34 protein-coding genes and 3 pseudogenes are annotated in these 48,037 nt (G+C 40.8%); 22 read left to right on the top strand and 15 right to left on the bottom strand.

The genetic code is table 11. The features are described 5' to 3' along the window. From L641_RS0118400 to L641_RS0118360, 9 genes are all read right to left on the bottom strand, one after another. On the bottom strand, positions 1-1,412 hold a 1,412-nt coding region (locus L641_RS0118400), incomplete at its 3' end, for an IS66 family transposase (RefSeq protein ID WP_024600959.1). 70 nt (positions 1,413-1,482) lie between these two features. Further along, positions 1,483-1,836 carry an IS66 family insertion sequence element accessory protein TnpB gene (gene tnpB / locus L641_RS0118395; RefSeq protein WP_024596033.1) on the bottom strand — a complete coding sequence of 118 codons (354 nt, stop codon included), beginning with the start codon at positions 1,834-1,836 and terminating at the stop codon, positions 1,483-1,485. Beyond that, a complete protein-coding gene (locus tag L641_RS22470) occupies positions 1,833-2,129 on the bottom strand; it encodes a hypothetical protein (protein WP_024596032.1) in 297 nt (98 codons plus the stop codon). Before L641_RS22470 ends, tnpB begins: the two co-directional genes overlap by 4 nt. Before the next feature lie 226 nt (positions 2,130-2,355). Then, positions 2,356-2,811, bottom strand: coding sequence for a M23 family metallopeptidase (locus L641_RS0118385; RefSeq protein ID WP_249365188.1), 456 nt, complete (start codon positions 2,809-2,811; stop codon positions 2,356-2,358). A 344-nt stretch (positions 2,812-3,155) separates the two neighbouring features. Beyond that, the gene (locus tag L641_RS0118380) at positions 3,156-3,602 is read right to left on the bottom strand and encodes an energy transducer TonB (protein ID WP_024602733.1); all 447 of its coding nucleotides are present in this window, start codon (positions 3,600-3,602) and stop codon (positions 3,156-3,158) included. A gap of 108 nt (positions 3,603-3,710) precedes the next feature. After that, positions 3,711-4,088, bottom strand: a complete 378-nt coding sequence (locus L641_RS0118375) for a hypothetical protein (RefSeq protein WP_024602732.1) — start codon at positions 4,086-4,088, stop codon at positions 3,711-3,713. A gap of 205 nt (positions 4,089-4,293) precedes the next feature. Then, the gene (locus L641_RS0118370; RefSeq protein WP_024602731.1) at positions 4,294-4,581 is read right to left on the bottom strand and encodes a hypothetical protein; all 288 of its coding nucleotides are present in this window, start codon (positions 4,579-4,581) and stop codon (positions 4,294-4,296) included. A gap of 308 nt (positions 4,582-4,889) precedes the next feature. Beyond that, complete coding sequence (locus L641_RS0118365; protein ID WP_008109146.1) at positions 4,890-5,744, bottom strand: PA4780 family RIO1-like protein kinase; 855 nt, start codon at positions 5,742-5,744, stop codon at positions 4,890-4,892. Positions 5,745-6,012: 268 nt separating this feature from the next. After that, positions 6,013-7,998: a ligand-gated channel protein gene (locus L641_RS0118360; RefSeq protein ID WP_029750461.1), complete on the bottom strand. Its 1,986-nt coding sequence runs from the start codon at positions 7,996-7,998 to the stop codon at positions 6,013-6,015. Between the two features lie 121 nt (positions 7,999-8,119). On the opposite strand from L641_RS0118360, the gene L641_RS0118355 reads away from it, so the two are divergent. Then, positions 8,120-9,004 carry a LysR family transcriptional regulator gene (locus L641_RS0118355; RefSeq protein ID WP_024602729.1) on the top strand — a complete coding sequence of 295 codons (885 nt, stop codon included), beginning with the start codon at positions 8,120-8,122 and terminating at the stop codon, positions 9,002-9,004. A 33-nt stretch (positions 9,005-9,037) separates the two neighbouring features. Here L641_RS0118355 and L641_RS23665 read toward each other — a convergent pair. Beyond that, a pseudogene (locus tag L641_RS23665) lies at positions 9,038-9,124 on the bottom strand (LysE family translocator); the annotation flags it as partial. Between the two features lie 139 nt (positions 9,125-9,263). Here L641_RS23665 and uvrA point away from each other — a divergent pair. After that, a complete protein-coding gene (uvrA, locus tag L641_RS0118350; protein WP_024602728.1) occupies positions 9,264-11,822 on the top strand; it encodes an excinuclease ABC subunit UvrA in 2,559 nt (852 codons plus the stop codon). A 118-nt stretch (positions 11,823-11,940) separates the two neighbouring features. On the opposite strand, the gene L641_RS22465 is transcribed toward uvrA, so the two are convergent. Then, positions 11,941-12,708, bottom strand: a complete 768-nt coding sequence (locus L641_RS22465) for a haloalkane dehalogenase (protein ID WP_253944077.1) — start codon at positions 12,706-12,708, stop codon at positions 11,941-11,943. A 249-nt stretch (positions 12,709-12,957) separates the two neighbouring features. Here L641_RS22465 and L641_RS23660 point away from each other — a divergent pair, with 249 nt between their 5' ends. The 6 genes from L641_RS23660 to L641_RS0118315 all read left to right on the top strand — a co-directional run bounded on the left by L641_RS23660 (position 12,958) and on the right by L641_RS0118315 (position 18,356). Continuing rightward, the gene (locus tag L641_RS23660; protein WP_253944076.1) at positions 12,958-13,251 is read left to right on the top strand and encodes a MarR family transcriptional regulator; all 294 of its coding nucleotides are present in this window, start codon (positions 12,958-12,960) and stop codon (positions 13,249-13,251) included. 435 nt (positions 13,252-13,686) lie between these two features. Beyond that, complete coding sequence (locus L641_RS0118335; protein WP_024602727.1) at positions 13,687-14,754, top strand: hypothetical protein; 1,068 nt, start codon at positions 13,687-13,689, stop codon at positions 14,752-14,754. A gap of 54 nt (positions 14,755-14,808) precedes the next feature. Beyond that, on the top strand, positions 14,809-15,645 hold the full coding sequence (locus L641_RS0118330; protein ID WP_138765091.1) for a TonB-dependent receptor: 837 nt from the start codon (positions 14,809-14,811) through the stop codon (positions 15,643-15,645). A gap of 67 nt (positions 15,646-15,712) precedes the next feature. After that, positions 15,713-16,498 carry an ETEC_3214 domain-containing protein gene (locus L641_RS0118325; protein WP_013463048.1) on the top strand — a complete coding sequence of 262 codons (786 nt, stop codon included), beginning with the start codon at positions 15,713-15,715 and terminating at the stop codon, positions 16,496-16,498. 9 nt (positions 16,499-16,507) lie between these two features. Then, a complete protein-coding gene (locus L641_RS0118320) occupies positions 16,508-17,806 on the top strand; it encodes a transglycosylase SLT domain-containing protein (protein WP_024602726.1) in 1,299 nt (432 codons plus the stop codon). After that, the gene (locus L641_RS0118315) at positions 17,796-18,356 is read left to right on the top strand and encodes an LPP20 family lipoprotein (protein WP_013463046.1); all 561 of its coding nucleotides are present in this window, start codon (positions 17,796-17,798) and stop codon (positions 18,354-18,356) included. Before L641_RS0118320 ends, L641_RS0118315 begins: the two co-directional genes overlap by 11 nt. Positions 18,357-18,418: 62 nt before the next feature. Here L641_RS0118315 and L641_RS22455 read toward each other — a convergent pair. Together L641_RS22455 and L641_RS0118305 are read right to left on the bottom strand one after the other, a co-directional pair. Next, positions 18,419-19,035 (bottom strand): annotated as a pseudogene (locus tag L641_RS22455) (LysE family translocator). A 193-nt stretch (positions 19,036-19,228) separates the two neighbouring features. Beyond that, positions 19,229-21,691 (bottom strand): prolyl oligopeptidase family serine peptidase, encoded by a 2,463-nt coding sequence (locus tag L641_RS0118305; protein ID WP_024602725.1) that lies wholly within the window; start codon positions 21,689-21,691, stop codon positions 19,229-19,231. 508 nt (positions 21,692-22,199) lie between these two features. On the opposite strand from L641_RS0118305, the gene L641_RS0118300 reads away from it, so the two are divergent. The 4 genes from L641_RS0118300 to L641_RS0118285 all read left to right on the top strand — a co-directional run bounded on the left by L641_RS0118300 (position 22,200) and on the right by L641_RS0118285 (position 28,785). Next, a complete protein-coding gene (locus L641_RS0118300; protein WP_024602724.1) occupies positions 22,200-23,423 on the top strand; it encodes a glycosyltransferase in 1,224 nt (407 codons plus the stop codon). 123 nt (positions 23,424-23,546) lie between these two features. Beyond that, complete coding sequence (locus tag L641_RS0118295) at positions 23,547-24,779, top strand: threonine/serine exporter family protein (RefSeq protein ID WP_024602723.1); 1,233 nt, start codon at positions 23,547-23,549, stop codon at positions 24,777-24,779. A 138-nt stretch (positions 24,780-24,917) separates the two neighbouring features. Further along, positions 24,918-26,966: a S9 family peptidase gene (locus tag L641_RS0118290; RefSeq protein ID WP_024602722.1), complete on the top strand. Its 2,049-nt coding sequence runs from the start codon at positions 24,918-24,920 to the stop codon at positions 26,964-26,966. 151 nt (positions 26,967-27,117) lie between these two features. Continuing rightward, positions 27,118-28,785 carry a pseudouridine synthase gene (locus L641_RS0118285; protein WP_024602721.1) on the top strand — a complete coding sequence of 556 codons (1,668 nt, stop codon included), beginning with the start codon at positions 27,118-27,120 and terminating at the stop codon, positions 28,783-28,785. Between the two features lie 360 nt (positions 28,786-29,145). Here L641_RS0118285 and L641_RS0118275 read toward each other — a convergent pair. Continuing rightward, positions 29,146-29,469 (bottom strand): annotated as a pseudogene (locus L641_RS0118275) (hypothetical protein); the annotation flags it as partial. 586 nt (positions 29,470-30,055) lie between these two features. Here L641_RS0118275 and L641_RS0118265 point away from each other — a divergent pair. From L641_RS0118265 to L641_RS0118220, 10 genes are all read left to right on the top strand, one after another. Next, complete coding sequence (locus L641_RS0118265) at positions 30,056-32,410, top strand: TonB-dependent receptor (protein ID WP_024602720.1); 2,355 nt, start codon at positions 30,056-30,058, stop codon at positions 32,408-32,410. 14 nt (positions 32,411-32,424) lie between these two features. After that, entirely contained in the window at positions 32,425-34,578 is a 2,154-nt protein-coding gene (locus L641_RS0118260; protein ID WP_024602719.1) for a bifunctional TVP38/TMEM64 family protein/FAD-dependent oxidoreductase, read from the top strand. Next, positions 34,559-35,383 (top strand): DUF547 domain-containing protein, encoded by an 825-nt coding sequence (locus L641_RS0118255; RefSeq protein ID WP_024602718.1) that lies wholly within the window; start codon positions 34,559-34,561, stop codon positions 35,381-35,383. Before L641_RS0118260 ends, L641_RS0118255 begins: the two co-directional genes overlap by 20 nt. After that, positions 35,370-36,647 carry an ABC transporter substrate-binding protein gene (locus L641_RS0118250; protein WP_024602717.1) on the top strand — a complete coding sequence of 426 codons (1,278 nt, stop codon included), beginning with the start codon at positions 35,370-35,372 and terminating at the stop codon, positions 36,645-36,647. Before L641_RS0118255 ends, L641_RS0118250 begins: the two co-directional genes overlap by 14 nt. After that, on the top strand, positions 36,644-38,359 hold the full coding sequence (locus tag L641_RS0118245; RefSeq protein WP_024602716.1) for an ABC transporter permease subunit: 1,716 nt from the start codon (positions 36,644-36,646) through the stop codon (positions 38,357-38,359). Before L641_RS0118250 ends, L641_RS0118245 begins: the two co-directional genes overlap by 4 nt. 24 nt (positions 38,360-38,383) lie before the next feature. Beyond that, entirely contained in the window at positions 38,384-39,022 is a 639-nt protein-coding gene (locus tag L641_RS0118240; RefSeq protein ID WP_024602715.1) for an ATP-binding cassette domain-containing protein, read from the top strand. A 28-nt stretch (positions 39,023-39,050) separates the two neighbouring features. Then, positions 39,051-39,701: a CDP-alcohol phosphatidyltransferase family protein gene (locus L641_RS0118235; RefSeq protein WP_024602714.1), complete on the top strand. Its 651-nt coding sequence runs from the start codon at positions 39,051-39,053 to the stop codon at positions 39,699-39,701. Beyond that, the gene (locus L641_RS0118230; RefSeq protein ID WP_024602713.1) at positions 39,694-40,482 is read left to right on the top strand and encodes a sterol desaturase family protein; all 789 of its coding nucleotides are present in this window, start codon (positions 39,694-39,696) and stop codon (positions 40,480-40,482) included. Before L641_RS0118235 ends, L641_RS0118230 begins: the two co-directional genes overlap by 8 nt. 271 nt (positions 40,483-40,753) lie before the next feature. Beyond that, a complete protein-coding gene (locus tag L641_RS0118225; RefSeq protein ID WP_016900600.1) occupies positions 40,754-43,411 on the top strand; it encodes a glycoside hydrolase family 16 protein in 2,658 nt (885 codons plus the stop codon). Positions 43,412-43,485: 74 nt separating this feature from the next. Beyond that, positions 43,486-46,479, top strand: a complete 2,994-nt coding sequence (locus L641_RS0118220) for a TonB-dependent receptor (RefSeq protein ID WP_024602712.1) — start codon at positions 43,486-43,488, stop codon at positions 46,477-46,479. A 73-nt stretch (positions 46,480-46,552) separates the two neighbouring features. Here the strand turns inward: L641_RS0118220 and L641_RS0118215 are convergent, their stop codons facing one another. Next, positions 46,553-48,025 (bottom strand): S41 family peptidase, encoded by a 1,473-nt coding sequence (locus L641_RS0118215; protein ID WP_024602711.1) that lies wholly within the window; start codon positions 48,023-48,025, stop codon positions 46,553-46,555. Positions 48,026-48,037 lie beyond the last annotated feature (12 nt).

Below are 48,037 nucleotides of genomic sequence, written 5' to 3'. Positions count from 1 at the left end.
GTTTCGATGATGCTGTATAGGTGAGCGCTTGCTATTGCGCCGCGTGAGGTTTGGCTAAACATCCAGTTCTTACGGCCAATAACAAATGGTTTGATAGCGCGCTCGGCGCGGTTATTGTCGATATTAAGCTGACCATTTTCAAGATAAACTATAAGTTTATGCCATTGATTAGCGAGATAGGTTGCTGCCTCTGCTAACTTGGTTTTCCCGACTAAACGTGGCTGGTTTTGCTCTAGCCATTTATGCAGTTTATCGATAATAGGTTTCGCTTGCTCTTGCCTTATTTCATGCTTTTGTTCTGGTGTTTTATCGTTGAGTTTTGATTCAATGCCGTACAGTTTTTGAATAAGACTCAAGACTACGTCGGCTTTGCCTGTCTTGTTTTTACCCTGCACGTGTTTTGCTTCTATAAATTTACGACGTGCATGGGCCCAGCAACCAACTAGTGTTGATTGCGTTTGTGCATACGCTTGATAACCATCAACCTGTAAATAGCCCGAATAGCCATCCAGATAATTAACCACACAGGAAGCTGCCCGACTATTTTGATAGTCGTAAAGCACAATGTTTGGCATTGAGTTGTGTTTATTTATAGCCGATGGCGAATCCGTGCCGGTACAATATAGCCACATGTAACTTTTTACTTTGTCGGCGTTGACCACATTGACCGTCGTTTCATCGGCATGTATCGCAGGCTGTTTAAGTAACGCGTGTTTCAGTCGTTGTATCAGCGGTTCAAACAAGGTAGCGGATGCGAGTACCCAGTCACTCATGGTTTTACGGCTAAGCTCAATGCCGTATTGCTTGAACATCGACTCTTGTCTGTGCAGTGGCAGTGCATATTGATATTTGCTGGTGATGATTTGACTTAACAAACTGGACGTGGCCATGCCTTTGTTGATGGCCATGTTTGGCATCTTGGCTTGTTTAATACTGTTATTCGACCCTGACTTATCACATTCACGACACGCGTACTTTGGGCGAATATGCTCAATGACTTTTATCTTTGCGGGAACGAAGTCGAGCTTTTCGCTGACGTCTTCACCCATTTTATGCAACTCATTACCACAGCAGTTACACAACTTGTCTTCTTCGGCAATGTCATGAATCACTTGCTCACGGGGTAAGTCTTTGGGTAATGGTTTGCGCTTTGGTGTTTTGCGAGTGTAGATAATCTCTTGCGTAGCAAGCTCATCAAGTTGCTCAATGATGTCTTCGGCTTCATTAAACAATTCACCTTGTGCGTCAAAGACTTCGGCACTTTTACCAAATTGTTTTTGTTGCGCTAGGCGGAATTGTTCCTCTAGATACCGGTTTCTTGCAGTCGCTTGCGCTAATTTTTCAGCGTGCTCTGCCAGCAGCTTTTTAAGCAAAGCCGGATCGTCTGGAAGGCAGTTAACATCAATGTTCATCCTTTTATTTTATAATGTTTTTTACCGTAAACTAGCTTAATGCGATGGTTAATATTGATCCCGCGACGATCTAAATAATGCTAGCGTTTTCGATGTTGATTTGTTGATGCCCTATGACATCATACCCAGATAATAACCAGTGTAATTGTTGCTCGGTTAAGTTTAGGGTGTCGGCGCTGAGGTTTTTCGGCCATTTAAATTTGTGCTTATCGAGGCGTTTATACCACAGGGCAAAGCCTGTGTTATCCCAATACAATATCTTCAGCTTATCTCGGCTTTTATTACAAAAAACAAACACGGCACCGGATAGCACTGACAGTTCGAGTTCACTTTCAACAATGGCCGCTAAGCCATTAATGGATTTTCTGAAGTCGACAAACTGATTGCAAAGGTACACGTCGGGCACATCAATAAACATGTTCATGCTTGCAGCGCCTTTATTAAATTAGCCACCCATGTAGGCTCAGATGAGGTTGGTATAGTTAAATGAGTTTCACCATGAGATAACGTGATTGAGGCATTCACTTTATGGGGAATGGCTTTGTTTTGCACTTTCACCAATTTAGGTGCTTTTGCAGCGTCTTGTAACTTAGACCGATATTTATAAAAGTTTGAAGTGGGTAACATGTTTTCTTTACAAAATGCGACAATAGATAAGCCGCTGGTTTGTTGCTGCTCAATCAATTTTTGCCAGTCATTAAGGGTTCTTTTTTGCATAATACCTCCAGTAGAAACTGACGGTATTTTCAATTAATTAAATCCACTCTGCTAGGTGTCGTTGCTCGGACGCTTACGACCCAAAAACACTTTCAGAACAGTCCATTATAAAATGAGGCATATACTCTCCTTGATATTAATCGCTAATATGAATAGTTTGACCGCATCTTACTTGTAAATAAGGTTCCTATTGGTATTTATCTTAAATACATTTTTTCAATACAGCTTATATAAACATTTCGTGAGGATTTAAAAAAAACATTCTTTTCCAACCCTGAGTCTGTGTTGTAGCTAACCAAGGAATTGGAATTATTGATAAGATTGAATAATGAATATGCGGTTGTTTTCCCTGGGCATTACCTGAATCTCCCAAAACACCAATAACTGAGCCAGCCTTAACAACAGTACCCGTTGTAACAGAGTAACTGTCCATATGCGCGTAATAGTGAATACGCCATTTAGGCACTAATACTGCCACTACATTCCCGCCTTTACGTATTGTGCCCGTATAAATGACTAAGCCTTTGCTAGAAGAAAGTGTGGTAGTCCCTTTTTTACCAAATATATCAATCCCTTTATGGACCACAGAGCTTCCCCATGGCTCATACCAAAAAGTATTATGGTTCCAATCATTGGGTGTTGCACCCTCAACAGGAATAACAATGTCATCTGGTATGATCATACCTATAAGGAAAACTGCGGTAAGTAGAACGAGTATAAATCTTAATTTTTTCAATGAGCTATCCTTGGCACATATTAACCGAAGTACTACCAGCTTGGGTGTCAGCGTGGGAACTATTCATACAATGGGCTTTACTTTATAAAGGGAAGATTTTAATGCCCTAACCAGGCCCAAGTTAATGAAATCCGCTGCCCTAAGCCATCCCTGCATTACTCAGCATATTAGTTAAGCTGATATTAAACCGAATTAAGCGCGTTAAATCAACACACTAATTTCGACTTACATTATCGATTGTCTGCAAAGTGCCATGAGCGGACTGTCGTAACCTTAGACTCTTGTAAGAGTTAAATTTCCCGTTTTGGGCAGTTTTGTAGATATTCCGGATCACTAGGATTCCTGCTAGTTGAAAAATCCATACGGATAGAAGTTAAAACAGGCGAATTGTCTATATTTTTCTCTGTAGCTTGCCACTTCCATTTAACCATAGCCGCTACTGCGTTTTTATCGAATACGCCTTTAGGGTACGATGAACGAACCTTATACTCTTGAGCTTTTCCATTTTGATCAATACCAACTATTAGATCAACGCAACCAGATATATTATTTTTAGCAGCTGAAATTGGATATCTAGGCTCGATTCTTTTTGCAACAGTCCAATACTCATCAACTAATTTAATTTGATTTTTACCTGATATATCGAGGTAATTTATTTTTGGTTCCTCAACTTTAGTTGTTGTAGCACAAGAAACCACAAAAAGTGTAAGTGGTAATAATAGGTATGATTTATTCAAAGCTTTCTCCTTTTAGCTCTAACGCCCAAATAACAGGCAATAAATAGTTGGTTAAAATAAGCGACGAAGGAGCAAAACCAACTGTTTTTGTCCTTGTTTAATTGTTTGTTAGGTAACATTTACCACGTTAGCCTTACTTTTTGACTGCCATAACCAAATAGAAGAACCAATACAGAAACCTAGAAACAATGTTTGAAGTTGTAAAGCAGAACTATCCGAAAGAACGTTTAATGAATAAAAAGCAACAGAATTAATTGCTACGTCGCTAAGCATTATAACCAGTGTTAACACCAAACCAGCGTTACGCCATTTAACTAACAAGTAAACAGCCACAATATCTATAACAGCCAACGCTGTCCAATAAATATTAACCCATTCAGGAGCAAATTTATAAGGCAAAAATCCATAATATAAATTATCGAATATGTGAGTTGCACCACCTATAAATAGGCAGAAACACAAAACGAAAATTACTACTCTATCCATGAGTCTATACACCTGATTTGTTACCTAACGCCGTAAATAAACGGCAAAAAATAGTTGGCTAAAATTTGTGAGATACGAGCAAAGCCAACTGTTTTTGTCCGACTTGAAAACCCTTGTTAGGTGTTTTGTGGGTACATATGGAATGACCAATATTGCATAGCTTCAAACTCTTGCTCTTTCCATTTTTGTCCGCAACAATCACATATTAATATACTAACGCTTTTTTGATGCTCATCTCTATAAGATTCACTCTCGCTAAAATGACAGCCATTTTTTCCATTTGGTCTTTGGTAGTTCCCTTAGGCCTGTTAGATAACTCTATGAAAAGACAGTTACAATGTAAATCATTTATTGCTACTTGTAATAAATTAGCTTTCCAAAACTCTTCCCAAGTTAGTTTATCTTTTTTAAATTCATCTAAAAGAATAATGTCTCGATTTGAAATCTTACACAAATCTTTTAACCATCTTTTTTGAGGACCATTAAAATCCATTCTGCAACCTCAAAAAAACACTTAACAGCTTGTTGAACATCATTTTGGTGGTTTAGAACACACCAAAACGACATATATTCATACCCTGATAATTTCATCAATAATTACATTTGTAAACAGCTAAAATTTTAAGCTTGTTATCTTGCACTAAAACGGCAGTTAATAATGTTATAGGACAAAATTAGAGTCTTACTCATCAAACCAGAACTAAGTATAACTTTATAAGCGTCTGGTTCTCGCTCTTACTTACCTTCTAGGTTTTGATCTAATAGTTAAAACTATATAAAACTCAGCACGTAAATTAATGGTTATTGCTCATCAGCGTCGCGAATGCGTTCTTTACGTTCTTGCTCTTCATCAAAGGCGGCTTGAATTTCGTCAAGTACTGAATCTACATCTGCAGCTTCGCTGTCATCTTCAAATTCGCCACTGAGTTTTGAGTGCGGGGTTAAGTTAGCATCTGCAAACAATGCCCACATTTCTTTGGCGTATTGCGTGTGTAATAACGCAGGTGCAAATTGGCCATAATAGCGGCGCATGTTATTTACATCACGGGCAAACATCGCCTCGGCACTATTATTAGCAGAGGCGTTAACCGCTTGGGGTAAATCAATAATTACTGGGCCGTTGCTATCAACAAGTACATTAAACTCCGATAAATCACCATGAATAATCCCAGCGCACAGCATTAATTTGATGTAGTGCATCATTAATGTATGTTGCTCAATGGCTTGTTGCTCGGTTAAATCAACCGCGCCAAGTTGTGGTGCAACATCGCCTTCATCATCACTTACAAGTTCCATTAACAAAACACCGTCAATGCAGCCGTAAGTTTGCGGTACGCGAACACCTGCTGAAGATAAACGCGACAGCGCGTCAACTTCAGCGTTTTGCCAAATTTCCTCTTCTAATTGACGGCCATAGCTGGAACGTTTACCCATAGCACGGGCTTGGCGGCCACCACGTACTTTTCGTCCTTCTTGGTACTGTGCAGCTTTTTTAAAACTGCGCTTACTGGCCTCTTTGTATACTTTAGCGCAGCGAATGTCATCGCCACAGGCGACTACAAATACATCGGCCTCTTTACCGCTCATCAAACGGCTGATCACTTCATCAATAAAACCATCATCAACTAATGGCTGTAAGCGTTTAGGTATTTTCAAACGACACCTACTAAAAATACAGGGCTGGCTTTTTGTTTTGCTATGTGGTTCAAACGAGGCATACCTTTGGGGATTGAAGAAAGTTATAAATTATTAGTAAACTTTAAAGTTACATTTAATGACTAAATACGCTGCTAGAATAAGCGACTACACAGAAAAAGCCAACCGCCTTTTTTGCTTTTTAAACATTATTGAACAAGAGCCGAGATAAAACCAAAAAACGAGCACGGTTTAGCGTACTCGTTTACTTTACATTATTAAAAAGTGTTTAGAACTGCCACACCAAAGACGCCCAATAGCGACGGCCATCTTCAACATAACCGTACTCTTGCTCTGTGATCTCTTTATCAAGCAAGTTGTAAATTCCAGCACCAAGTTTAACGCTGTCACTTAGCTGATAATTAGCGCCTAAATTGGCAATGGTATAATCAGGGGCAATTAAACTACTTTGTGAAGGCCCTGTGGTAGGCTGGCTTTCTTCTCCACGATATTGCACACGTAACCATCCGCCTAACTTATCTGTTGGACGCCAATTTAAAGACGTTTGTAAACTATGTTTTGGTAGCTGATTAAGTGGGCTCCCTTTATATTCACCGGTTTTTTGCTCTGAGTCGGTGTAGGTATAACTGGCACTCACATCAATTTCAGTTGAAATATCGTAATCTACTGATAGCTCAATACCTTGGGTTATGGCTTCATCCACATTAATGTACGTAGTTGGCATGGAGCCAAACTGATTTGGGCCATCGGTACACTGCGTTAATGGGCAAGCTATACGGGTTATTTTGTCATCAAATTCATTATAAAAAACGGTTGTCGATATACTTAAATCGCGTCCAGAGTCATAGTAAACACCCATTTCATAGTTCACTGATTGCTCAGGCTTTAAGTCAGGGTTACCATAAATATTACCGCCACGACTCACTTGTCCCCACTGCGCAGTAGATTGGCGAATATTTGGCGCACGGAAACCCGTTGATATGCCGCCTTTGATGGTGATCGCTTTAGATGCGCTATAAACACCGTATAAACGTGGACTCCAATGACCGGCAAAATTGCCATCATGATCGTAACGCAGGCCTGCGGTAAGCTTAAAGTCATCCGTTGCTGCCCACTCGTTTTCACCAAAAACTGACCATTGCTCGTTTTCTACATGGGTTAAGTCGCTAATTTTATTACTTGTATAATCATCCAATGACTCTTTTAAATAGGTCGCACCAAACGTAGAGTTATGATCACTAAATAGCGGTAAACTCCAAGTTGTTTGAATGTCGGTATTTTCGACAAACATTTCACGTGAGTTATTATCAAACTTATCGTATTTAATGTAACTACGCGACGATCCAAAGTCATAAAAACCATTGTGTGACATAGAGTATGTTTGTTGCTCATACTCAGTAGTTGCTGATTCAGGGCAGCCACGTCGACCACAGCTTTCACCTGGAGCAAGCGCGGCAACTGTTTTGCCGAGGGTTTCGTCTAATGTTTGCTTTGCCGAGCCAAGTTCAAACATTAATTCGTGACTATCATTAGGTGTTAATGTGAACTTTGCTTTTACATTACTTTGTTCTTTGCCTCGAAATCCTGCAGTAAAATCATCTTCATTTCGCTTTGAAAATTGACCGTATAATTGCACGCCCAATAGATCTGGAATAATGCCACCAGAAGTGAAAAAGCTGGCTTGGTTTATATCACCTGACTGGCTTTGCTCTTGAATGGTGCTGTCTAAACGCAGTTCTCCATACCACTGCTCTGGCGCTTTACGGGTAATAATATTGATCACACCACCAATAGCATCAGAGCCATACAACGACGACATAGGGCCACGTATTACTTCAATACGTTCAATCGCTGAAATTGGCGGCGTCCAAGCACCTTCTACGCCTGGGCCATCACTATTTGGTCGTGTTTCTCTTGAACTTTGGCGTTGTCCATCAATTAAAATAAGCGTGTATTGGCTTGCCATACCACGCAAGCTAATATCTTTTCTGTCACCTCCGCCAGTCACTATTACACCCGGAATATCAGCCATTGCGTCGGTTAAGTCACGATAAAAGCGGTTTTCTAGCTGCGCTCTGTCGATAACACTAATACTTGCAGGTGCCTCTTTGAGCATTTGTTCGTAACCAGAAGCAGTGACAACCATTACTTCCATATCTTGTTTTTTTTCATCAGCAAAAGCAGGGTTAGCAATTGCAAAAGTACTTAAAATAAATGCAGTTACCGGCCTTAACTTACAACTTACCGTGTTCATGATATTTCTCCGTGACATTTAACTTGTAAATGATAATAATTAGCGTTTGCGATAATAGTGAGAAGTTCCCTTCTTCTCAACGCTATTTTTATTAAAGCTAATTTAAGTAAGGCTTAACGGTATGAGTGATAAGTTAACTAAAACCCTGAATATATTTGTTCGCACAGTACAAACGGGAAGTATGAGTAAAGCTGCCGCAGACCTTTTAATGACAACCTCTGCAATTAGTCAGCAAATAAAACAAATAGAGCTAGATGTAGGTTTGAGTTTATTTAATCGCAGCCCTCGAGAATTAACGCTTACCGAGGCCGGTGAGCTGTATTATCAAAGTTGTTTACAAATGCTTGCCGTTGCAACAGCTACATCAGAACAATTACAGCATTTACAAAATTGTCCGAGTGGGCAATTAAAACTAGCAGCCCCTGTCGGTTTTGGTGGTGGGTTACTAAGCGAGCCTGTAAAGCATTTAATTAACCAATTTAGTGATATAGATGTGCACTTAACGCTTTCTGACGAGCCGATTGATATGATCAGAACAGGTATAGATTTAGTGCTGGCGATTGGCCCTCTCGAAGACTCAAACTTAATTGCACGCCAGCTCGCTAGTTGGCCATTAATACTGTGTGTTCATAAAAATCATGCACTAGCACAGCAACCAAAAATCACACTGGATGACCTAAAAGCGCATAACCGCATTGCACATATAGCTGTTGATCCGGCGCTTACGCACCTTACCCGCGGTGAAAGCACAACACTACCAAAAGCGCGTATTGCCATTAATAATATGCAAACTGTGATTCAATTTGTTCTCGACGAGTTAGGCTATGCTATTTTGCCTGAGCCTGAAGTACGCAATTTCTTAGCTACAGGAGAACTTTTAGAAATATGCACTGACTGGCAGCTTCCCCATTACGATGTATTTGCTCTAACGCCTGCACGCGACACGTTAGCAGCAAAAACAAAAGCTGCAATTAAAGCACTTAACGCATCATTTTCAGCTATTTAAATAACCTAAGTTCAGGTTAAGGCTTGTTTATAGTTAACTAATTGCAAGCCAAACTCCTACTAGCACCATTAAACTTCCCGCAATACGGTTCATCCACTTAATGTTACTGCCTTTGGTTAGAATTTATACTTGCAGTTTTTCTGTTATGTAAACGCAAAACAAGCATATAGCTAAGCGCTCATTCAGTAAGACTGCATTATTATTAATACTTTACAGAACATTAATAAACACAGGATTATTACACAGGAGTATATATTACATGGCAACCACACCTAAAAAGTCACATGAGGTTAATAATGTACAATCGGCCTTATTAAACCCAGAGCACAGCATTCAAGTAAGAGGCGCACGTGTTCATAACTTAAAAAATGTGGATGTAAACTTGCCTCGTAATTCACTTGTGGTGTTTACCGGTATATCGGGCTCGGGTAAATCATCGCTCGCCTTTGGAACATTATTTGCCGAATCGCAACATCGTTATCTTGACTCGGTTTCACCTTATGCACGCAGATTAATTGATCAGGTAGACGAGCCTGATGTAGATTCGATCGAAGGACTGCCACCAGCGGTAGCATTACAACAACAGCGTGGTGCACCCTCGGTACGTTCATCGGTGGGTAGTGTAACCACTATATCTAACGCGCTGCGAATGCTTTACTCACGCGCAGGCGAATACCCCAAAGGGCAAGGCATACTTTATGCCGATGCGTTTTCGCCAAATACGCCACAAGGGGCATGCCCAGAGTGCCATGGTATTGGTCGCGTTTTTAACGTAACCGAAGAGCTGTTAGTGCCCGACCCGACTAAATCAATTAAAGAGCGCGCCATTGCAGCATGGCCGCCGGCTTGGCAAGGTAAAAACCTAAGCCGTATTCTTACTTCTTTAGGCTACGATATTAATAAACCGTGGAATACCCTGCCTAAAAAAGCCCGTGATTGGATTTTATTTACCGACGAAACACCTACAGTGCCCGTGTTTCCTGAGTACACACTTGAGCAAACACAAGCGGCAATTAAAAATGAAGAAAGCCCCAGTTACATGGGTACATTCATAAGTGCTAAACGCTTTGTTTTACAATCGTTTGCCAGTACGCAAAGCACACGCACAAAAAAGCGCGTATCGCAGTATATGCAAATATCACAATGCCCGCAGTGCGAAGGTAAAAAGCTTAAAAAAGAGTCGTTGTCGGTTAAAATAGCAGGCCTTGATATAGGCGAAATTTCGCAATTAACACTCAATGAGCTAGCAGATAAACTAAGGTTTGCCGCTAGTAACCCAGCTAAAAGTAATGCTGCAACCCCCGAAAAAGCCATAGTTGCAAAGCGCATCACGAGCGACATTATTAAACGCGTTGAAGCACTCACCAAACTTGGTTTAGGGTATTTATCGCTTGAGCGTACTACGCCATCTTTATCGCCTGGGGAATTACAACGCTTGCGGCTTGCAACGCAAATTCGCTCAAAATTATTTGGTGTTGTGTATGTGCTAGATGAACCTTCGGCAGGTTTACACCCAGCCGATACACAAGCCTTATTAGCGGCATTAGATGAGCTAATAGCCGCTGGTAACTCAGTGTTTGTGGTTGAGCACGATGTAAGTGTTATTCGCCATGCCGATTGGGTAGTTGATGTAGGACCAAATGCGGGCTCCCGTGGCGGTAATATTGTTTATAGCGGCCCTGTTGCAGGCTTAAAGCAAATTTGTAACTCACACACGAGCCAGTATTTATTTAAAAATGACGAATCTCATCAAGCTCAAATACAAAGTAAACAACGCCCAGCAAAAGCATGGCTGTCGCTTAAAAATGTTGAGCGTAATAACTTACAAAAACTTAATGTAGAATTTCCGCTTGGGGTTATTACAAGTGTTACAGGGGTATCAGGCTCAGGTAAATCAAGCTTAGTAGGCCAAGCGCTTGTTGAATTGGTTTATGATGCACTAGGGCAAAAATCGCAGCCACAAATACCTACAGATGAAGCCGAGCTACTCGAGCAAGAGCTCGATATAACAACTGGCGGGCAAATAACTCACGGCATTGAACATATAAAACGCTTGGTAACGGTTGATCAAAAAGCCATTGGCCGCACACCTCGTTCAAACCTTGCAACTTACACGGGCTTATTTGATCACGTACGTAAACTGTTTGCCAATACCAAAGAGGCAAAAGCGCGTAAGTACGATGCCGGTCGCTTTTCGTTTAACGTTAAAAAGGGTCGATGCGAAAATTGCGAAGGCGTAGGCTTTGTAAGCGTGGAGCTGTTATTTTTGCCTAGCGTGTATTCGCCTTGTCCTGTATGTAACGCCAAGCGTTACAACCAAAAAACACTCGACATTACCTATAAAGATAAAACTATTGCCGATGTGCTTAATTTAACCGTTGAATCAGCGCATACATTTTTTGACGATGAGCCCGCTATTGAACGCGCGCTAAATACACTGCTACAGGTAGGCCTTGGCTATTTACGTTTAGGGCAACCCGCTACTGAGCTTTCAGGTGGCGAAGCCCAACGTATTAAACTTGCCACTGAACTACAGCGTACTCAGCGCGGGGATACACTTTATATTTTAGATGAACCAACCACAGGCCTACACCCAAAAGATGTAGCTGTGCTAATGGCGCAGTTAAATGGCTTAGTTGATGCTGGCAATACCGTTATTATGGTCGAGCACGATATGCAAGTAGCCAGCAACAGTGATTGGGTTATTGATATTGGCCCAGGAGCCGGCAACGAAGGCGGGTATATAGTTGCACAAGGTAAACCTGAAAAAGTGGCAAATGTAAAAGCGAGTAAAACAGCACCATTTTTACTGAAATAGTTAAAGAATAACGCTTTTAATTTTATAAAAGCGTTACCTATAGAGTAGTTAACGCTTAAAATAACTTCTTGGGATGAATTCAATATCTGCAATTCAGATTAATTTATACACGCCGTTTTTATTTTGATAACCAATTAGAAATAGCCTCGCCTATTTCATTCGGCGAATCTTCTTGAAGATAGTGGATACCGCTCACGGATACCTCAGCTAGGTTTGGCCATGTGCGCACAAAGTCTCTTGCGTAACCAACTAAAAAAGCACCTGGTTCTGCATTAATAAATAGCTTTGGAATATCATGAGAGTTGGCTAAATAACTCGCATAGCTTTTTACTAAAGCGACAGTATCGGCAGCCTCTCCGGCAATGGGAAGTTGGCGAGGCCCTGCTAAAATTGCACGGCGATCCTCCCCTGGATTTATAAAGGGTCTACGATATTCGTCGTGTTCTTTTTGCGTTAATTGACGCGAAATAGTCGCTGGTAATATTGTTTCAATAAAAAAGTTATCATCAAGCACCATTTTTTCACCCTCAGCAGAGCGCAAGGTGCTAATTGGGCCATGTAAGTCCTTAAGAAAGTCATCCCATGTTGGAAAATCGGTAACAATTGCTTCCATTAAGCCAATCGCTTTTACTGCATCACGATGTGTATTAGCCCAGTTAAAACCAACACCAGAGCTCCAATCGTGCAGTACTAAAGTAACATTACTGTTCACGCCCAACGCTTCTAAAAGTGCAAATGTGTATTTGCTGCTTTCATGGGTGTTATCTAACTTTTTCGAATCTCCTAATCCAATCATATCGATAGCAATTAAACGCCCTTTTCCTTGTAAATATGGCATAACATTTCGCCAAAGGTAGCTAGATGTAGGATTACCATGTAAAAACACAATAGGATCGCCTTCGCCTTCATCTATTTAGGCCATTTTTTTTATCTAATATAGTTTTAAACTTTTTTGTATAACGTAATGTTTCTGAATCATTTTTTATTTAATTGATATACATGACTGAATCACACAATAAACGAGCGTACTTAACTTGTCACTATATTTATGTGATCGAATCACATACAATTGAATTAATGAAAAATGAAAAATACATATCAAATTTAATCGGCACGTTTACCACTTTTGTTTCTAATGACATTGAAAAAGCAGATTGCCGAATTAGGCGGGCGAAGCTTAAGCCACGAATCGGCACTCTTCACTATTTACAACCACCCAAATGAAACCATAGATGTACTGAGCAAGGTTTTAGGCTTAACGCACTCTGGTGCGGTTAGATTAATAAATACGCTTGAAAAAGAAGAGCTTGTAGAGAGGCGTAAATCGGTAAAGGATGCTCGCTCTGTTGTTTTATACGTAACTGATAAAGGAAGTCAAAGGGTTAAAAGAGTACTAAACAGCCGAGAAACAGCACCTCTAAAATACTAAATAGCTTTAATGATGAACAAAAACAAAGCTTTTTAAGTTTGATAGAACTAGCGCTTAGCAGCCTAACAAGCGAGCAGATAGAAGCCCGTAAAATATGCAAACTATGTAACGAAGGTGTATGTAGAAAGCGTGGTTGCCCAGTAGAAAATGCTATTAAATAAAGTACACCCCACTTAAAAATTTATCCAATAAGTTAAAGAATGATAACAGCCACTTTAGTCGTTTTTCTTACATGAAATTAGGTAAAGATAGATTCGATTATAGTTATAAAATTCATGCATCTTTTTAAATTGTAAAGGTATTCCCCCCTTGTACCTTTTTTAAAATAAGAAAAAAGAACCGTTTTAATGAAAGTTTTTAGCTATAAGGTTGACCCATCTAGTTACAAGTGTTAAAAAGTAAAAATGAACACTAACTTAATAAAGGAATAATTGTATGATAAAGGGAATAAAAATCGCTTTAGTATCAAGTGTAATGCTCTCTGGCTGTGTAGTTACTGAAACTATTAATGGAGGTATTGCTATTTTAAATAACTCTCTCACAACTGCTGAATTACCTATTACATACACAAAAGCGGCTAAAGAAAGTGGCACTGAGAAAATGAAGCGTCTTGCAGTTATTTCAAATAACAGAAACGCAGCTACAGGTATAATTGAAACAAACCTTGCAAATATTCGTGTGAATGGCCAACCTTACTTTACCTTTGTTGATAAAGCTTCTCTTAGTAAAATTATAGAACAACAACGGTTTAATGAAAGTGATATCAGTAACTCAAAAAACAGAACCCGCCTAGGTCAACTTACAGGCGCAGATACACTTATCACTGCTGACTACACTGCTGATGTAGATACCTCTACTTACTACGAAAAAGACAGTGAATGTATACAAAAAGGTGATAAATGGTACAAGTGTGAGAAGTCTAGAGAAATAACCATTAAGTGTTCAGAAAAAATTGCGAAAGTAAATTTTAAACCTAAGGCTGTATCTGTAGAAACAGGGCAAATTGTTTTTACTAAACAATATTCACGCCTATCAAGTAGTAAAGTATGTAAAGGTGACGACCCTCATCCATCTGACTCTGTATTACGAGGCAGAGCACTTGCCGCTGTAATAGAAGAATTAAAACAAGATGTTGCACCACACCAAGTGACTAAAAATGTAAAGTTGATGGAATCTGATGATTCAGATTTAACTGATAAAGCAGAAGAGTTATTAGACCTCGCTGTTGAATTTGCAGAAAAAGACATGCCTGACCACGCCTGCAAAACCTTTGCAAAAGCTCAAAGCCAGTATTCAGAATCACTGGCTATAAACTACAACAATGGTGTGTGCGCAGAAAGAGCGAATGATTTAGAATTAGCAAAAGCATATTATGAAAAAGCGAGCAACTTAACATTAGACGTTGACGAACTTAAGTTTGTTATTGAAGGCCAAACACGGCTTGTCGAGCGTGAATCGGATAACGCAAAGCTAACTCTAGCAACAACTTCAAACCGTTTGTAATTTAAGTTAAGGCCTACCAATTTTGTGTTAGGCCTTATTGCTGTTGGTAAAACTATGACTACTAGAACATCCTCACTACTATTAGCGGCAATAGCGCTAAGTCCTTTCCTTACTAATGCAGCATCACATTGTAGTTGCAGCTCATACTATGCAAAGAATGCCCAGCCTAAGTGGGTAGGAATAGATATTGTTGATGATGAAAAATTAGCTAGCTCAGGCTCTTCACAATGCTCTGGTTTAAAAACAATTGATGAACGTCGGTCAGCTAAAAATGCGCGTGAAGAGCTCGCAAAATTACTAAGTACTGATATTTCAGTGAAAGAAATAATTAAAAACACCTCATCAAGCACAGTAAGCCATTCTGATTACAAATCGGTGATTGAGTCTCAAACCAATCAGCTATTAAAAAGCGCAAAAGTATATGATCGTTATGTAGACCCTATTAACTGTACTGTATATGCAGCTATTTCAATTAGTAAAGCCGATCTTGAAGAAGGCCAACAAGAAAAAATAAAACAACAACAAGCAATGCTAGGCGCAAAAAATAGTTGCTTAAAAGTAACGGGCGAAAATAGCTCTCAACTTACAGAGTTACTCACTGAGCAACTTTTACAGCATGGATATAAATTAACAAACTCGGCTTGCGAAGTGACCTATTTAGTTAAAAACTCGATAATAAAAGCACAAAGTAAACTTGTAATTACACAGTTAAAACTTCAAATAGATACACAAAGCAAAAAGTCTATTTGGCAACAACGTTTTGAAGGAAAAGGTTTGAGCTACTCTAAACGCTCAAAAACCGAGTTAATTCATTTAGCCAATCAAGACAGCACAACTAATTTAATAAATAGCATTGTAAAGTTAAAAAATACTGCTATCGATTCTTATTAGCGATTATATTAAGCCATGTTTTAAACAGTTATATTTAACACTGATAAACTATATTTTAAGGATGAAAATGTCTGTAGGAAATAACTTAGAGCCTGAGGCTAACACTGAAGAAAATAAATCTTTGTTAGCTAAATTGAAAGGTTACTTTATTTTACTTATGGTTACTTTAATGGGTCTTGGAAATTGGGCCGATAGTAAAGCACTCATAATTGAAGGGTACAACGGATTCATTACTCACTTTACGAACCAAATCGAAGAAAAAAAGATTACTGCGCTAGATATTGGCAACTACTTACCTTACGCTGAAAAAAAAATAGGTATTCCGCAAGTAATTAAAACATCATCTTTGAATACTGATTACGAATATAGGTATTACAAAAATACGAAATATTTACTCACACTTATTAATAAAAATACTCGTATAGTCGGCATCGCCGTACATAGCTTAAAATACGATAAAGCTATGGTACCGGAATTTACACCCTTAATACCTTTTAATAAAAAAATGCTCAGAGTTAATAGTTTAAGCGATGTTATAAAATCAAGTAACGAATTTTATTTTGATTCTCATAATATTAAATATTATATGCAGTCAAAACAGTTAAATGCTCAAGGTATGTTTTTGAACCTTAGCGTTGGCTTTAGTAACTACGCACCATTACTTGATGAAACGCAAAAAGCTTTATTTAAACTTGATGAGTTAATGCTTACTCAAGATGACGAAAAAGCCTTAGCTAAAACAACCGAGATACTTGCTAACACTGCGGCTACATTTTATGCAGTATCTGAGCTATCTAGTGAATACATCTCTGATTCATTACTGACCAAGTATGAATTTAACGCTTATTTTTAAGGATAAAAAATGCGTCACACTTTATTATTTTTTGCTTTATTTAGTGCTTACAGCGGGGCTACCACGCCGACGTTCGAAGAATTTAAAAAACAGCAACTTGCAAAACAAACCACTTTTAAAAACGATCATCAGTTGGAATATCAAGCATTCAGACAAGCATATCTCGAGGAATACGATAAATTTAGAGATAGATTATTGCAAAACTGGTCAAGACCTGTACAAAGCTCATTATTAGAACGTGTTGAATATAGTGCGGATAAAAAAACACGTATTATTATTGATGAACAAAATTCGACCGTGACTGTACAAACACTTGAAGACTCAAATGAAACAGGACTAAAAGCGACTTCTCAAGAAGAAGCATTAACAACAAATCAATTGTTAAATAATGTTAAATTATCGCCGGTTTTAACTGATATTTTTAAAGACCTTAGCTTACTCGATAAAGCAGTAAAAACAGCAAAAGTTGATATAAAAGCACAGCCAGACAAACATGAAAGCGAAGTCGCATTAATTAATGAAATTACTTCTCAACACGAGCAATCATTGAGTAGTTTAGATAAAAACGAGCAATTACCTAAATCACAAATTGATATCCAAAAAGAGCAGCTTACCAAAGAAAAAGAACAACGTATTAGTAATTTAAATAATGCGCTAAAAAAAACAAAAGAGCAAAACCTTACCTACAAACGCATTAAGTCGCATACTTTCGCTCTACCCGATACTTATTTACAAAAAAAAGTAGCGCCTTTTGTTACTTATTATAGCCAGTTTTCTAAAGACCAATTATCTTTACTATTAGCTATTTCACATGCTGAGTCGTCATTTGATCCTAATGCAAAATCGCATATTCCAGCATTTGGATTAATGCAAATAGTGCCAAACTCAGCAGGCTTAGATGTTGCTCGCAAACAATTTAAAAAGGATATAGCTCCTACAGCTAAAGAATTATTCGACCCAAAAACTAATATAACTTACGGTGCTGGGTACTTAGACATTTTAACGACTCGATATTTGCGCAAAATTAATAATCCCATAAGCCGAAGATATTGTGCCATTGCAGCTTATAATACTGGCGCTGGTAACGTAGCTAAAGCATTTAACTTAAATAGAAGTACGAATATAAATAAAGCGGTAGCCTTAATAAACCAATTAGATAGCGAAGGTGTATACGCACAACTTATAAATAATTTACCGTACGACGAAACAAAAAAGTACTTACAAAAGGTAAGTAAATTAGATATTCAATATCAAAAAAACTTAGAACAATGGAACCTTAACAATAAGGAAGTAAATCATGCGAAATAAACTTTTAATATTGGCAGTTGCTGGAGTTATTACAGCATGTGGTACAACACCACAAAAGTCTCAACCTCTTGCTGAAAACGATTCTGTTCCAAGCTGGGTTTTACAACCTACAGCACCCGAGGGCGGTTTGGCTTCATCTAGCTGTGTAGTATGGACGGGAAATATGGCTGCAAGTAGAGCACAAGCTATTGCCAATGCACGTGCCGATCTAGCAACTCAAATTAGTGCTAAAGCGCAAGTAATGGATACACTAATAAACAAACAAACCCAACAGCAAGACTCAACGACGACTAATTCATCATTTACGCAAATAAGTAAACAGGTAGCTGAGCAAAGCTTAGTAGGGGCTATTGCTAAAGAAATTGGTTTTGCTCGCTTAGATGGAAAGAAACAGTTATGTGCGCTTGTAACTATGGAAAATACTAAGCCTTTATTTGATAAATTAATCGAAACGTCAGGAAAGAATTTAAGCCCTAATGATGAAGATATGCTTTATCGTGAATTCAAATTAAAAACAACAACTGATGAGCTTAAAGCGCTAGATAAATAAGCGTTTCATAACAGCCCTAATATAAGTTAGGGTTGTTATATTAATTAAATAACTACAATAAATTACCCTAGTATTAACCAAACCCCCACTAGCACCATTAAACTCCCGGCAATACGATTCATCCACTTAATGTTGTTGCCTCTACTTAAAAATAACCGCAGGCTTTTTCCGCCTGTTGCGTAAATCATCATACAGATAAACTCTGAGAGTAAAATAATGGCCACCAGCACCGCTAACTGTGGGCAACACTATGTTTTACGTTAATAAACGGAGGTAATAAGGAAATCATAAACGCCCAGCCCTTAGGGTTGGCAATGGCTGTAACAAATCCTTGCGAAAAAAGTGAATAACGACTCACTGCGGTGGTGCTTTGCGTATCAACCGCCATTTTACCTTTAGCACGCCACATATTAATGCCAATATAAATTAAATATGCGCCGCCCACCCACTTTAAAATAGCAAAGGTATCGGGGTAATTAAGCATTATGCTCGCTACACCTAATACCGCGGCTACTGCGACTGTTGCTACACCGAGTAGTTCACCTACCATCATCCATAATGTTCGGCGAACGCCAATACTCATGCCTAAGGTCATGGCCAGTGTCATACACATACCGGGTGTAATTGATACAAAAAAGAAGGTAGGAATAAATACCGCAAGTGCAGCTACATCAATCATTTAAAGCTCGCAATAGATTAAAAAATAGTGTTAATTATGAATGAAAGGGTAAAGGAAAAAGCCAAAGGTGAAATAGCTTCCGATAAATTAGAAGTAACAGCGTCGAGACTCGGGCTACGGGCAACGAGCTTAGCCCAAGTTAGCAGCGCAGTATTTCGCGCTGCCGAACCTCGAGCTCGAAACTCTTAGCACATTAATTTACGTTTACGTCTGCAACCGTTTCGGTGGTTTCAGTATCTGCTTCTTTATCTAAAAGCAAATACTTATCAAGCCACTGCTCTTGCTCCCACAGTACATGTAATAAGCTTTTACGGGCACGGTAACCGTGAGCTTCGTAAGGAAGCATCACTAAACGCGCTTCTTTACCCAAGCCTTTAAGTGCAGCATACATACGCTCACTTTGCATTGGAAAAGTGCCTGAATTAGGGTCCTCTTGACCGTGGATCATTAACATAGGTTCGTTAATTTTTTCAGCATGGAAAAACGGCGACATGTTTGCGTACACACTTTGTGCTTGCCAAAAATCACGTTCTTCACCCTGAAAACCAAACGGCGTCAATGTGCGGTTATACGCACCACTGCGGGCAATACCTGCCTTAAATAAATCGCTATGTGCTAATAAATTAGCCACCATAAACGCACCGTAAGAGTGCCCTGCAATAGCAATGTTATCTTTATCGGCAATGCCCTTTTCAACCAGTACATCAACCGCTGCTTTAGCGCTAGAAACCAGCTGTTTTCTAAAGTGATCATTTGGCTCACTGCCATCAACGCCTACAATCGGCATTTTAGGATCGTCAAACACCGCAATCCCTTTCGCAAGGTAAGGCATAGGGCCCCAATAACCTATGTAGGTAAATTCGTATTCAGATTCACGCACTTGTGATGCAACTGCTTTATCTTTATATTCAAGTGGATATGCCCACATCAATACCGGTAATGGCCCTTGTGTTTTGTCATATCCTGGTGGTAAATAAAGCGTACCTGAAAGCTCAACACCGTCATCGCGGGTATAACGTAACTGCTCTTTGGTTACGCCTTTAAATGCAGGGTAAGGGTGCTCAAACTGAGTAAGCTGTGTTAGCGAGCCTTTATCTAAATCGCGAATGAAAAAGTTTGGCTGCTGCGTTTTAGACTCACGAATAGTAATGAATTTTGTGCCTTCATCATCTAACAATGCACGGACACGCTCGTAATAAGGCGCTGCTGATTGCCATAAACGTTTGGTGCTATTCGTTTTAACATCGTACTGATCTAAAAAAGGAATGTTTCCTTGCTCAGACGCGCCATCGCCACGTAAGTAGATGTAACGTCCGCCAACAACTTTTATTACGCTAACACCTAAATCGTTACGCTCGTAAATTGCACTCCCTGGATCTTTATAGGCATCGTTATAACTGCGCTCTGAAAATAACACGCGGTTACTATCGGCATTACGTGGTTGAATTACATAAGTGCGCACTTGTCGATCACTAAAACGCCAATCACTTAGCATGGCAATATTATCATTACCCCATTGTATGCCAGCAAAACGACGCTCTACTTTGGCAAATAATTTAGGGTCGCGTTTAAATGGCGCTCGTAAACTGTAAAGGTAGTCATGATATTCAACCTCAGTTTTCATATCACCGCCATCTTGCGCCTCGGCCCATATGACTTCAGCACCTTGATCGGCTCGCCACTCAAAATCACGACGACCGGTGCGTACACTGTCGTAGCCTTGTGGAATGTTGTCGGCAAGGGGTTGCTTTGCCAGCTCTACTAATGCATAGCCACGCATTCCCCATATTTGCCATGTAGTTGCAAAACGACTGTAAGGGACTTGATACGAAAATGGCTCGTCGATGGTCGCGACTAAAATATTGGTTGAATCAGGCGAAATTGAAAACGATTTAAATAAACCGGCACGGCCAATCGGCTGTGCTTTACCATCAAGCGTGATATACGCTAATTGACCTTGACCATAAAATTTAAATTGTGCTTCATCAAACGGGCTGGTCAATAAGTTTTGATAAGTCCTTGCTGGGGCTTTTTCGCCAGTGCTTTGTTGAATAACCGGCACTGTACTTTGAGTATCATTGGTTAATCTTGGTTTGTCTAAGTTTACCGCTAAATTAGCCACAATCGCCGTGCTATCGGGTAACCACTGATAAGGTGTAGCAGTTAGTACAGAATTAAGTGCAAGCTCACTTAACTGCTTAGCTTGTTTGGTTTTAACGCTATAAACCCATAGCCGTGCGTTATCCGGTTGTTCAACAATAAACGCTAAATGTTCGCTATTTGCTGACCAACGCGGCGAGCGAATAATCCCCTGAGGCAAATTATTAACGTTTATTACTGTTCCACTTTGAACATGCTTAAGCTCTAACGCGCTGTACTTTGCACTTACCCGTGAGCGTGAAAAGTTAGCAGGATTAAGCTTAATTCCCGCAAGCTTAAATTCTTCTTTGGCCAGCTCATCAAGCGACACAACACGCTTGCGTTCAAACAGAGCAAGCCACTGACCATCATTCGATAAAGAGCTAGTTGGTGCTAACTTAGCATCTACGAGTGCAGCAAGCGCCGGTGAAGGGGTTTGATATCCTTGCTCTGCATAACTTGCAGGCAATAAAACAATGCAGCCTACCAAGGCAATAAATAGCCTAAAAGCATTCATGTTTTCATCCTTTTTTATTGTTAAATATTACCCGCTATATAAACACGTTTTACCTTGTTCATAAAGTGTTAAGCAAGGATAAAATCAGCTAAATGATGCTTAAGTAAGGCGAATAAGTTAAACTATGCGACTATTTACTTATCGCTACTGCGTTTTCGTTATGTGCTTTGGCTTAATAAAACGCAGCGTATTTACACTGCTGAAAAAGCACGCAAATAAACTAGGGTCTATTGACCTTTGCGGATTATAATTTGTTCAAACTAGCGGCGGTTTAATCGCGGCGCGAGGTTTGTAACCTAGTGGGCTAAGTAAAAACCGAGCAACAAAGAGTAAATCGCCCCTAGGCAGAACCCTTCGGGCAGCGCCTATTTGGTATTGATGCTGCGTTATCGCCTATTTGTGGGGAACAACCACACCACATAGGCTCTGCCTTGCCTAAATACCAAACAGACTGCTGCAAATTTAACCTTGAAAGGTCAACAGACCCTAATAATAAGAGATCTAGCCAATGAAAAAAGTGCTGGTAATTGGCTATGTATGGCCAGAGCCCAATTCGTCTGCTGCGGGTACGCACATGATGTCGTTACTTAATGCGTTTAAATCGCAAAACTGGAATGTTGAATTTGCTACGCCTGCACAACCTACCGAGCACATGGTAAATCTGAACGATTACGGCATCACCAGTCAAAGCATCGCACTTAACTGCGATAGTTTTGATGATTACGTTAAAGCCTACAACCCAGATATTGTTATGTTCGACCGTTTTATGATGGAAGAACAATTTGGCTGGCGTGTAGATAAGCATTGTCCTAATGCACTTAAAATTTTGGATACCGAAGATTTACAATGCCTGCGTAATGCACGCCATGAGGCGCATAAAGGCGAGCGTGAATTCAACCACAGTGATTTACTATCAGACATAGCTAAACGTGAAATAGCCGCTATTTTACGCTGCGATCTTAGCTTAATTATCTCAAGCTATGAGATGGAACTACTCAATGAAGTGTTTAAAGTTGAGCCTAGCGTGTTACATCACTTACCATTTATGGTTGATTTAAGTGCCTTACCTGAGCAAACTAAATCGTATGAACAACGCCAACACTTTATGACCATTGGCAACTTCCGACATGCTCCAAACTGGGATGCGGTACTCTATTTACAAAAAATTTGGCCGCTTATCCGCAAACAACTACCGCAGGCAGAGTTGCATATTTATGGTTCCTACCCACCGCCAAAAGCCACCGCGCTTAATAATCCTAAAACCGGCTTTTTAATTAAAGGTTGGGCCGATGATGCGTATGAGGTAATGCAAAGTGCGCGTATTTGCTTAGCTCCTTTGCGTTTTGGGGCGGGTATTAAAGGTAAACTTTTAGAGGCCATGATCATGCAAACCCCAAGCGTCACCACGCCAATAGGTAGCGAAGGTATGCATAACCATTTACCATGGCCTGGGGCTATCACTCAAAATGCAGAAGAATTTGCAAACGCTGCTGTCTCAATTTATACCAATCAAGCTGAGTTTATAGCTGCACAAAAAGCTGGCAATACGCTACTAAATACCTTGTACGACAAAGTAAAATTAAGCGCGGCGTTAATTAATAAAATTGACTCTATAAGCAACGATTTAAAAGCGCATAGGGAAAAAAATTTCACCGGTCAAATGCTAAAACATCACACCATGCGCAGCACACAATATATGTCGCAATGGATAGCAGAAAAAAATAAAAAATAACGGTGAGAAATGACTAGACAGACGGCGATTTGTGTTTAAAATCGCCGCAGATAAACTTGGGCAATTTTAGCATTATTGCCTATATTTTTAGCTTAGTTATTTAATAGTTGGTTCAAAACAAATTTGAAAACCGCAACGTTTACAGAAAAACGCAAATTTATCGTTAAATTGGGCAAAATGCTTCATAAGTACGGTACACCTGCTTATCGCCTAGAAGCCCATTTAATGGAAGTGGCGACTTACCTTGGTCTTAAATCATCGTTTGTCATGTCGCCAACATCGGTTACCTTTGTTATTTGGACTGATGGCCACGAAGATGAATACACCCATGTTGCCCGTGTAGACCCTGGCGATCACGATTTAGGTTCACTTGCCGATACCGACGATTTAGTTAATAAAATGCTCAATGGCGAGCTCACGTTGCAAGAAGTTGATCAGCAACTTGATATCATTTTTGATGCCCCAAACCCTTATAACGGAGTGCTGACAGGTGTTGCTTTTGCTACCTCTGGCGGCGCATTTGCCATGCTCATGGGCACCAGTTGGAATGACGTGCTGTGGTCTGGGTTATTAACCTTTATTGTATACTTATTTGTATTGTGGTCGGCCCGTTCGAAACGTGTGGCTCACATGCTTGAGCCATTAGTAGCAATAGTGTCGGCTATTCTTGCTTGTGCTATTAGCGTTCATTTAGATGCACACATCAACATTCGATTAATTGTACTCTCTGCCATTATTGTGTTTATACCCGGTTTAGCCCTTGCACTTGGCCTTGCTGAACTTGCAGCCAGACACTTAGTATCGGGCACAGCACGCGTGATGGACTCATTTATGTTGCTGTTTAAGCTTTATTTTGGGGCTTTTATTGGTCTTGCTATTGGCTTTGCGGTCTTTGGGCAAGCCGATTTCGTACAACCTGAGCCGCTACCAAAGTGGACTGCATGGCTCGCTATTTTACTTTTGTGTAGTAGCTTAATCGTTATCTTTAGAACAAAGCTTAAACATGCAATGTGGTCTATTGCCTCAGGCTTTATAGCTTATGGCACTAGTATTGGGCCTGCTATTTATTTAGATTTAAATTACACGTTAGGGACCTTTATTGGTGCATTTTCTGTTGGTGTGTTCAGTAATTTATTTAACCGGGTTGCTAATGCCCCGGCCTCAATTGTAGCTATGCAGGGGTTAATTGTATTAGTGCCTGGGAGCAAAACGTATATTGGTTTAAACTCACTCATTGAAGGCCAAGACTTTGTTTATGCAGATCATATTGGTCAGCAAACGTTTTTAATTTTCATGTCGCTCGTGGCCGGACTTATTTTTGCAAACGTGGCGCTTCCTCCTAAAAAGAGTCTATAGATTTATGCGCGGTTTTAAGCCGCGCTTTTGCATAACTACAACATTAAACCTCCTCTTTTGAGGATTAATCGCATTTTTTAGTATATTGAGAACACCTTGCTATAATGGCTGAAGTCTAATAAAGCAAAGGAAATAACAATGCTAAAAACTAGCTTAGCGATAGCAATTGGGCTCTCAAGCTCAGTTGCATTTGCGCAATCAGCAATTACTGTTGAAGACATTCCAAAAGTAAAATCGGTAATACAAACAACCGTTAGCCCCGATGGCGACAGTGTTGCATTTACCCGTTCGTTACCTCGCACGCTTTACGTTGATGAAAATGGTAGTAATTACAGTGAGCTTTATGTTGTTGACGATAAAGGTGTTGAACGCCCTTTTATTACCGGTTCAGTTAATATTAAAAGCCTACAATGGTCAAACGACAGCAAAACAATTTACTTTTTAGCGAAATTAAAAGACGACAAATATACTTCGCTTTACCAAATACCTGTTGATGGCGGCCAAGCACAACCTGTTCTTGCTTTAAAAGACACTTCTATTTCAAGCTATCAGTTAAGCCCTGATAACAAGCAAGTCGCTATTTTAGCGATGCCTGCAGCAGACAAGTCAGAAAAAGAACTTAAAAAACTTGGCTTTAAAGCTGAAGTATATGAAATGGGCTTAAAGAACAAGCAGCTTTTTATTGTTGACTTAGCTAAAGCGGATAAACCACTTACCCCCACCGCACTCAACGTTGATAATTACGTGAGTGATGTTAACTGGGCTGCTAATGGTGAAAAGCTACTGGTTAAAACTCAACCTACCGCATTGATTGATGATAAATACACAAAATCTATGTGGCATTTGTTTGATATTGCTAGCAATAAAGTAACCTTATCGTTTAAAACTGAAGGCAAGCTAGGTGATGCAGAGCTGTCGCATGATGGTAAATACATTGCTATTTTAGGTGCAGAAGATAAGCACGATCCTGCAACGGGTCGCTTATTTATTGCTGACACTAAAACCGCTGAAATCACTGAGTGGTTACCTAACTTTATGGGCCACGTTGTTGATTTTGAATGGTCGCATAAGCGTAATACACTTAACTTTATTGCCAATGTAGGCACGCAAAGTTTTGTAGCGAGCATTAAAACGGGCTCTAATAAATACAAAAAATTAGTCAAAGAAGGTGAATTTATTGCCTCACAATTAAGTGTTTCAGATTCAGATAAAACACTCGCACTTCGTGGTAATACCGCAAAACACCCTAACGAAGTGTTTATTGTGCGCAGCAATAAAGCAACACGTTTAACCGATTCAAATAGCTGGTTAAATGATAAACGCTTTGCCAAGCAAGAAACCATTACCCTTAAAGCACGCGACGGCGTTGAGCTTGATGGTGTGCTTGTTTACCCATTAAATTATGAAAAAGGCACACGCTACCCACTGATTATGTCGGTACACGGTGGCCCTGAAAGCCATGATAAAGACGGCTGGGTCACTAACTACTCACGCCCAGGTCAAATGGGTGCAGCACGTGGCTATGCGGTGTTTTATCCTAACTATCGAGGCTCTACAGGAAAAGGAGTAGATTACTCAAAATTAGGCCAAAACGATTACGCAGGTAAAGAGTTTGACGATTTAGTTGATTTTAAAAATCACCTTGTTGATATGGGTTTAGTAGACACTAAACGTGTTGGTATCACTGGGGGGTCGTACGGTGGTTATGCATCGGCGTGGGGCGCAACAAAACTAACCAAACACTTTGCTGCAAGCGTTATGTTTGTGGGTGTCACCAACCAACTGTCTAAATTTGGTACTACTGATATTTCTAACGAAATGAACCTAGTTCATGCGCGTTCATACCCATGGGATAAATGGCAGTGGTACTTAGAGCGCAGCCCTATTTACTGGGCAGGCCAATCTGAAACACCTCTGCTTATTATGCACGGTAAAGACGACCCTCGCGTTCACCCTGCACAATCTATGGAGCTTTACCGCTACATGAAAGTGCAAGGTAAGGATGTACGTCTTGTTTATTACCCAGGTGAAGGTCATGGTAACCGTAAAGTGGCAGCGCAATACGACTACAGCTTGCGTTTAATGCGCTGGATGGACAACTATTTAATGGAAGGAAAAAAAGAGATGCCTGCGTTTGAAATTGACCATGCTGCTAAGTTAAAAGAAGTCAAAGACGCAAATAAATAAGCACTTATAAACGCGTTTAATTTTAAAAGGCCAACATAAAAATGTTGGCCTTTTTTATAGGTCTAAATTGGCGAGCACGCATCCTTAGTGACATAGCACAGCTTATGTTAAACTCTCGGAAATTATTTTGTTAACTGCTAATTTTACTGCCATGTCAAACCCTGCTAGCTGCTTTACCGTTTTTGATGAAAACGTCGATTCCCTTGCTCTGCCTGAGCAGTTTACATTTCCATTTTATTATAAACCGCACCCTTTGGCCGTTGTCGCTGCACAGCAATTGCAACAGCAATTAAAAAAGCTAGATAAGGCTATTTTAGATACGGATGATATTGATGCGGGTAAAATGTTTGGTGTGCTAGTCGTTCAAAATCAGGCGCAACAACTGGGATTTATTAGCGCCTATTCGGGGCAAATAGCGGGCATAGATGAGCAACTGAATTTTGCACCTAATGTTGCACTTAAACACATAGACGATGCTGTATTTAGTCAGCAAAGCCAAATCATTAACGCCATTAATGCGCAAATTACGGCATTAGAAAACAGTGAAGATTATCAAGCTCTTGAGCAGCAATTAGCTACAGCACGTAAAAATTATGAACAGCAACTTGTAGCCAAACAACAAGCCATGCAAGTGACCCGCAAACAGCGAAAAGAGCAACGCCAAACTGGCCAAGAGCAACTCAATGCCGATGACTTTGAACAACTTAAAACAACCTTAGCTGGGCAAAGTATTGTTGAGAAAAAACAACTGCAGGCATTAAAGCAAGACTGGCAAACGCAAATTACAGCGCTTGAGCAAACCCAAGCAGCTATGCTGGGTGAAATTAACGGATTAAAAAAGCGCCGCAAAACACTCTCAAAAAACCTACAAAAGAAATTATTTGCTCAATACCAATTTTTAAATGCACACGGTGAAGTAACCGATCTGAATGCTATTTTTGCCAAACTTCCTGAGCACACGCCGCCTTCGGGAGCGGGGGATTGCGCCGCCCCTAAATTATTACAATATGCATACAAGCACCATTTAAAACCAGTGGCTATGGCCGAATTTTGGTGGGGTGCACCGCCTAAATCAGCAATTAGGCATCACTTACATTATTACCCATCGTGTTATAGTAAATGCCAACCCATTTTAGGTCATATGCTAAAAGGCTTAAATGTTGAAGAAAACCCATTACTAACAAACCCAGCAAAAGGGAAAGACTTAACTATTGTTTATCAAGACGATGATTTACTGGTAATAAACAAACCCGCTGAATTTTTGTCGGTGCCAGGGATTAATATTGATGACTCAGTGTACATGCGTATTAAAACTCAGCTCCCCGCGGCTTCTGGCCCACTTATTGTGCATCGGTTAGATATGTCGACCTCAGGGCTGTTAATTATTGCGCTTAATAAGCGCGCGCATAAAGCGCTGCAAAAACAGTTTATTGAACGCACAATTGAAAAGCGTTACGTTGCTTTAGTGGCGGGCAATATTACTGAGAATAGCGGAGTGATTAATTTACCTCTTGTGCTCGACTTTGATGATAAACCACGCCAAATGGTGTGTTATAAAACCGGTAAACCGTCGTTAACAACATGGCATGTACTGGAGCGCAAAAACAACACCACCCGACTGCAGTTATACCCTAAAACAGGGCGCACACATCAGTTACGGGTGCATTGCGCTCATCAATTAGGTTTAAATACCCCGATAGTTGGCGATACTCATTATGGTGAGGAGGCAGAGCGCTTACATTTACATGCCGAGTATTTAGCCTTCACCCACCCTATTTCTCATCAACGTTTAGAATTTGAAGTAGCCGCTGATTTTTAAATCAGCGATACTAAAACTCCCCCTCTGTTTTAAAAAGCCTTGCCATTTTTTTATATTGCAAAGTCGGTAAACTTTACCGTTGCAATATAGAAAAATTTACCTGCATTATGCAAAGCCTCTACTTATAAATAATAAATAGCTATATATTTCAATAAATTAAAAGTTGGCATTAGCTTTGCTCTTATAAAAATAAGTATTTATTACAGTCCACTTTATTTGATTAAAAGCGCCAATAAGCGCTTTTAATGACACACAGTAAATGGGTAACTAACCGTTTACTGCGTACAACAGAACTTCCTACACTCCCTGTGTACTTTATTGGTTATAGGCTAACGCTTATAACCATTTTTTTTGCCTTTATTATTTAATCGTAAATTTTACGTCTTGATCGCGTAATAAATAAAGCGCAAAACACGCAGCCCACATCGGCCACGCCGCAAAAAACAGTAAATTATTAAAGTCATCAATGTATTGATTATATGAAGAAAGCGTAGATAAACCATGCATTATAAAAATAGCACCGTAAGTAATACGTTTTTTAATACCGATCAAAAATGCTATTACTAGCAATAATTGCAGTGCACCTAAAATATAAGCAATAGTATCGGTAGAGCCACTGATCCCATAAAAGTGTTCAAAAATTCGGGCGCTATGCCCCGGATTTACAAATTTATCTAGCGTCCACTAGGGCCTGTTGACCTTTGCAGATTTAAATTTGTTCAAGCTAGGGGCGATTTAATCGCGGCGCGAGGTTTGTAGCCTAGTGGGTTAAGTAAAAACCGAGCAACAAAGAGTAAATCGCCCCTAGGCAGAACCCTTCGAGCAGGGTCTGTTTGGCATTTATGCTGCGTTATCGCCTATTTATGGGGAATAACCACACCACATAGGCTCTGCCTTGCCTAAAAGCCAAACATACAGCTGCAAATTAAACCTCGAAAGATAAACAGGCCCTTTACATCACTATAAACACCCCACACCGAAGCGATAATAAAGACCACTGCAAACGATTTTGTACATCAGTATTCATTGAACCTGTCATAAAATTTCCTTAAAAAAGATATAAATAAACTAATAAGCAATAAAGACCGTACAAACTCCCTTTTATTTCATAATAATTGTAAATAGCTGTTAAGCTTGTTTAATAAATCGATTAACAAAGCAGCTATTTTTAATATTTTAATAAATAACAATATTGTTAAATTGCTGAAAGTTATTTTTAAGCCTTTCGGTCTTTTATACCCATCAACATACAATTACAGAGAGAAAAGGTTTGAAATATTCATCCTTGGCCGTATCTATAGCCGCTTTATTAAATACACCCGCTATTGCTTTTGCTACAACAAAGCCTGTAACAGAAAATGCCATAGAGCGTATTGAAGTAGCGGGCCAAAGTTTAAATTCTCAAGGACTTTCTGTTAAAGATGCAACCATAAATGGCCCCTTTGGCGATAATTTAGCACTGCAAGATATAACACGTTCAATCACGCCTATTTCAAAAGAGCTAATAGAACAACTTAACATTACTACCTTGCAAGACGTACTTGCTGTGAGCCCTAATACGTATGCCGCCAGTGGCTTTGGGGCACCAAGCTTACCCACTATTCGAGGCCAATTAGGTGAGCTCTTTCAAGATGGAACTCGTCGCCAAGCGGGTAATAACGGCTTTGGTGTACCGCTATCATTTAACGCGGTAGAACAAATAGATGTAGTTAAAGGCGCTCCTCCAGTATTGTTTGGTTCAAGCCAGCGCAATGGTGGCTTTGTTAATTTACACTCTAAGCAAGCCTCAACTGAAGAACACAAAGGTAAAGCGAAGCTCTCTGCGGGTCGTTGGGATCAATACACCGCTCAGCTTGATTACACCGCACCGATTGTAAAAGACAAAATTGGTTTTCGTGTGAGTTATGAACACCTTGATCATGGAAGCTACTACGATTACTCAGGGACTAAAAGTGACAGCCTTTTTGCAGCACTGCGAGTATTGCCTGATGATAAAAGCAGCTGGGATATTAACTTTGAGCTATATCAGGTTGAGTTTACCGACAACGCCGGTATTAACCGCCCGACTCAAGCACTCATCGACCACGGTCTTTACATTACCGGCCAAGGTGTTCAAGCAAACGGCAGCACAGTACCCGCAGCGGGTTCAATTGTATCTCCAACAGGGTTAGTTAACATTGATCGCAGCACGGTACTTACCGATCCTGATAACCAAAACGAAGCCACTACTTACCTATTACACAGTATTTATAAGCGCGAGCTTTCAGATAAAGCGTCGCTTAAAAATATTAGTTATTTTCAGCACTTAAAACGTGATGAAGTGGCTCAAAACAGTTTTGTTGAAATTATAGATGGTGCCGATACCGCACAAAACCGCACTGAACTAACGTATCAATGGAATAATGAACAGCAAACTATCTTAGCCTTTGATGTACGCTACAACAAAGTACTTGGCTACAGCCAATTTACCACCGAGGCCGACACACCAATTGATTTAACGGGTCCACTTTCAAACCGTCGTATTCCATTAACCGATGCGCAAAAAGCACGCTTAGTTGAGCTGCGCCCCGGTGTATTTGTATCCCCAGGTGGTCAATACGATACAAACGGCGATGGCAGTGGCGATTTTAACTTATCAGACACTACCGACTCGCGCTCTTGGCAAACTGGCTTTGCTATACAACATGACTCACAGTGGACAAATAAACTGCGTACCAGTGTGGGTTACCGCCTTGATTATTATGATGTAGAAGCACACGATCCCATAGCGCCACAAGGACAAACAGCAGCCAGTGATAGCATTAACGACACGCTGCAATCTGGCCAAATCAGTTTTAATTACAAGCTCAATACTGATTTTACAAGTTACGGCGCAGCAAGTTACAACGAAGCGACTTCAAATAGTATGGCCGGTGGTAACACCTTAGGTGGTGACAACACGATTAGTGCGCAAAACTTTGCAACCGAAAACACGCTGGTAGAATTTGGCTTAAAATATGCGCCTACCAACAGCGATTGGTATGCTGATGGCGCCCTATTTAGCCAGCGCCGTAGTTTACGCAACCGCGATGGCAGCAATACCGGTATTCGTACCTCAGGCTTTGAAGGCCAAGTATTTTACGACGCCTACCCATATTGGTTAAGTGCAGGTTATAGCTATATTGACGCACGCTACGATAACTCTGCAACTGGCCAAGACTCGGCGCAAATTGCTGATGCGTTTGATAACTCACGCCCAGATATTATTGCCGGTAATGGTATAGGCGCGCCAAGTTATACAGCGTTTGCCCCTTCAAATAGCCAAGTACAAGGTATTCCTGAGCAATCGTTAAGCGTTAATGGTAGTTATTCAATTAATGAGAAATGGCAGGCAGGTTTTTCAGCTTTATATACAAAGAGTTACCCGCTAGATTTTTTACAAACAGTAAAAATTCGTGACCAATACACGTTAAACGTCAATACCAGCTACGCGTTTACGCCTAGCACTAAGTTGCGATTAGATGTGAACAACGTCACAAATCAAGATAACTGGCGTCCAGTGTTTGAAGGCGGCTATTTTGGCGCAACATTGGCATTTCCTGAATTACCAATAAACGCCAAGCTTACCCTAACGCATAACTTTTAAGTCCAAGAGATAATATGATTAAAAAACTATTGTTAGTATTGATTGCAGCAGCCGGTATTGGCATGTTCTTTCATTTTAATTTGCACCAGTTGCTTACACTCGATGGCTTAAAAGGGTCGATGGATCAGTTTAACCAATACAAAGCGCAATCGCCGTTGTTAGTTATTGGCGGGTTCTTTTTACTCTATGTGGTAGTAACGGCTCTCTCTTTACCTGGCGCAGCTATTTTAACATTGGCCGCAGGCGCATTATTTGGCTTAATAGAAGGCTTACTGGTGGCGTCGTTTGCCTCAACGATTGGTGCTACCCTTGCCTTTTTAGTGTCACGCTATTTATTACGCGACACCATTAAAAAACGGTTTCCTGAGCGTTTAGCTGCTATCGATAAAGGCGTAGATAAAGAAGGCGCTTTTTACCTTTTTACTTTGCGTTTAGTGCCGGTATTTCCGTTCTTTTTAATTAACCTATTGATGGGCTTAACCGCTATTAAGTCGTGGACTTTTTATTGGGTGAGCCAAATTGGTATGTTGGCAGGCACCTTTGTATTTGTGAATGCCGGTACTCAACTTGCACAAATTGAGCGTTTATCGGGCATTTTGTCACTAGATTTAATTCTGTCATTTGCTCTATTAGGAGTATTCCCACTGATTGCGAAAGCGATTTTAAATGTATTTAAAAAACGACGGGTTTATAAAAACTACACTAAGCCCAAAAAATTCGACCGTAACATGATTGTTATTGGCGCGGGTGCAGGCGGCTTAGTTACCAGCTATATTGCCGCCGCAGTAAAAGCCAAAGTCACCTTAATTGAAGCCGGCGAAATGGGTGGTGACTGCTTAAACACTGGCTGTGTGCCTAGTAAAGCGATTATTAAAAGTGCAAAAATAGCACAGCAAATGCGCCATGGCGAAAACTATGGCCTTGAAAACACTACACCGCAGTTTTCCTTTAAAAAAGTAATGTCACGTGTACATCAAGTGATTGCTGATATAGCCCCGCACGACAGCATAGGGCGCTACACAAATTTAGGTGTGGAGGTTTTAAAAGGCTATGGAAAATTGATTGACCCGTGGACAGTGGAAATTAAACTTAACGATGGCAGCACGCAAACTCTTACCGCTCGCACACTTGTTATTGCCACCGATGCTCGCCCGTTTGTACCGCCACTGCCAGGTATTGAAGAAACCGGTTACGTTACCAGCGATACTTTATGGAGCAAATTTGCCGAGCTCGACGAAGCGCCCAAAAAACTGGTTGTTTTAGGTGGCGGCCCGATTGGTTGTGAGCTTGCACAAAGCTTTGCCCGTTTAGGCTCAAGTGTGACGCAAGTTGAAATGACTCAGCGCGTTATGATTAAAGAAGATGTTGAAGTGTCAGCTTTTGCACACCAATCACTGACCGATAGTGGCGTTAATATTTTAACCTCACACCAAGCGCTGCGCTGTGAAGCACGCGAGGGTAAAAAGTACCTCGTAGTGAAACACAACGACACCGAAATTGATATTGAATATGATGAGCTACTGTGTGCCGTTGGCCGAAGCGCACGCCTCAAAGGCTATGGCCTTGAAGAGCTTGGTATAGAAACTAATCGCACCATAGTAACTAACGACTACTTAGAAACACTCTACCCTAATATTTTTGCCGCAGGCGATATTGTAGGCCCGTACCAGTTTACTCACGTTGCGGCTCATCAGGGGTGGTACGCGGCGGTTAATGGCTTATTTGGCCACTTTAAAAAGTTTAAAGTAGATTACCGTGTTATTCCATGGACCACCTTCATTGATCCAGAAGTCGCGCGCGTAGGCCTAAACGAGCAAGAAGCGATTGATAAAGGCATAGACTATGAAATCACCCGCTTTGAGTTTGAAGAGTTAGACCGCGCCATTACTGAGAGCGCCAATAATGGCTTTATTAAGGTGATCACCCCTAAAGGAAAAGACAAAATACTCGGAGTTACTGTGGTTTCTGAGCATGCAGGCGATTTAATTGCTGAATTTGTTTTAGCCATGAAACACGGCCTTGGCCTTAATAAAATTCTAGGCACAATTCACAGCTACCCAACATGGGCAGAAGGCAACAAATATGCCGCTGGTGAATGGAAACGTAACCATGCTCCACAAACTGTTTTAAACATGCTTGAAAAATACCATGCATGGCGCCGAGGTTAAGCCTTTGTATACGTTATTGAAGTTTTTAGTTTTAAGTGCACTACTGGTCACGGCGTTTAAAAGTAGTGCACAAAACTTGCACGATAGTTGGAACACGCTATTAACTAAACATGTGGTCGCTATTAATCATGGGCACAGCACTGAGGTTGATTACGCTGCAATTAAACACGAGCATACCCAATTAAAAGCATATTTAAATACGTTAACAGCCATCACACCAGGTGAATTTAACACGTGGGGTAAACACAAACAGTTGGCGTTTTTAATTAATGCCTATAATGCCTTTACCGTTGAACTAATATTAACGCAGTACCCTAATATTGAATCAATCAAAGAGTTAGGTAGCTTTTTTAGTTCACCGTGGAGTAAAGAGTTTATTTCGCTGCTAGGTAAAACACGCAGCCTTGATGATATAGAGCATGAGTTAATTCGTGGTAGTGGTAAATACAACGACCCGCGTATTCACTTTGCAGTAAACTGCGCCAGCATTGGTTGCCCTGCACTTCGTGAAGAAGCCTACTCGGCAGATAAACTAGAAGAGCAATTACACCAGCAAACTGTTCGTTTTTTGTCAGACAACACCCGCAACATGGCAACAGGCAATACTTTAAATGTATCGTCTATTTTTAAATGGTACGGCGGTGATTTTGAACAAGGCTTTAAAGGAGCAAACACATTACACCCGTTTTTAGCACAATACGCTGATGCATTAAAACTGCTACCCGCTCAACAAGAAGCGCTGCAAAATAATGACATGAAAATTAAATTTTTAGATTACAACTGGGATTTAAATGCACGTCGTTAAGCCAATACAAATACTCAGCCGATACTGTTTTTTGAGTATTGCTTTGTGCATTGTTTTAATTGTTAACTTTAAAGCCCTTGCAACCTCTTTTTCTGATACTCGCTGGCAAACTATCCAAAGCCAAGGTAAAAACCAACCCGTTTATTTTTATGCATGGGGCGGCGATCCGCAAATAAATGCCTACATTCAATGGGTGGCTGAGCAGGTCAAAGCGCAATATGATATTGAATTAGTGCATGTAAAATTAAGCGATACCAGCGAAGCAGTAAGCCGGGTATTAGCAGAAAAATCAGCCAATAATCACGCTCAAGGCAGTGTCGATTTAATTTGGATCAATGGCGCTAACTTTGCCGCTATGAGTAAGCATGACTTGCTGCTTAAAGACTGGGCCCAGACGTTGCCAAATTTTGCATTAACCGATCCTAATAATAACCCCGCGGTAAATTTTGATTTTGGTTTGCCTACAAACGGGATGGAAGCGCCTTGGGGGCAAGCGTCGCTCACTTTTTATTACGACAGCCTAGCAATAGATGGCAGCACAACGAATCAATTACCCACCACCCTACACCAGTTATTAACTTGGAGCGCGCAAAATCCTGGGCGTTTTAGTTACCCAAAGCCACCTGATTTTTTAGGCATGAGCTTTTTAAAATATGCCTTAGTGGTACTACATAATAACAGCGATGATGAATTAAAAGCACAGCTAAACCAGCCAGCTACAGATAAAAACACCACTGAGGTGCTCAACCCTTTGTGGGTATTTTTAAATAAATTACACCCTACGCTTTGGCGCAGCGGCAAACATTTTATGCAAAGTGGCGCACAAATGCGCCGCTTAATTGACGATACTGAGCTTAGTATCGGGTTTACCTTTTCAGCGCCAGAAGTGCCCGCTGCAGTACAACGCTTTGATTTACCCACCAGCACCCGCAGTTATGCTATGCATGATGGCAGTTTAAGTAACACCCACTTTGTAGCAATACCGTATAATGCAAGCCATGCACAAGGCGCACAGTTAGTCGCTAATTTTTTATTAAGCCCTCAAGCGCAAGCTCATAAACAAAAGCCCACTATTTGGGGCGATAAAACCGTGTTGATCCAATCAATGCTAAATACCCAGCAACAAGCCTTATTTAAAACCACACAACCGCACCCAAGTGCGCTGCCCTTTAATAGCATAAAACGCACACTCAGTGAGCCTCACCCAAGTTGGGTTAATGCCATAATGCAAGGTTGGCAAACGCGCTATGGGGTAAGTCAATGAATAAAGTACCCACTTTAAATAGCCTATTTACCTTTTTGGTCAAAATAAGTCCTTACTGTTTGGTCGCATTGCTTACTTTACCCGTTTTAGGGGGGGGAATCGGCGTGCTTTTACCTGCCTTTGGTTGGGCGCCGGCACTCAATGAAACAAATATTGGCTTAGCAGGATTTAACGCATTATGGCAAACGCCTGGATTAACACACATGGTAGGGCTGAGCATACGAACAGGGCTTATTAGTACCTTAATCGCGTTTATGCTGATGATCTTTATGCTTGGCGCGTTTTTTAATAGTGCGTGGCTTAAACGCATTGAATATATTTTAAGTCCAATATTGGTTATTCCGCATGCCGCTGCCGCGATTGCGGTGAGTTTTTTAATTGCACCATCGGGGTTATTTACTCGTTTAGTTTCTCCATGGTTAACTGGCTGGCAATTAGCGCCAGAAGGCGCGTTACCTTACGACGCTTTTGGCTGGAGCATTATTATTGGGCTTGTGCTTAAAGAGTTACCTTTTTTACTACTGATTGCATTGGGTGTTTTGGCGCAACCCGAACTTGGTAAAAAGCTACGCAAGCAGCATCAAATTGCGGTTAATTTAGGTTATTACCCTATGGTGGCGTTTTTTAAAGTGGTGCTACCCAGTTTATACCCACTGTTACGTTTACCTATTTTTGCAGTACTTGCTTATGCCAGCGCCAGCGTTGAAATGCCACTCATTCTTGGCCCAAATACCCCTCCCACTTTAGCCGTTGCTATAATGCACTGGTTTAACGATGTAGATTTAAACCTGCGAATAAAAGCCTCGGCGGGTGCCCTGTTACAATTAGCGGTCACTGTTGGACTACTCTTAACGTGGCTATTGCTTGAAAAAATCATTGCTCTAGTTTTTAAGCAATCACTTATTAATGGCCGCCGCCAGTATGCACATCAATTGATCTGCACATTTACTTATGTTTTCACGAGTCTAATTTTAATTTTTATTGTTGCTACGCTAATTGGGTTAGTGATGTGGTCAATAGCGGGCTATTGGCGTTTTCCGGATACCGTGCCCTCAAGCGTGGTATTTCTGCATTTTCAACATGCATTTACACAAATACATACTCCCTTGTTTAATACCTTAATAATAGGGGGAATAAGTACGCTGTTTGCTATCACTATGGTATTGCTGTGCTTAGAAGCCGAGCAGTTAAACGCGAAACCCATGTCGAAATGGACACAGTTAATTATTTATCTTCCTTTATTAGTGCCCAGTATTGCGTTTTTATTTGGTATTGTGTGGTTACAACAACTGCTCAATAGCCAGCATGCCTTTTTTAATGTGATATTTGTGCACGTTTTATTTGTTTTACCGTATGTTTTTTTATCTATTGCCGATAGTTACAGGCGTTTAGACCCTCGATTAGCGCGCGTTGCCGCAAGCTTGGGGGCAAGTCCCTGCAAGGTGTTTTTACAGGTTAAATTGCCACAACTATTCGCCCCTATTTTAATCGCGATAGCGCTTGGACTGGCGATTAGTTTTGGCCAATATTTATCTACACTTTTAGCCAGTGGCGGGCGTATAAGTACCATTACCACCGAAGCCGTAACCCTTGCTAATGGCGCAAGCAGGCGCACCAGTGCAGTTTACGCCATTTTTCAAATGGCGTTGCCGCTAATTGGTTTTGGTGTGGCATGGGTGTTACCTAAATACTTTTTTAAAGCGCGCGCTTAACTATAAAACCATTAAGGCTATTTAATGCAGTCATCATTACACATCAAAGATTGTCAGCTTTATCGTCAAGGCGAGCTGTTACTAAGCTTAAACGAGCAAGTAAATGGCGGCGAAATACTCACCATTATGGGGCCATCGGGCAGTGGCAAGTCAAGCTTATTAAATTGGCTTACAGGCTGTTTGCCCAAAGACTTTAGGGCACAAGGCGAAGTATGGCTAAATGATCAAAATATAGATAACACCCCCCCGCATTTACGCCATATTGGGGTGCTCTACCAAGACGCTTTATTGTTTTCGCATTTAACAGTGGCAGGAAATATTGCCTTTGCTATGCCCAAAGGCAATAAAAAGCAGCGTCTTGAAAAAATAGACCACGCCCTAGAACAAGTTGGCTTAACAGGATTGGCAGCCCGCCATCCCGACAGTCTATCTGGTGGGCAGCAAGCGCGTGTTGCACTGCTACGCATGTTGCTCAGCGAACCTAAAGCTATTTTACTCGACGAGCCTTTTAGTAAACTCGACACCCAATTGCGTGTTGATACCCGCGCACTGGTGTTTAGTCAAATACACGAGCATAAATTGCCTGCCATTATGGTTACACACGACCACAGTGACGCCGAGGCAACAGCTGGCAAAGTGATTAGTTTAGGCACTGATGCTTAAAACCTGACTCATATTCAAGGCAATACGTATGTTAGATAAATTTGTTACCCCCATTATAAAGCCACTACTAACACCGGTTGTTATGCTCATTAATAAAAGCGGCATTACAGCTAATCAACTCACTGTTTTTGGTTTTTTAGTGGGTATGTTTGCCGTGCCTTTACTTGCCTTTGAAATGTGGTATGGCGCATTAATCGCCATTGCGTTGAATAGAATTTTAGATGGACTGGATGGCGCATTAGCCCGCTATGCTAATCAAAGTTCTAGCGCGGGTGGGTTTTTAGATATTACTCTCGACTTTTTATTTTACGCAGCGATTCCACTGGGCTTTATTTTGGCTAATCCAGCACAAAATGCCATTGCAGGTGCTATTTTACTGGCTACTTTTATAGGTACCGGTTCCAGCTTTTTGGCCTTTGCGATTGCCGCTGAAAAATTTAAACTCGACAAACCACAATTTAAATATAAAAGTTTTTACTACTTAAATGGCTTAACCGAAGGCACAGAAACCATTGCCTTATTTGTTGCCTTTTGTATTTGGCCGCAGCACTTTGCCATAATGGCCAGCTTATTTGCTGCAGCTTGCGCCATAACGATTTTCACCCGTATTTATGGCGGTTATCACACATTAAAACAACAAGAAGCTAATATCAGTAAAACGGAGGCTACCAATGGATAACGAATTATGGTGGCGGCTTGGATGTTTTGTAAGTATTTTAGTCATAATGATGCTGCTTGAGTGGCAAGCCCCTGCACGGCAATCGCCCATAAAAGCCACTAAACGTTGGGTTGCGAATTTTGGTCTTGTATTTACCTCTTCAGTGATTGCTCGGTTAGCGGTTCCTTTAGGGTTAACCGCCGCCGCGCTTTATAACCAAGAACATAGTATCGGTGTGTTTAATCATCTAACTATGCCTCTTTCAGTAGCAATTATACTTAGCCTGCTGTTACTAGATGTACTGATTTATTGGCAACACAGATTATTTCATAAAATTCCAATTTTATGGCGTTTACACCGTGTTCACCATGCTGATGCGCACGTAGATACAAGCACTGGGCTGCGCTTTCACCCTATTGAAATAGGTCTTAGCATATTGATAAAGCTTGCCGCCATAACTGCTCTTGGCGTGCCCGCCATTGCAGTACTTATATTTGAAATAACACTCAATGGGTTAGCACTGTTTAACCACGCAAATATTCGCTTGCCAAGCGCAATAGAAAAACCACTGCGCCTCATCCTTATCACCCAAGCGCTGCACCGCATACATCACAGCCAAAGCCCCGAAGAAACAAACAGTAACTTTGGGTTTAGTGTAACTTGGTGGGATAGACTTTTTGGCAGCTATAAATCACAGGCAAGCCAGCCTGATAAACGTATTGCACTTGGTTTGAGCCAATACCCAAACCCCGCACAAAATTCATCATTGTGGCAATTGTTAATAATGCCATTTAAAAAATAGCAATACGGCTAATGAAAACGCCCATGTACACCTTTTAAACCTTTATTTATAACATTACTTGGGCGTTTAACCGTTCCTGTTAACAAAAACACCCTGTTAAAAGTAAATCAATTGTAAATTATTTAAACAAATTCTTGACCCAGTTAAAAATCCCCCATATTATTTGTAAGCGCTTACATTTATCACACATAAAAATGTAAGCGCTTACAAAAATGAAAAAATCAACAAATACACTATATTCTGACAATAATCAGTTGAACGGGGTTCAGTTATGAACATTGAAACAACACGCATTACTCGCCTTTTGGCTGCTATTTCATTAGCATCTCTGGCGGGTTGTGGTGGTGACGCAGCAACCACTACTACAGATATTGAAAAAGTAAACCCTACTGAACCAGTCTCTGACTGGCGTATGGTATGGAACGATGAGTTTGACAGCACTAGTATTGATACTAACAAGTGGAACTTTGAATTAAACTGCGCTGGCGGTGGTAACAACGAGAAACAATGTTACACCGACAGTGAAGAAAACGCCTTTATTAAAGACGGTGTACTAAACATAGTCGCCTTACCTGCAGAAGAAGGCGCAGAAAAACCATACACATCAGCCCGTTTAAACACCCGTTACAACGCAGACTTTACTTATGGCCGCTTTGAAATGCGTGCAAAGTTGCCTTCGGGTCAAGGTAGCTGGCCAGCTTTTTGGATGATGCCAACCGATGAAGAATATGGTACTTGGCCGCGCTCTGGCGAAATTGATATTTTAGAAGCGGTAAATTTAAAAACAGTTGCTGAAGATGGCACCGTTGAAGCTAATATTCATGGCACACTTCACTATGGCCGTGAATGGCCAAATAACTCAAGTTCAGGTAAAGCGTATACATTCCCTGAAGGGATGAATCCTGCAGACGATTTTCATACTTACGCAATTGAATGGCAAGAAGGCGAAATTCGCTGGTACGTAGATGGCTATTTATACGCCACTCAACGTCGCTCTGAAGTTCGTTACAATTCAAAAGATGAACCTGTTGGCTTAAAGCATAAAGGTTGGTTTGCTGAATACTTTGAACAAGGTAGCGGCGAGCTAACAACGCATTGGGATAATGCCCCATTTGATAAAGACTTTTACCTTATTTTAAACAATGCTGTTGGTGGTGATTGGCCTGAAAACGTAAATAACTTAGGCGTTGACGCTGCAGCATTTGCAGAAGGTCAAAGTTTTGAAATTGATTACGTGCGTGTTTACGAATGTGCCTCTAACCCAACCACAGGTAAAGGCTGTGAAACAGTACGCCCAGGTTACGATAGCCTAGAAGATGCACTTGTTGAAGGTAAAGCCCCTGTACCTACCCCGCCAAGTGATGGTGTTGCAAAGAATCTTGATATTTTTGATGGCAGCTTAAATGCCAACTGGATCGCATGGGATTGTTGCGGTGGAACAACACCAGAAACCATTACTGACGCTGACAAAGGCGACGTAATTAAGTTTAACATTAACGATAATAACGGGACTGTGCTTGGTTTCTCTACCCGCGGTGGTCACTTCCCTGATGATTTTACTGGCACTTCATCTCCATTTGATGCATCACCTCTACTTGATTTAAATGGTCGACTCACCTTTGATATGAAAGTAGTAACGCCACCAACATCTTCAACTACTTGGTTATTAAAAGCCGAAGCGGGTGATGGTGGTCCTAATACCGGCGATGTAGCCCTTAGCGATAGTAATGAAGGTGTTACTCCTGTTACTGGCCAATGGCAAACCTATACATTCCCACTTTCTTTACTACAAGAAAGAGGCTTAGATTTAAGTGCCATTGATGTATTAATGGTATTCCCAGCATGGCAAACAGGTGCAGGCGCTGAATATTTAATTACCAATGTTGCGATTGAAGGTGATTTACCTGGAAGCCCAGAAGTTGACCTATTCACAGACGGACAAAATCTAGATTGGCCAATGTGGGATTGTTGTGGCGGTTCAACACCAATTGAGGTAGTAGATGATGAAGAACACGGTTTAACCGCAGAGTTTAGCATTGGCGAAGCACCCACTGTAATGGGCTTTAATACTCGCACCTCAGCCGGTGGTAGTGGTAAACCATTTGATGCAACAAGTATTTTAGAAAATGGTGTACTACAGTTTGATGTAAAAGTAATGTCAAATCCAAATGATCCAGCAGCTGTTTGGACAATGAAGATTGAATCTAATGAAGGCGATACAGCGGTAGAGCTTCCATTAACCGATGCTGGCGATGCACCCGTTGCTGGTGAGTGGAAAACTTATACCTTTACATTCGCTGACTTAGCGGGCGCAGGTTTAGATGTTAGTGCCATTGATGTAGTGATGATATTCCCAGCATGGGGCACAGGTGAAGGTGCGGTTTACCGTGTTGATAACGCTAAAATGTACGATCCGAGTGCATCAGCAGGCGATGAAATCACTATTTTCCAAGATACAGCCGCAGATATGTGGAGTATTTGGGACTGTTGTGGTGGCTCTACACCGACTGAAGAAACTGACGATGCTGAACACGGCACAGTGGCTGAGTTTGTTATTGGTGCTACACCAACAGTAATGGGCTTTTTAGCTGACGAAGGTGTTTCTTTTGATGCATCAGCAATATTAGCAAATGGTGTTGTGCAATTTGAAATGAAAATGGTGACACCACCAAATGATCCTGACTCAGTGTGGACATTTAAAATTGAGTCAACAGGTGCAGCAACGGCGGTAGAGCTTCCTCTTGCACAAAGCGTTGAAGGTGAAGTACCGGTTATTGGGCAATGGCAAACATACACGTTTACAGTGCAATCATTATTTGATGCAGGTTTAGACATTAGCGATATCAATGTACTGATGGTTTTCCCAGCGTGGGGAACAGGTGAAGGTGCAGTTTATCGTATCGACAATGTGGTTATCGCTAACCCATAAACCCTAATTCAGTGGTAGGTACTAAATTAAAAGTACCTACTTACCGTAACAAATTAAGTAAAAGCAGAGCAATTATGAACACAAATAAGTTTAAAAAAAGCCCACTAGCGGCTTCTGTGTCACTTATCATCGCTGCAAGCACATTTAACTTCGCTTATGCTGCGCAAGAAAATACTGCCGAACCTGAACTAGAAGTTATTGAAGTAAAAGGTATTCGTGGTTCATTAATCCGTTCAATGGATGTAAAGCGTGACGCATCAGGCGTGGTTGATGCCATTTCTGCTGAAGAAATGGGTAAATTTCCAGATACTAATTTAGCTGAATCGCTACAACGTATTACGGGTGTATCGGTAAGTCGCTCAAACGGTGAAGGTAGCCAAATTACCGTACGTGGTTTTGGCCCATCGTTTAACCTTGTAACACTTAACGGCCGTCAAATGGCAGGCACCGGTTTTACGCGTTCATTTAACTTTGAGAACTTATCATCTGAAGGCGTTAGTTCACTTGAAGTTATGAAAACAGCGCGTGCGGATACACCAACAGGTGGCCTTGGTGCAACTGTAAATATTGTTACCGCTAAACCTCTACAAAAGCCGGGTCAGCGCTTTTCATTGATGGCTAAAGGCATTCACGATACATCGGTAGAAGAAGGTGATGAAGTAACACCTGAAATTGCAGGTATTTACAGCAATACTTTTGCTGACGAAATGTTTGGTTTTTCAGCTAACTTTTCATACCACCGCCGTGATTTTCAGCGCCAAGCAGCCAATGTACGCTCTTGGTTAGTCAACCCTAACCTATCGGTTGATGCTGAAAACATAATTGATAACCGCCCAATGGATGCAGATGGTAACCCAGCTAAGCAGTTTTTCGATCCAAATGCTGGGGATAATGGTGAGTTTGTATCTGCCGCTTTCTTCCCACAAGAAGTCAGCTTTTCAAAAGATGATATTCAGCGTGAACGTTTAAATGCGCAAGCCACTTTTCAGTTTGCACCAACAGATAACTTAACGTTTACACTAGATCATACAATCTCAAATGCAACAACAGGTAATAACTCACTATCGTGGGGTATTTGGAACGGTTCGTTTGGTGGTAATGGTAATGCCTATGAGCTAGATGAAAATGGCACCGCTATTTACTATAACTCAGCCGGTGATGATGCCTCATTCACGGCATTTCGTGAAACTGCCGAGGTAGACTCAAAAGCAACCGGTATCAATGTTGAATGGTTAGCAACAGAAAACCTTAGTTTTAACTTTGATGCCCATACTTCAAAAACCACAACAGATAATGGCAAAGATCCTGGCTTAAATTCTAATGCCCGTATTATTTTGGGCTCAGCAGAGTTATCTACTAAAGAATACTTTTTCCGCGAAGGCGATGTACCGGGTTTTAATATTAATTGGAACAACGGCACACAAGAAGTAAGTCCAAATCAAATTGGTTCTAACTTCAGTATTTTTACCAGAACACCAGGTGAGTCAGAAGTTTCTCAAGTACAATTAGACGGTAAATTATTTACTTATACAGATATTGGTCTTGAAACCGTTAAATTTGGTGCGGCTTACACTAAGCAAACACTCAGTGGTTGGGGCGGCTCTAATAACGCCAATGCACCTGGCTTTAACAACGGTACATTCGCTGAAATTTTCCCAGATGCGATGTTCGAAAGGATTGATTTAAGCGGATTCCTTGATGAATTTTCATTTGGTCCTAACGGCGTAGCGCCAGGTTATGCTTACACTTATGACCTTGATGAAGCATTTGCTCGTCAAAGTGCTTATTTGACCGAAGACGTAATTGGTAGTGATTATTACCGAATTGGTAGCTTTGATAACTTCCCAACTAACGAAGTAGAAGAAGAAACCATTAGTGTTTACCTTTCTAGCAACTGGGTATTTAACGTTAGCGACTACGACGTATTTGTAAACTTAGGTCTTCGTTATGAAGAAACTGATATTGTAAGCCCAGCAAAAAGTCGTGTAGCGGAACAAGTTTACTGGGCAGGCGGTTCAGAGTGGTTAACTCAATTTGCCGCTGGTGGCGAATTAGTTGAAGTAGACTATGAAGGACAATACGACTTACTACTTCCTATGATTGATATTAAAGTCGATCTTACGGATGACTTAGTAACCCGCGCATCATGGGGACAAACAATCACCAGACCAACTCTTGGCGATATGTTAGGTAACTTGGCTTTAACACCATCACCTAAATTAAATTCAAGAAGTGGTAGCCGTGGTAATCCAAACTTAGAGCCATTTAAATCAACTAATCTAGATTTAAGCCTTGAGTATTATTACAGCGAAGGCAGTTACGCTGCTGTCGGTCTATTTTGGAAAGACGTAGATAATTGGATTGATAACACCCAGGTAAAAACTACCTTTGAAGGTTTACATGATGTGTATTTAGGTGAGCGTTGGAACAATGCAGTGGCCGCCATTGAAGGTCGTGGAGATCAAGCAACTGACACTGCAATTTACAATGAAATTGTAGCTAATGGCGTAGGCATTGGTGAAAACAACCGTATATTACCAGATCCAGCGACTGATCCGCTGATTGAATGGACCATCAATTCACCTGAAAACGTTGGTTCACGTAAAGTAAACGGTTTTGAATTTGCTGTTCAGCACTTGTTTGGCGACTCAGGCTTTGGTGCAGGCTTTAATGCCACCGTTGTTGATGGTGATGTAGAGTACGATAACTACTACCTTGCCTCTCAAGCAGTATTAGCTGGTTTAAGTGATTCTGCAAACATACAAGGCTTTTACGAAAAAGATGGCTTATCGGTGAAAATTACCGGTGCATGGCGTGATGAGTACTTAATTGCGCAAGGTTTACCTGACTCAGGTGCTACGGCTCCTCCACAATACGCAGAAGAGTACTTACAGTGGGATATTAGTGTGAACTACGAAGTTAACGAAAGCACAACGGTATTCTTTGAAGGTGTGAACTTAACCAACGAAACCGAGCGTTCATTCAGTCGCTTCGAAAGTCAGTTCTTAAGCGCGGCTCAATACGGCCCTCGTTATGCCTTTGGCGTTAGATACTCTATGGGCAATTAATACATTGCCCAAATACAGTTTTTGATTACCCCTTATAGTTGAAAAGTCAAAGCCGCTCATTGAGCGGCTTTTTTTATAACTGTTTAATTTTTTCTAATAGCTTATCGGTTGTCCAATCAATATCGTTATAGGCAATATCGGGTTTATAATAATCGCCCTTTCCTCTTGCTCTATTCACATACACTTTATTAGGCACTATCACTTTACCTAAACCTGAGGGTAACTCAGCTAATCGAACATCCATATACAGTGAGTCAGCACTGCTTGGCGCGCCAAATAACTGAGTGTTTGAAAACTGCTTAAATACATCAATGGCATCAAGACACGCACTTGCACACTGTGGCGGCACAATAACAAAAACCTGTGTTTTAAAGTCACTCTCTGGCACCGTGCTATCGCTTTGGTTTGGTTTACTTTGCGGCTCTTCGATGTAAAATAGCTTATTATTTTCAAGTGACTGCGCCATACCTGCAGCTATTTCTTTAAATTCTTTTTGTGCTTTAGGTTGATCTTTCAACACTTCAATTAATGATTTAACATGGTTAGTATTATCTTTTGACGCTCTCCACCAAACCCGGCTATTTTGTGAGTAGCTATCCATTTTTTGTTCAACAACTTGCTCACCCCACAACGCTTTTGCAAGCGTTAAGCTCCAATAGGACGAGCCACCTTGGTTATGACGAAGATCTAAAATCACCGTTTTTGCACTGAGTAACTTAGAACGTTGACTCGCCACTTTATTATACAGGTCATTGTAATCCTTAGTTTGCTTATCATTATTTGCAAAACTGGGCATAGCAATCCACGCTATGTTTTGCGCAGGCCAAGTTAAATCGGTTGCAAGCTTATCCCCATTATAGGCATGTGTTAAATGCTTACTTACACTCTTTGGCTGAACAGACCAATCAAGGGCTTTACTGTAAGCTTGTCCATTGGTTTTAATAAATTGACATTCTTTTAGAGGTGTTAAAAATGGGTTGCCCTCATCAACGAGTAACCGCCAACCTTGCTGCCACCAATGCCCAGGTTGTGTAACCTGTCCATGAAACTTAAACACTCTTTGTCGCATTAAAGTTTCGGTACTGTGCCCATCGCAACCACTTATCACGTCGCCTTTATTTATATTATCTGTTTCACTGTAATACACTTTTAGTGCATCACCCCGCCAAACTGCACGAAAACCAGGCCAACGACGAGCAGGTCGTTCAACGCTTGAAAACACACCTGCATGACCATCTTGTAGCACAGTACTAAAACGCGCAATTGCCGCAACATGAACCTGCGGCCCGCTCGCTTTAGCAGACAGTGCAAGTGCTTCTGCTTTTGCTTGCTTTAATAGCTCAGGAAAGACTGGGTTGTTAACATCAAACATACCGGGGTGGTTTTTTGCCGAAATACTGTAAGCAGCTTCAATATCACGTTCAGTAACACTGCGCCATTGCTCTGGTGTTTGAGGAGTAACTGCTAATTCTGCCATGCTCAAGGTAGGCGTAATTAATAAAGCACTCAATAAAGTACGGCTAACTATTTTTGTTTTTATGTTCATGAAAATCCATTT

Origin of the sequence: Pseudoalteromonas sp. TB41 (genome assembly GCF_000497975.1) — a bacterium.
In the GTDB taxonomy this organism is placed as follows: domain Bacteria; phylum Pseudomonadota; class Gammaproteobacteria; order Enterobacterales; family Alteromonadaceae; genus Pseudoalteromonas; species Pseudoalteromonas tetraodonis.
Note: the sequence above shows the minus strand (reverse complement) of the source record. Positions and strands in the feature narration are given on the sequence as shown.

Coding starts and splice junctions, on each gene's coding strand:
- L641_RS0118355 (WP_024602729.1), top strand. CDS start 8,120: ATGAGTGATAAGTTAACTAAAACCCTGAATATATTTGTTCGCACAGTA.
- L641_RS0118290 (WP_024602722.1), top strand. CDS start 24,918: ATGCTAAAAACTAGCTTAGCGATAGCAATTGGGCTCTCAAGCTCAGTT.
- L641_RS0118215 (WP_024602711.1), bottom strand. CDS start 48,025: ATGAACATAAAAACAAAAATAGTTAGCCGTACTTTATTGAGTGCTTTA.
- tnpB (WP_024596033.1), bottom strand. CDS start 1,836: ATGAACATGTTTATTGATGTGCCCGACGTGTACCTTTGCAATCAGTTT.
- L641_RS22470 (WP_024596032.1), bottom strand. CDS start 2,129: ATGCAAAAAAGAACCCTTAATGACTGGCAAAAATTGATTGAGCAGCAA.
- L641_RS0118285 (WP_024602721.1), top strand. CDS start 27,118: ATGTCAAACCCTGCTAGCTGCTTTACCGTTTTTGATGAAAACGTCGAT.
- L641_RS0118260 (WP_024602719.1), top strand. CDS start 32,425: ATGATTAAAAAACTATTGTTAGTATTGATTGCAGCAGCCGGTATTGGC.
- uvrA (WP_024602728.1), top strand. CDS start 9,264: ATGGCAACCACACCTAAAAAGTCACATGAGGTTAATAATGTACAATCG.
- L641_RS0118375 (WP_024602732.1), bottom strand. CDS start 4,088: ATGGATAGAGTAGTAATTTTCGTTTTGTGTTTCTGCCTATTTATAGGT.
- L641_RS0118315 (WP_013463046.1), top strand. CDS start 17,796: ATGCGAAATAAACTTTTAATATTGGCAGTTGCTGGAGTTATTACAGCA.
- L641_RS0118385 (WP_249365188.1), bottom strand. CDS start 2,811: ATGATCATACCAGATGACATTGTTATTCCTGTTGAGGGTGCAACACCC.
- L641_RS0118225 (WP_016900600.1), top strand. CDS start 40,754: ATGAACATTGAAACAACACGCATTACTCGCCTTTTGGCTGCTATTTCA.
- L641_RS0118370 (WP_024602731.1), bottom strand. CDS start 4,581: ATGGATTTTAATGGTCCTCAAAAAAGATGGTTAAAAGATTTGTGTAAG.
- L641_RS0118325 (WP_013463048.1), top strand. CDS start 15,713: ATGTCTGTAGGAAATAACTTAGAGCCTGAGGCTAACACTGAAGAAAAT.
- L641_RS0118330 (WP_138765091.1), top strand. CDS start 14,809: ATGACTACTAGAACATCCTCACTACTATTAGCGGCAATAGCGCTAAGT.
- L641_RS0118335 (WP_024602727.1), top strand. CDS start 13,687: ATGATAAAGGGAATAAAAATCGCTTTAGTATCAAGTGTAATGCTCTCT.
- L641_RS0118245 (WP_024602716.1), top strand. CDS start 36,644: ATGAATAAAGTACCCACTTTAAATAGCCTATTTACCTTTTTGGTCAAA.
- L641_RS0118220 (WP_024602712.1), top strand. CDS start 43,486: ATGAACACAAATAAGTTTAAAAAAAGCCCACTAGCGGCTTCTGTGTCA.
- L641_RS0118320 (WP_024602726.1), top strand. CDS start 16,508: ATGCGTCACACTTTATTATTTTTTGCTTTATTTAGTGCTTACAGCGGG.
- L641_RS0118305 (WP_024602725.1), bottom strand. CDS start 21,691: ATGAATGCTTTTAGGCTATTTATTGCCTTGGTAGGCTGCATTGTTTTA.
- L641_RS0118300 (WP_024602724.1), top strand. CDS start 22,200: ATGAAAAAAGTGCTGGTAATTGGCTATGTATGGCCAGAGCCCAATTCG.
- L641_RS0118235 (WP_024602714.1), top strand. CDS start 39,051: ATGTTAGATAAATTTGTTACCCCCATTATAAAGCCACTACTAACACCG.
- L641_RS0118240 (WP_024602715.1), top strand. CDS start 38,384: ATGCAGTCATCATTACACATCAAAGATTGTCAGCTTTATCGTCAAGGC.
- L641_RS0118360 (WP_029750461.1), bottom strand. CDS start 7,998: ATGAACACGGTAAGTTGTAAGTTAAGGCCGGTAACTGCATTTATTTTA.
- L641_RS0118250 (WP_024602717.1), top strand. CDS start 35,370: ATGCACGTCGTTAAGCCAATACAAATACTCAGCCGATACTGTTTTTTG.
- L641_RS23660 (WP_253944076.1), top strand. CDS start 12,958: ATGACATTGAAAAAGCAGATTGCCGAATTAGGCGGGCGAAGCTTAAGC.
- L641_RS0118255 (WP_024602718.1), top strand. CDS start 34,559: ATGCATGGCGCCGAGGTTAAGCCTTTGTATACGTTATTGAAGTTTTTA.
- L641_RS0118230 (WP_024602713.1), top strand. CDS start 39,694: ATGGATAACGAATTATGGTGGCGGCTTGGATGTTTTGTAAGTATTTTA.